Annotated in this window: 53 protein-coding genes and 2 tRNA genes (2 of these 55 only partly in view); 27 read left to right on the top strand and 28 right to left on the bottom strand. The window is 73.1% G+C overall.

The features are described from left to right. Nucleotides 1-450, bottom strand: the 5' portion of a protein-coding gene (locus tag ACXET9_RS02020) for a CarD family transcriptional regulator (RefSeq protein WP_457884383.1). It extends 33 nt beyond the left edge of the window; only the first 450 of its 483 coding nucleotides appear in the window; it begins with the start codon at nucleotides 448-450; its stop codon lies off the left edge, out of view. A 261-nt stretch (nucleotides 451-711) separates the two neighbouring features. On the opposite strand from ACXET9_RS02020, the gene ACXET9_RS02015 reads away from it, so the two are divergent. Next, nucleotides 712-1,218, top strand: coding sequence for a hypothetical protein (locus ACXET9_RS02015; RefSeq protein WP_457884381.1), 507 nt, complete (start codon nucleotides 712-714; stop codon nucleotides 1,216-1,218). Between the two features lie 212 nt (nucleotides 1,219-1,430). Here the strand turns inward: ACXET9_RS02015 and ACXET9_RS02010 are convergent, their stop codons facing one another. Together ACXET9_RS02010 and ACXET9_RS02005 are read right to left on the bottom strand one after the other, a co-directional pair. After that, nucleotides 1,431-2,123, bottom strand: a complete 693-nt coding sequence (locus tag ACXET9_RS02010) for a response regulator (protein WP_457884379.1) — start codon at nucleotides 2,121-2,123, stop codon at nucleotides 1,431-1,433. Between the two features lies 1 nt (nucleotide 2,124). Continuing rightward, nucleotides 2,125-3,318, bottom strand: coding sequence for a sensor histidine kinase (locus ACXET9_RS02005; protein ID WP_457884378.1), 1,194 nt, complete (start codon nucleotides 3,316-3,318; stop codon nucleotides 2,125-2,127). Nucleotides 3,319-3,512: 194 nt separating this feature from the next. Between ACXET9_RS02005 and phoU the strand changes: the two genes are divergently transcribed. Further along, nucleotides 3,513-4,187, top strand: coding sequence for a phosphate signaling complex protein PhoU (phoU, locus tag ACXET9_RS02000; protein ID WP_457884376.1), 675 nt, complete (start codon nucleotides 3,513-3,515; stop codon nucleotides 4,185-4,187). Between the two features lie 181 nt (nucleotides 4,188-4,368). On the opposite strand, the gene ACXET9_RS01995 is transcribed toward phoU, so the two are convergent. The 8 genes from ACXET9_RS01995 to ACXET9_RS01960 form a co-directional block, all read right to left on the bottom strand. After that, complete coding sequence (locus ACXET9_RS01995; protein WP_457884374.1) at nucleotides 4,369-4,734, bottom strand: DUF4235 domain-containing protein; 366 nt, start codon at nucleotides 4,732-4,734, stop codon at nucleotides 4,369-4,371. Nucleotides 4,735-4,838: 104 nt separating this feature from the next. Continuing rightward, the gene (locus ACXET9_RS01990; RefSeq protein ID WP_457884372.1) at nucleotides 4,839-5,888 is read right to left on the bottom strand and encodes an LCP family protein; all 1,050 of its coding nucleotides are present in this window, start codon (nucleotides 5,886-5,888) and stop codon (nucleotides 4,839-4,841) included. A 128-nt stretch (nucleotides 5,889-6,016) separates the two neighbouring features. Next, entirely contained in the window at nucleotides 6,017-6,847 is an 831-nt protein-coding gene (trmB, locus tag ACXET9_RS01985) for a tRNA (guanosine(46)-N7)-methyltransferase TrmB (protein ID WP_457884370.1), read from the bottom strand. After that, nucleotides 6,837-7,274, bottom strand: coding sequence for a QcrA and Rieske domain-containing protein (locus ACXET9_RS01980; RefSeq protein WP_457884368.1), 438 nt, complete (start codon nucleotides 7,272-7,274; stop codon nucleotides 6,837-6,839). Before ACXET9_RS01980 ends, trmB begins: the two co-directional genes overlap by 11 nt. A 34-nt stretch (nucleotides 7,275-7,308) precedes the next feature. Further along, nucleotides 7,309-7,875: a peptide deformylase gene (gene def, locus ACXET9_RS01975; protein WP_457884366.1), complete on the bottom strand. Its 567-nt coding sequence runs from the start codon at nucleotides 7,873-7,875 to the stop codon at nucleotides 7,309-7,311. Beyond that, a complete protein-coding gene (locus ACXET9_RS01970; RefSeq protein WP_457884364.1) occupies nucleotides 7,872-9,224 on the bottom strand; it encodes a YihY/virulence factor BrkB family protein in 1,353 nt (450 codons plus the stop codon). The genes def and ACXET9_RS01970 overlap by 4 nt, the downstream gene beginning before the upstream one ends. Nucleotides 9,225-9,364: 140 nt before the next feature. Further along, on the bottom strand, nucleotides 9,365-11,914 hold the full coding sequence (locus tag ACXET9_RS01965) for a glycoside hydrolase family 65 protein (RefSeq protein WP_457884362.1): 2,550 nt from the start codon (nucleotides 11,912-11,914) through the stop codon (nucleotides 9,365-9,367). Continuing rightward, a complete protein-coding gene (locus tag ACXET9_RS01960) occupies nucleotides 11,911-12,690 on the bottom strand; it encodes an HAD-IA family hydrolase (protein WP_457884360.1) in 780 nt (259 codons plus the stop codon). The genes ACXET9_RS01965 and ACXET9_RS01960 overlap by 4 nt, the downstream gene beginning before the upstream one ends. A 147-nt stretch (nucleotides 12,691-12,837) precedes the next feature. Here ACXET9_RS01960 and ACXET9_RS01955 point away from each other — a divergent pair, with 147 nt between their 5' ends. The 5 genes from ACXET9_RS01955 to ACXET9_RS01935 all read left to right on the top strand — a co-directional run bounded on the left by ACXET9_RS01955 (nucleotide 12,838) and on the right by ACXET9_RS01935 (nucleotide 18,071). Continuing rightward, nucleotides 12,838-13,485: an SRPBCC domain-containing protein gene (locus tag ACXET9_RS01955; protein ID WP_457884358.1), complete on the top strand. Its 648-nt coding sequence runs from the start codon at nucleotides 12,838-12,840 to the stop codon at nucleotides 13,483-13,485. Nucleotides 13,486-13,629: 144 nt separating this feature from the next. Then, complete coding sequence (locus tag ACXET9_RS01950) at nucleotides 13,630-14,949, top strand: MFS transporter (protein ID WP_457884356.1); 1,320 nt, start codon at nucleotides 13,630-13,632, stop codon at nucleotides 14,947-14,949. A 53-nt stretch (nucleotides 14,950-15,002) separates the two neighbouring features. Then, nucleotides 15,003-15,662, top strand: a complete 660-nt coding sequence (locus ACXET9_RS01945; RefSeq protein ID WP_457884354.1) for an ABC transporter ATP-binding protein — start codon at nucleotides 15,003-15,005, stop codon at nucleotides 15,660-15,662. Further along, entirely contained in the window at nucleotides 15,659-17,314 is a 1,656-nt protein-coding gene (locus tag ACXET9_RS01940) for a hypothetical protein (protein ID WP_457884352.1), read from the top strand. The genes ACXET9_RS01945 and ACXET9_RS01940 overlap by 4 nt, the downstream gene beginning before the upstream one ends. A 67-nt stretch (nucleotides 17,315-17,381) precedes the next feature. Then, nucleotides 17,382-18,071: a class I SAM-dependent methyltransferase gene (locus ACXET9_RS01935; RefSeq protein ID WP_457884350.1), complete on the top strand. Its 690-nt coding sequence runs from the start codon at nucleotides 17,382-17,384 to the stop codon at nucleotides 18,069-18,071. Between the two features lie 75 nt (nucleotides 18,072-18,146). Here ACXET9_RS01935 and ACXET9_RS01930 read toward each other — a convergent pair whose 3' ends face one another. From ACXET9_RS01930 to ACXET9_RS01920, 3 genes are read right to left on the bottom strand one after another with little or no spacing between them, the layout of a single operon-like run. After that, entirely contained in the window at nucleotides 18,147-19,349 is a 1,203-nt protein-coding gene (locus ACXET9_RS01930; RefSeq protein WP_457884348.1) for an aminotransferase-like domain-containing protein, read from the bottom strand. Between the two features lie 12 nt (nucleotides 19,350-19,361). Further along, a complete protein-coding gene (locus ACXET9_RS01925; RefSeq protein WP_457884346.1) occupies nucleotides 19,362-19,868 on the bottom strand; it encodes a methylated-DNA--[protein]-cysteine S-methyltransferase in 507 nt (168 codons plus the stop codon). After that, nucleotides 19,865-21,445, bottom strand: coding sequence for an Ada metal-binding domain-containing protein (locus ACXET9_RS01920; RefSeq protein WP_457884345.1), 1,581 nt, complete (start codon nucleotides 21,443-21,445; stop codon nucleotides 19,865-19,867). Before ACXET9_RS01920 ends, ACXET9_RS01925 begins: the two co-directional genes overlap by 4 nt. A 94-nt stretch (nucleotides 21,446-21,539) precedes the next feature. Between ACXET9_RS01920 and ACXET9_RS01915 the strand changes: the two genes are divergently transcribed. Genes ACXET9_RS01915 through ACXET9_RS01900 form a run of 4 tightly spaced genes read left to right on the top strand, consistent with a single transcriptional unit; the run spans nucleotide 21,540 to nucleotide 23,754 of the window. Next, on the top strand, nucleotides 21,540-22,346 hold the full coding sequence (locus tag ACXET9_RS01915) for an SAM-dependent methyltransferase (protein ID WP_457884343.1): 807 nt from the start codon (nucleotides 21,540-21,542) through the stop codon (nucleotides 22,344-22,346). Continuing rightward, nucleotides 22,343-22,795: a helix-turn-helix transcriptional regulator gene (locus ACXET9_RS01910; protein ID WP_457884341.1), complete on the top strand. Its 453-nt coding sequence runs from the start codon at nucleotides 22,343-22,345 to the stop codon at nucleotides 22,793-22,795. The genes ACXET9_RS01915 and ACXET9_RS01910 overlap by 4 nt, the downstream gene beginning before the upstream one ends. Nucleotides 22,796-22,805: 10 nt before the next feature. After that, on the top strand, nucleotides 22,806-23,249 hold the full coding sequence (locus ACXET9_RS01905; protein ID WP_457884339.1) for a VOC family protein: 444 nt from the start codon (nucleotides 22,806-22,808) through the stop codon (nucleotides 23,247-23,249). A gap of 55 nt (nucleotides 23,250-23,304) precedes the next feature. Next, complete coding sequence (locus ACXET9_RS01900) at nucleotides 23,305-23,754, top strand: iron chaperone (protein ID WP_457884338.1); 450 nt, start codon at nucleotides 23,305-23,307, stop codon at nucleotides 23,752-23,754. Between the two features lie 213 nt (nucleotides 23,755-23,967). Here the strand turns inward: ACXET9_RS01900 and ACXET9_RS01895 are convergent. Beyond that, nucleotides 23,968-24,038: transfer RNA gene (locus tag ACXET9_RS01895), tRNA-Gly, on the bottom strand. A 206-nt stretch (nucleotides 24,039-24,244) separates the two neighbouring features. Between ACXET9_RS01895 and ACXET9_RS01890 the strand changes: the two genes are divergently transcribed. After that, nucleotides 24,245-24,318: transfer RNA gene (locus ACXET9_RS01890), tRNA-Pro, on the top strand. A 90-nt stretch (nucleotides 24,319-24,408) separates the two neighbouring features. Next, the gene (gene tig, locus ACXET9_RS01885) at nucleotides 24,409-25,773 is read left to right on the top strand and encodes a trigger factor (protein ID WP_457884336.1); all 1,365 of its coding nucleotides are present in this window, start codon (nucleotides 24,409-24,411) and stop codon (nucleotides 25,771-25,773) included. Between the two features lie 443 nt (nucleotides 25,774-26,216). Here the strand turns inward: tig and ACXET9_RS01880 are convergent, their stop codons facing one another. Next, entirely contained in the window at nucleotides 26,217-27,083 is an 867-nt protein-coding gene (locus ACXET9_RS01880) for a C40 family peptidase (RefSeq protein WP_457884334.1), read from the bottom strand. A gap of 541 nt (nucleotides 27,084-27,624) precedes the next feature. Between ACXET9_RS01880 and ACXET9_RS01875 the strand changes: the two genes are divergently transcribed. The 5 genes from ACXET9_RS01875 (at nucleotide 27,625) to ACXET9_RS01855 (ending at nucleotide 32,275) form a co-directional block, all read left to right on the top strand. Next, complete coding sequence (locus ACXET9_RS01875) at nucleotides 27,625-28,224, top strand: ATP-dependent Clp protease proteolytic subunit (RefSeq protein ID WP_457884974.1); 600 nt, start codon at nucleotides 27,625-27,627, stop codon at nucleotides 28,222-28,224. Between the two features lie 118 nt (nucleotides 28,225-28,342). After that, nucleotides 28,343-28,972 carry an ATP-dependent Clp protease proteolytic subunit gene (locus ACXET9_RS01870; RefSeq protein ID WP_457884973.1) on the top strand — a complete coding sequence of 210 codons (630 nt, stop codon included), beginning with the start codon at nucleotides 28,343-28,345 and terminating at the stop codon, nucleotides 28,970-28,972. A gap of 202 nt (nucleotides 28,973-29,174) precedes the next feature. Continuing rightward, the gene (gene clpX / locus ACXET9_RS01865) at nucleotides 29,175-30,518 is read left to right on the top strand and encodes an ATP-dependent Clp protease ATP-binding subunit ClpX (RefSeq protein ID WP_457884332.1); all 1,344 of its coding nucleotides are present in this window, start codon (nucleotides 29,175-29,177) and stop codon (nucleotides 30,516-30,518) included. Next, nucleotides 30,518-30,841, top strand: a complete 324-nt coding sequence (locus ACXET9_RS01860; protein ID WP_457884331.1) for a chorismate mutase — start codon at nucleotides 30,518-30,520, stop codon at nucleotides 30,839-30,841. The genes clpX and ACXET9_RS01860 overlap by 1 nt, the downstream gene beginning before the upstream one ends. A gap of 117 nt (nucleotides 30,842-30,958) precedes the next feature. Continuing rightward, entirely contained in the window at nucleotides 30,959-32,275 is a 1,317-nt protein-coding gene (locus ACXET9_RS01855; RefSeq protein WP_457884329.1) for a WXG100 family type VII secretion target, read from the top strand. Between the two features lie 30 nt (nucleotides 32,276-32,305). On the opposite strand, the gene ACXET9_RS01850 is transcribed toward ACXET9_RS01855, so the two are convergent. Further along, on the bottom strand, nucleotides 32,306-32,809 hold the full coding sequence (locus ACXET9_RS01850) for a hypothetical protein (protein ID WP_457884327.1): 504 nt from the start codon (nucleotides 32,807-32,809) through the stop codon (nucleotides 32,306-32,308). Between the two features lie 124 nt (nucleotides 32,810-32,933). Next, complete coding sequence (valS, locus tag ACXET9_RS01845; RefSeq protein ID WP_457884325.1) at nucleotides 32,934-35,606, bottom strand: valine--tRNA ligase; 2,673 nt, start codon at nucleotides 35,604-35,606, stop codon at nucleotides 32,934-32,936. A gap of 125 nt (nucleotides 35,607-35,731) precedes the next feature. On the opposite strand from valS, the gene ACXET9_RS01840 reads away from it, so the two are divergent. Continuing rightward, nucleotides 35,732-36,493 carry a metallophosphoesterase family protein gene (locus ACXET9_RS01840; protein WP_457884323.1) on the top strand — a complete coding sequence of 254 codons (762 nt, stop codon included), beginning with the start codon at nucleotides 35,732-35,734 and terminating at the stop codon, nucleotides 36,491-36,493. A gap of 33 nt (nucleotides 36,494-36,526) precedes the next feature. Here the strand turns inward: ACXET9_RS01840 and ACXET9_RS01835 are convergent, their stop codons facing one another. The 5 genes from ACXET9_RS01835 to ACXET9_RS01815 form a co-directional block, all read right to left on the bottom strand. Then, nucleotides 36,527-37,585 carry a lipoyl protein ligase domain-containing protein gene (locus ACXET9_RS01835; RefSeq protein WP_457884971.1) on the bottom strand — a complete coding sequence of 353 codons (1,059 nt, stop codon included), beginning with the start codon at nucleotides 37,583-37,585 and terminating at the stop codon, nucleotides 36,527-36,529. Nucleotides 37,586-37,676: 91 nt separating this feature from the next. Then, complete coding sequence (locus tag ACXET9_RS01830; RefSeq protein WP_457884321.1) at nucleotides 37,677-39,011, bottom strand: hypothetical protein; 1,335 nt, start codon at nucleotides 39,009-39,011, stop codon at nucleotides 37,677-37,679. Between the two features lie 311 nt (nucleotides 39,012-39,322). Beyond that, nucleotides 39,323-40,372, bottom strand: a complete 1,050-nt coding sequence (locus ACXET9_RS01825) for an ABC transporter ATP-binding protein (RefSeq protein ID WP_457884319.1) — start codon at nucleotides 40,370-40,372, stop codon at nucleotides 39,323-39,325. Beyond that, nucleotides 40,369-41,241 carry an ABC transporter permease gene (locus tag ACXET9_RS01820; protein WP_457884317.1) on the bottom strand — a complete coding sequence of 291 codons (873 nt, stop codon included), beginning with the start codon at nucleotides 41,239-41,241 and terminating at the stop codon, nucleotides 40,369-40,371. Before ACXET9_RS01820 ends, ACXET9_RS01825 begins: the two co-directional genes overlap by 4 nt. After that, the gene (locus ACXET9_RS01815) at nucleotides 41,234-42,028 is read right to left on the bottom strand and encodes an ABC transporter permease (RefSeq protein WP_457884316.1); all 795 of its coding nucleotides are present in this window, start codon (nucleotides 42,026-42,028) and stop codon (nucleotides 41,234-41,236) included. The genes ACXET9_RS01820 and ACXET9_RS01815 overlap by 8 nt, the downstream gene beginning before the upstream one ends. A 138-nt stretch (nucleotides 42,029-42,166) precedes the next feature. Here ACXET9_RS01815 and ACXET9_RS01810 point away from each other — a divergent pair, with 138 nt between their 5' ends. From ACXET9_RS01810 to ACXET9_RS01800, 3 genes are read left to right on the top strand one after another with little or no spacing between them, the layout of a single operon-like run. Further along, a complete protein-coding gene (locus tag ACXET9_RS01810; protein ID WP_457884314.1) occupies nucleotides 42,167-43,489 on the top strand; it encodes a dicarboxylate/amino acid:cation symporter in 1,323 nt (440 codons plus the stop codon). 58 nt (nucleotides 43,490-43,547) lie between these two features. Then, nucleotides 43,548-44,357, top strand: a complete 810-nt coding sequence (locus ACXET9_RS01805) for an SDR family oxidoreductase (RefSeq protein ID WP_457884312.1) — start codon at nucleotides 43,548-43,550, stop codon at nucleotides 44,355-44,357. A gap of 59 nt (nucleotides 44,358-44,416) precedes the next feature. After that, the gene (locus ACXET9_RS01800) at nucleotides 44,417-46,360 is read left to right on the top strand and encodes an ABC transporter ATP-binding protein (protein ID WP_457884310.1); all 1,944 of its coding nucleotides are present in this window, start codon (nucleotides 44,417-44,419) and stop codon (nucleotides 46,358-46,360) included. Here the strand turns inward: ACXET9_RS01800 and ACXET9_RS01795 are convergent. Together ACXET9_RS01795 and ACXET9_RS01790 are read right to left on the bottom strand one after the other, a co-directional pair. Continuing rightward, nucleotides 46,326-47,084 carry a LuxR C-terminal-related transcriptional regulator gene (locus ACXET9_RS01795; RefSeq protein ID WP_457884308.1) on the bottom strand — a complete coding sequence of 253 codons (759 nt, stop codon included), beginning with the start codon at nucleotides 47,082-47,084 and terminating at the stop codon, nucleotides 46,326-46,328. The genes ACXET9_RS01800 and ACXET9_RS01795 overlap by 35 nt on opposite strands. Then, on the bottom strand, nucleotides 47,081-48,520 hold the full coding sequence (locus ACXET9_RS01790; protein ID WP_457884306.1) for an ATP-binding protein: 1,440 nt from the start codon (nucleotides 48,518-48,520) through the stop codon (nucleotides 47,081-47,083). Before ACXET9_RS01790 ends, ACXET9_RS01795 begins: the two co-directional genes overlap by 4 nt. A gap of 148 nt (nucleotides 48,521-48,668) precedes the next feature. On the opposite strand from ACXET9_RS01790, the gene ACXET9_RS01785 reads away from it, so the two are divergent. The 3 genes from ACXET9_RS01785 to ACXET9_RS01775 all read left to right on the top strand — a co-directional run bounded on the left by ACXET9_RS01785 (nucleotide 48,669) and on the right by ACXET9_RS01775 (nucleotide 51,313). Then, the gene (locus ACXET9_RS01785) at nucleotides 48,669-50,387 is read left to right on the top strand and encodes a PspC domain-containing protein (protein ID WP_457884304.1); all 1,719 of its coding nucleotides are present in this window, start codon (nucleotides 48,669-48,671) and stop codon (nucleotides 50,385-50,387) included. After that, the gene (locus tag ACXET9_RS01780) at nucleotides 50,384-50,839 is read left to right on the top strand and encodes a hypothetical protein (RefSeq protein WP_457884302.1); all 456 of its coding nucleotides are present in this window, start codon (nucleotides 50,384-50,386) and stop codon (nucleotides 50,837-50,839) included. Before ACXET9_RS01785 ends, ACXET9_RS01780 begins: the two co-directional genes overlap by 4 nt. A gap of 180 nt (nucleotides 50,840-51,019) precedes the next feature. Then, entirely contained in the window at nucleotides 51,020-51,313 is a 294-nt protein-coding gene (locus ACXET9_RS01775; protein ID WP_457884300.1) for a hypothetical protein, read from the top strand. 33 nt (nucleotides 51,314-51,346) lie between these two features. Here ACXET9_RS01775 and ACXET9_RS01770 read toward each other — a convergent pair whose 3' ends face one another. Further along, on the bottom strand, nucleotides 51,347-52,297 hold the full coding sequence (locus tag ACXET9_RS01770; RefSeq protein ID WP_457884298.1) for a MurR/RpiR family transcriptional regulator: 951 nt from the start codon (nucleotides 52,295-52,297) through the stop codon (nucleotides 51,347-51,349). Continuing rightward, complete coding sequence (locus tag ACXET9_RS01765) at nucleotides 52,294-53,331, bottom strand: N-acetylmuramic acid 6-phosphate etherase (RefSeq protein WP_457884296.1); 1,038 nt, start codon at nucleotides 53,329-53,331, stop codon at nucleotides 52,294-52,296. The genes ACXET9_RS01770 and ACXET9_RS01765 overlap by 4 nt, the downstream gene beginning before the upstream one ends. Nucleotides 53,332-53,439: 108 nt before the next feature. On the opposite strand from ACXET9_RS01765, the gene ACXET9_RS01760 reads away from it, so the two are divergent. Next, nucleotides 53,440-54,579, top strand: a complete 1,140-nt coding sequence (locus tag ACXET9_RS01760; protein WP_457884294.1) for an N-acetylglucosamine kinase — start codon at nucleotides 53,440-53,442, stop codon at nucleotides 54,577-54,579. Here the strand turns inward: ACXET9_RS01760 and ACXET9_RS01755 are convergent. Then, nucleotides 54,525-54,797: a 2Fe-2S iron-sulfur cluster-binding protein gene (locus ACXET9_RS01755; protein ID WP_457884292.1), complete on the bottom strand. Its 273-nt coding sequence runs from the start codon at nucleotides 54,795-54,797 to the stop codon at nucleotides 54,525-54,527. The genes ACXET9_RS01760 and ACXET9_RS01755 overlap by 55 nt on opposite strands. Nucleotides 54,798-54,891: 94 nt before the next feature. On the opposite strand from ACXET9_RS01755, the gene ACXET9_RS01750 reads away from it, so the two are divergent. Further along, nucleotides 54,892-54,942 carry the 5' portion of a hypothetical protein gene (locus tag ACXET9_RS01750; protein ID WP_457884290.1) on the top strand. The gene runs 99 nt beyond the window's last position, so 51 of the gene's 150 nt are visible here — the first part of the coding sequence; it begins with the start codon at nucleotides 54,892-54,894; its stop codon lies beyond the right edge, outside the window.

The following is a 54,942-nucleotide window of genomic DNA, read 5'->3' as shown; positions in this document are numbered from 1 at the left end:
GGCATTGGCCTCGTCGGTCTTCTCCGCGAGCGCGAGCTCCGAGACGAGGATCTGGCGAGCCTTGGCCAGCATGCGCTTCTCACCCGCGGAGAGACCGCGGTCCTGGTCGCGGCGCCAGAGGTCGCGGACGACCTCGGCGACCTTCTTGACATCGCCGGAGGCGAGCTTCTCGACGTTCGCCTTGTACCGGCGCGACCAGTTGGTCGGCTCCTCGGTGTAGGGCAGGCGGAGGACCTCGAAGACCTCGGCGAGGCCTTCCTTGTCGACCACGTCGCGAACGCCGACCAGGTCGACGTTGTCAGCGGGCACCTCGATGGTCAGATCGCCCTGGGCGACCTTCAGCTTGAGGTAGGTGCGATCCTCGCCCTTGATGGTTCGGGTCTTCACCTCTTCGATGAGCGCAGCACCGTGGTGCGGGTAGACGACGGTCTCGCCGACGGCAAAATTCATGTGGCTTGTCCCCTTTCCGCGGACCAGTCTATCACCGGTCCGCTGTGCTACGATTCGCGGTTTTTCGTCGTGAGCGGCCGCGACGGGTTCTCCGGCCGGTTCGGACGCCGGAGCGGAGGGCGCCGCGGAGCCGGCGGTCGTGACGTGATCCTCGGGACTCGCATCGGACGCGGGGGAGCTGACGCCCTGTCGTGAGGTAGTCTTTCAGCGCTGTCCCGCCCCATGTCCCGCGCCCGCCGCGGGATCGAACAGGAGTACTCCGTGCGTCGTCCTCGCCGTCTCGCGCTCTCCGTCGCCGCCCTCGGGCTCGCTATCGCGGCGACCGGATGCACCTACGCCAACCCGGTCCAGACTCACGTGTTCTACCAGGCCGCCGACGGCACGAACGCCAACCTGATCGCCGAGGGGGAGGAGTCCCCGAGCGTCGGGATGCGCAATGCGATCGTCGTCGTCGCCGACGACGGCTCCGCCGAGCTGCTCGGCTCCGTCGTGAACTACACCGACGAGACCGCGACCGTGTCCCTCGAGGGCCTCGACGAGGGCTCCCAGGTCTTCTCCGTCGCCGTCTCCGTCCCTGCGGGCGATGCCGTCTCGCTGGGCTCCGGCGAGGGCCAGCAGGCCGTCGCGGTCACCGGCCTGACCGCCGAGCCGGGCGACATCATCGAGCTGGACGTGTCCGCCGGCGATCTCTCCACCGAGATCTCGCTGCCGATCACGGACACCTCGGCCAAGTACTACCAGGACGCCGAGGCCGGCACCGAGGGCTGACGCCCGCACGGCCGCTGCGCGCCCGCGCGCAGGCATCCCCCCACGACAGCGGGGCCGGGACATCGTCCCGGCCCCGCTGTCGTCGTCCGTCCATCGGCGCTGTCATCGTCCGTCGGCCGTCACGGCATCGTCCGCCCGTCGGCCGTCACGGTCGTCGGCCGCCGACGGGCCCCGAGCCTCCGGTCGCCCGGAGGCTCGGCCCGACGTGCCGGTCAGGAGTCCCCGGACTCGAACTTGTAGCCCAGACCGCGCACCGTCACCAGATGGACGGGGGACTTGGGGTCGTCCTCGATCTTCGCGCGCAGGCGCTTGACGTGGACGTCGAGGGTCTTGGTGTCGCCGACGTAGTTGGCGCCCCAGACGCGGTCGATCAGCTGGCCGCGCGTGAGCACGCGGTCGACGTTGCGCAGCAGCATCTCCAGGAGCTCGAACTCCTTCAGGGGCAGCTGCACCTCCTCGCCGTGCACGCGCACCACATGGCGCTCGACGTCCATCGTGATGTGCGCGGTGGAGAGGGTGGTGGACTCCTCGACGTCGGCCGAGTCCTGACCGCGGCGCAGGACGGCCTTGATGCGGGCGAGGAGCTCGCGCGAGGAGTACGGCTTGGTGACGTAGTCGTCGGCGCCGAGCTCGAGGCCCAGGACCTTGTCGAACTCGTCGTCCTTCGCGGTCAGCATGATGACCGGGACGGAGGAGGTGCGGCGGATCTCCCGGCACACCTCCGTGCCGCTCATGCCCGGCAGCATCAGGTCCAGCAGCACCAGGTCGGCGCCGTGGGCGGTGAAGATCCGCAGTCCGTCGACGCCGTTGTCCGCCACGGCGACCTCGTACCCCTCCTTGCGCAGGGAGTAGGACAGCGGGTCGGAGAAGGACTCCTCGTCCTCCACGATCAGGATGCGGGTCATCTCAGTTTCCCTTTCTCGACGCCTCGGCGCCGCTGACGGTGACCGTGCTCGTGCGTCCCATCTCGGGGATGCGCAGCGTGAAGGTCGAGCCCTGGCCGGGCAGGGACCAGGCCGTGACCTCGCCTCCGTGGTCGGTCGCGATGTGCTTGACGATCGCGAGCCCGAGACCGGTGCCCCCGGTCTCGCGCGAGCGGGCGCGGTCCACACGGAAGAACCGCTCGAAGACCCGCTCCAGGTCCTCCTTGGAGATCCCGATGCCCTGGTCCTTGACGGAGAGCTCGATCATGCCGTTGTCGCGGCGCACGGAGATCCCGACGCGGGTGTCGGCCTCGGAGTAGCTGATGGCGTTCGCGACGAGGTTCGAGAGCGCCGTGACCAGCATCGTACGGGACCCGAACACGCGCAGCCCCTCGGCGCCGCCGGTCGCGAGCTCGATGCGCCGCCCCAGGGCGACGTTGCGGTTCTGGCGGACCGCCTCCTCGACGACCTCGTCGATCTCGACGGGCTCCGCATCCGGGAGGGCGGAGGTGCCCTGGACGCGGGAGAGCTCGATGATCTCCTGGACCAGATGCGAGAGGCGCTGGGACTCGGTCTGCATGCGCTCGGCGAAGCGGCGCACCGCGGCCGGGTCCTCGGCCGCGTCCTCCATGGTCTCGGCCAGCAGGATGATCGCGCCGACGGGCGTCTTCAGCTCGTGCGAGACGTTCGCGACGAAGTCGCGGCGCGTCTCCTCCACGCGCACAGCGCGCGTGAGGTCGTCCGCGAGCAGGAGCACGCCGGTCTCGCCGAGGGCGCCGATGCGCACGTCGATGACGGCATCGGTGTCGGAGTCGGACTGGGTGGAGCGGCGCAGCGTCAGCCGCTCGTCGCGGTAGCCGCCGTTGCGTCCGACGTCGGCCGCGAGCTCCATGAGCGCGCCGCTCGCCAGCCGCGGGTAGTCGTTCCCGGTCGCGCGCACGATGCCGTACGAGTACGCGAGGGGAGAGGCCCGCAGGACGTCCCCGGCCGCGTCGAGGACGACATAGGCCGAGGAGAGGATCGAGAGGACCTCCGCCGCCGGCTCCGGCACCACCGAGACGGGCGCCTCGGGGGCGCTCGGGCGGCGGCCTTCGGACCGCGTCATGACGAGCGTGGCGGCGCAGCCGATCACGAGGCCGATGACACCGGCGAGAAGGAGGAGCACAGACAGGGGCACGGGGATAGCCTAGGCCGAGCGACGACCCGGCTCAGCACCGGCGGGCCGGTCATAGCAGGGCGGGGCGCAGGAGTTCATCGGGACTGCACCAGGAGTTCACCGAGGAACCGACGGCGTTCACCCGTTCTTGCCAGACTCGGGCGGCGGGGATCCCCGACCCGGATCCCGCACCTCTCAGACCAAGGAGCATGCACATGCGCGAGGCGTACCAGAGCGACCTTCGGCATCTCGTCGACGACCTCGTCGACATGGCGGACATGGTGGGCACCGCCCTGGAGGACGCCACCGTGGCCCTCCTCGACGGAGACCTGGGACTGGCCGAGCGAGTCATCGCGGCCGACGTCCACATCGATCAGCGCCAGACCGACCTCGACGTCAAGATCGTCGAGCTGCTGGCGCGGCAGAACCCCGTCGCCACCGACCTCCGCCTCCTGGTCGCCTCCCTGCGCATGAGCTCCTCGCTCGAGCGCATGGGCGACCTCTGCACCCACATCGCGCTCATCGCGCGCCGCACCCACCCCGAGCCCGCCGTCCCCGAGGCGCACCGCGAGCAGATCCGTCGGATGGCGACCGTCGCCGAGGCCGCCCTCAAGGACGCCTCCGAGGTCATCACCGAGCGCGACCTCGCGCTCGCGGCGCAGGTCGAGAAGAACGACGACGAGCTCGACGCGCTGCTGCTGGAGATCTCCCGCGAGATCGGCCGCAGCGAAGGCTACTCCAACACCCAGGTCATCGACATGACCCTGCTGATCCGCTTCTACGAGCGCCTGGGCGACCACGCGGTCTCCCTCGTGCGCCGCATCGGATTCCTCGTCACCGGCGACGCCCTGGACACCCTGCACCCGGGCACCGACGTCCCGGAGTTCTGAGCCGCGGGTCCGGGTTCCGAGGCATGTCCTCGGGGCCCGGCTCCGGCATCGGGACCGCCGAGCGCGGACACGGCAGCGCCCGCTCTCCCTCGAGGGAGAGCGGGCGCTGCCGTCGTCTGCGAGCCCGTCCTGCGGGCCTGCGGGGTGCGGGCGCGGCGCGCGCCCGTCCTACGGGCCCTGGTCAGCCGCGGTTGGCGCGGGGGCGGCGGGAGATCAGGGCCTCCGTGCCTCGGGTCGCCCCGCGCTGCGCCGCCTGGCGCACGGCCTGCAGGACCACGCCCGACAGGATCGTCCAGAGGGCGACCTTCCAGGCGGCCTGGTTCTGCATCGGATCGGTGATGCGGGCGATCTCGTCCTTGCCGAGACCGGCCTTCTTCGCCTGCTTGCGCTGCTTGGCCGTGGCCTTCGCCGAGGCCTTCTGTGCCTTGGCGGTGGGGGCGTCCTCTCCGAAGACGGCGCCCCAGCCGGCGGTCGCGGCCTTCCGGCCGAGCGTGCCGACGGCGACCCCGACGATCGGGACGATGATCTTGACGAGCGGGTTGGCCATGAGAACCTCCGGTCGAGGGGCTGACGAGGGGGAGCGGGCCGGGAGAGCGGTCGTGACGCGGATCGTGACGTCCTCGCGGCATCGGTCGCGAGGACGATGCGCCGTCAGTACTTCCCGGCGTTCTCAGCGTAGTAGGTGCCGACGGTGTCGTTCTGCAGGGCGTCCCGCAGCACGTCCATGGCGTCCTCGTCGGTCGCGACTACGGAGGCACCGCCGCTGGTGGTGTACGGGTCGCCGTGCGGGACGGCGAGGAAGTACATGTCCGAGGTGCGGATGCTGCGCATCGACAGGCCCAGCTCGATCATCGTCGTCGGGGTCAGCCCGTCGTCGGTCGTCAGGTACGGGGCGATGGAGCCCACGGTGTCCCGCAGCTTCGCCGGGTTGGTGAAGGTGTCCGCGCTGATCAGCTCCGCGGCGATCGCCTTGAGCACCAGCTGCTGGTTCCGGTTGCGCTGGAAGTCGCCGTCGGAGAACTGCTTGCGGGAGCGGACGAAGGCGAGGGCCTCCTCGCCGTTCAGGTGCTGCTTGCCCTCGGTGAACTGGATGTCCCCGGCGGTGAAGTCCATCGGGACGTCGACGTCGATGCCGCCGAGCGTGTCCACCAGGCCCTGGATGCCCTCGAAGTCGATGAGCGCGACGTGGTCGATGGGGACGCCCACGTAGTTCTCCACCGTCGTCACCGCGAGGCTCACCCCGCCGAAGGCGAGGGCCGCGTTGATGCGGTCCTTGCCGAAGCCGGGGATGTCGACGTAGAGGTCGCGCGGGAAGGACATGATGAACACGCTCTCGCCGTCGTCGGAGACGTGGACGAGCATCATGACGTCCGAGCGCTGGCCGTAGACGCCCTCGGCGACGGCGTCCTCCGCGTTGCGCTTGTCGGAGCCGAGCAGCAGGAAGTTCTGCCCCGTGCCCTCGATCGCCTCGGGGGCCTCGCCGTCGGAGGCGCCACGGGTGATCGTGACGGTGCTGACCTTCTGGTACTCGGTGTTCAGGGAGCGCAGGTAGCCGCCCACGACGATGCCGACGCCGATCACCAGCGCGGCGACCACGCCGAGCGCGATCAGCGCGACACGGCGTCCGCGGCGGGAACCGGGTTCGGGGGAGTCCCCGTCCTCCCAGTCCGAGGGCAGTTCGACATCGTCGGGTGTGGTCATGGCGGGCTCGCTCTCATCGGGTGCGCGCTGGCACGTCCGGGAGTGTCACAGGATGCGGGAAGGACAGGGGGACGGCGGAACGGATCTCGGATGCGGCGCGGGAGATCCGGAGGAGCGCGCGACGCCGTTCAGCGGACGCGCGCGTACGCCAGATCCCATACTAGACGTCCGGCCCGGCGCCCCTTGCTCTCGAAGCTCGTCTTCACACGACCTTCGAAACGGGGTGCCCATCCTGTGCGGGCGAGGTCCTCAGGGACGGGATCGCTCGGCTCGCCCTCGGGCCGGGGGCCCTCCGGGTGCAGGGACCGCAGGCGCTCGTCGGCGTCGAGGACCTCGCGCATGTGGTGCGCGTACTGCGCCCAGTCCGTCGCCAGGCGCAGGACACCGCCGTCGGCCAGCAGCGGCACCACCGCGTCGAGGAACGGAGGGTTCACGAGGCGGCGCTTGTGGTGCTTCGCCTTGTGCCAGGGGTCGGGGAAGTACACCCACAGCTCCTGGATCGCCCCCTCGGGGAGCAGCGCCGGGAGGCTGCGCTGCGCGTCCAGCGGCAGCAGGCGGATGTTGCCGGGGAGCCCGGCCCGCTCGATGCGGTCGAGGGATTGGGCGAGCCCGGGCAGATACACCTCGACCGCCAGATGATCGCGGTCGGGACGGGCCGCGGCCGCGGCCGCGATGTTCTCGCCCAGCCCGCTGCCGACCTCCACCACCAGCGGTGCCCGGCGACCGAAGACCTCCTCGAGGTCGAGCGTCGCCCCCGGTGCGGGCAGGGTGTCGCGCTCACCGCGGGGGAGATCCAGGACGTAGCGCTCGGAGAGCCGGTCCCAGGCATCCTGCCGGCTCGAGGTCAGGCGGTCCCCGCGACGCACGAAGGAGACGACCTCGCGCCGCGTCCGCGGCGTCGCGGGCTCTGCGGCCGACGGGGGCTCTGCGGCCGACGGGACGGCGGGCTCAGGCGTCACGGTAGAGCGAGCCGTCCTTGATGCTCACGGCGATCGCCGGCAGCGGGGAGGCCGCGGGGCCCCGGAGCACCTCGGCGTTCGACGCGTCGAAGCGGGAGCCGTGGCAGGGGCAGTCGAGCTCTGCGCCGTCGTCGGCCATGGCCAGCGCGCAGCCGTTGTGCGTGCAGTAGCCCGAATAGGCGGTGAGATCCTCTCCGGCGCCGCGGACGATGAGCGCGAAGGGGCGCTGACCGCCGAAGTTCACCAGGGTGCTCGCGTTCTCCGGGATCTGGTCGAGCGGGACGCCGCCGTCATCCTCGGCGGGGATGGGGTCGGCGTCGCCGAAGCCCTGGTCCTCCGGGGCGCACCCGGCGAGGGCGCAGGCCCCGGCGGTGGCGGCGGCGGGGATCAGCAGGGCATGACGACGGCTCAGGCGAGGGAGGGACATGGGCGCCAGGATAGTCGGCTCCGCTGGGACGGGATCAGACGCGGTCGGCGGTGTTCTCGCGGGGGTCCCAGGTGAGCAGCCCGCGGGCGCGCCAGCCGCGCGCGCTCACGGCATCCAGCGCCTCCCGGCGGAGGGCGGGGGAGAGGCGGTCCACGTAGAGCGAGCCCTCCAGGTGGTCGACCTCGTGCTGCAGGCAGCGGGCGAGGACCCCGCCCTCGTCCTCCACGACGACCTCGGCGCCGCCGAGATCGATCCCGGTGACGCGAGCGCCGCGATGGCGGGCCGTGGGGAAGCCCTCGCCCGGGACGGAGAGGCAGCCCTCGATGGTCTCGTCGTCGAGCTCGAGCGGTCCGAAGCGCTCGAGCCGCGGATTGATCACGACGCCGCGGCGCAGCTCGCCCTGCGCGTCCTCGCAGGAGTAGACGAAGATCCGCCAGCGGGATCCGACCTGCGTGGCCGCGAGCCCTGCGCCGTCCGCCGCGTCGTTGGTCTCGAACATGTCCGCCACGAGGGTGCGGATGTCGTCGGTGACCTCGCGGACCTTGCGGGTGCGCTGCTCGAGCGCGCGGTGGCCGATGATGGTGATGGGGCGGACGGTCATGCGAGGGGATCTCCTGGGCGGGCGGGATGCTGCGGGTCCGGCGATGAGGGCGACGTCGGGTCCGGCGATGCGACCGGCGTCGGGTCCGGAGGCGAATCCGGGGACGGGCTCTCGGACGGCGTCCGGGCCGACGGAGAGTCTGTCATGGCCTCCGAGGCCGTCGCGACCGACGCCGTCGCGGCTGGGGCCGACGCGACCGGGACCGATGCGACCGGGGCCGACGGAGGACGGCCGGCGGCGCGCGGCTCGCTGGTCACGCGATGTCGCGCCGGCGGGTTCACGGCCAGCAGGCTGCCGGCGTCGACGATCCAGACCGACCGCTCCCGGCGCAGCGGCTCGCCCTCGCGGGCGGACAGCGCGACCGCGCGACCGATCCGTTCGGCCTCCTCGGCGTCCTCGGCCAGGAAGTCGAGGGTATGGGTCGCATGGGAGTCCAGCACGATCGTGTGCCAGGCCTCGAGCCCGCTCGCGATCTGCCGGGCGCGCAGGAACTCCGCGTCCAGGGCGGCGCCGCCGATGATGACGATGTTCGCCAGCCACAGCAGCATGAGGATGCCGATCAGCCCGTTGAGCACGGAGAGGACCTCGGTGAAGCGCGTCGCCAGGACCATGAGCTGGCCCAGCAGGTGCGCGGCGCCGAAGAGGGTGAGGACCGACAGCAGCGAGCCGAGGGTCATCAGCCGGTAGCGGGGGAGCCGGACGTTGGGGAAGAGGTAGTAGGCGAGGGACACGCCGATCACGAGGATCGCCAGCAGGATCGGCCACTTCACGAGGTTCCAGGCGTAGAACGCGGCGCGGGGGATCCCGATCAGCTCGCCGAGGGTCTGCGAGGCGTCGGAGCCGATCACGAGCATCGAGAGGGCGAGCAGCGCGACGGCGACGATCAGCACCGTCTCGCCGAACACGATCGTGCGGAAGCGCAGGAAGGGCCTGCCCTCGCGGGTGTCGTACACGCGGTGGAGCGCCCGGTGGAAGGCCGCGACGCCGTTGGAGGCGGACAGCAGCGAGCCCGCGGTGCCGAGCGTCAGCCCGATCAGTCCGCCGTTCGAGGACGAGACCGCGAGGATCGCCGAGACGAAGGGGCGCGGGTCCAGCGTCGGGAAGACCTCGTGGACCATCGCCGCGGCGGCCTCGACCGACTCGCGCCCGAAGCCGATCATCGACATCAGCGAGACGACGGCGACCGCCCCGGGGAAGAGCGAGAGCACCGCGTAGAAGGTCATCGTCCCCGCCACGTCCCACACCTGGATCTCCAGCATCCGCATGCGCACCCGGTTCAGGACGTGCAGGATGCTCAGCCGCGGATGCTCGTACTCCACGACGGGCCGCGGCCGGCGTCGTGGGGACATGGGGCTCCTCGGCTGGGGATGGGGTCTCGGGCAGGACCTCGGACGGGTTCTCGGACAGGTTCTCGGGCAGGTCCTCGGACGGGCAGGACCCCGCGGATGCCTCGGAGCCTAGTGGACCCGGTGCCCGCGCCGCGGGAGCCTCAGGCCTCCTCGATGATGTCGTCCGGATCGGTGTGCACCGGATACTCCCACGGGTCCTCGGGGTCCTTGGGCACGACCGAGGTGACGATCGTGCCGTCGGGCCGCTCGTCGCCGAGGCCGACGGGCGAGGAGAGCACGGCGTCGTCGAGGAAGGGCCCCTGATCGGCGAGGGCGACCACCGCGGTCCCGCCGTCGGCGCCGACGAGCACCCGCTCCCCGCGGACGGAGACCTCGACGGGCTCGCCGGTCTCGAGCGCGAAGGCGATCTCCGTGCGGGTGATCCGCACCCGGATCCGTGATCCGCGGATGGTCAGCGGGAAGCCCAGCTCGGGCCAGGAGTCGGGCAGGCGCGGATCGAAGGAGATCTCGCCGTCGTCCTGGCGCATGCCGCCGAAGCCGTGCACGAGGGCGTTCCACACGCCGCCGGCGGAGGCGATGTGGACGCCGTCGGAGGTGTTGCCGTGCAGGTCCCCGAGGTCGACGAACAGCCCGGTGCGGAAGTACTCCAGGGCCGCCTTCTGGTGCCCGATCTCCGCCGCCATGATCGACTGGACGACCGCGGAGAGGGAGGAGTCGCCGGTGGTGATCGGGTCGTAGTACTCGAAGTCGGCCCGCTTCTCCTCGGCGGTGAACTCGCTGCCCCGCAGGAACAGGGCGAGCACGACGTCGGCCTGCTTGAGCACCTGGAAGCGGTAGATCACCAGCGGGTGGTAGTTCAGCAGCAGCGGGAACGCCTCCGGCGGGGTCGCCGAGAGGTCCCACACCTCCCGTTCGAGGAAGCGGTCCTCCTGCAGGTGGATGCCCAGCGCCTCGTCCTTGGCGACGAACATGCCGTCGGCGCAGGCCGCCCACTCCTCGAGCTCGAGCTCGTCGAGCTCGAGCTCGGTCACCAGGGTCCGGTAGCGGGCCGGGTCCGCCGTCTCGAGGTCGCGCACGGCGCGCACCGCCCGACGCAGGTTGTAGCGCGCCATGACGTTGGTGAACATGTTGTTGTTGACCACCGTCGTGTACTCGTCGGGGCCGGTCACGCCGTGGATGTGGAAGCTCGCGTCGCCGTCGGCGGTGACTCGCCAGAAGCCGAGGTCCGCCCACATGCGGGCCGTCTCGACGAGCACCTCGACGCCGTCGCGGCGCTCGAAGCCGAGGTCGCCCGTCACGTCCGAGTACTGCGCGAAGGCGTAGGCGATGTCCGCGTCGATGTGGTACTGCGCGGTGCCGGCCGCGTAGTAGGCCGAGGCCTCGTCGCCGTTGATGGTGCGCCAGGGGAACAGCGCCCCGCGCTGGTTCAGCTCCCGGGCCCGCTCGCGGGCCTTGGGGAGCATCGTCGCGCGGAAGCGCAGCGCGTTGCGGGCCCAGGACGGCGAGGTGAAGGTCAGGAACGGGACGACGTACACCTCGGTGTCCCAGAAGTAGTGGCCCTCGTAGCCGGAGCCGGTGACGCCCTTGGCGGGGATGCCCCACTGGTCGGACCGGGCGGCGGCCTGCGCCAGCTGGAACAGGCACCAGCGGGCGGCCTGCTGCTCGACGGGCCGGCCCGGCAGCTGCACGTCCGAGCGCTCCCAGAAGTCGGCGAGATAGTCGGCCTGGTCGGTCCACTGGTGCTCGAAGCCCTCCTCGCGCACCCGGTCGAGGGTGCGGCGGCAGCGGTCGAACAGCTCGCGGTGGGGGACCGAGCGGGAGGAGTGGTAGGCGACGGCCTTGCGCACGCGCAGGGTCTGCCCGGGCCCGAGATGCGCGCGCACGACCTTGCGGCCGCGGTCCGCGGAGGTGTCCATGAGCTCCTCGGACTCGGCATCGCAGGCGATCTCGTGATCGGCGCCGACGGCCAGGGTCATGCCGGAGTCGGCGACGCGGAAGCCCAGCAGCAGGCGCCGCTCGCTGTGCCAGTCCTGCAGCGGTTCGAGCACGCGATGGGCGAAGGCGGTGGTCTTGCGCGGATCGGCCTTCTGCGTGATCGGCCCGTCGACCCCGTGGCCGAAGTCGTCGATCATGTCCTCGCGGTTGATGACCTGCGAGGAGATCGCCACCGGGGCGGCGCCGTCGAGCATGGTCACCTCCATCTCCATGAGCGCGAGGTGGCGCTGCGGGAAGGAGACCATCCGGCTGCTGCGCACCCGCACGCGCTTGCCCGAGGGCGTGCGCCACACCAGGTCGCGCCGCAGCACGCCCTCGCGGAAGTCGAGCGAGCGCTCGTACTCGAGGAGGTCGGCGACGCTCAGCAGCAGCGGCTCGTCGTCGACGTACAGCTTCATGACCGAGGAGTCCGGCACCGAGATCATCGTCTGCCCGGTGCGCGCGAAGCCGAAGGCGGACTCGGCATGCTGGATCGGCCAGGTCTCGTGGAAGCCGTTGAGGAAGGTGCCGTGGGAGTGCACGTCGCGGCCCTCCTCCGGGGTGCCGCGCATGCCCAGGTAGCCGTTGGCGGTCGCGAAGAGGGTCTCGAGGTGGCCGAGGTCGGCGCCGGGGCGGGACTCGACCAGGCGCCACTCGTCCACGGGCAGGTGGGTGCGGTCGACGGGGTCGGCGGGCACTCCGCGCAGTCGGCTCATGACAGCTCCTCCAGATCCGCGACCACGAGGGTCGCCCCGGCGGCGGCGAGGGCATCGGCCCCGGCGCCGCGATCCACGCCGACGACCGCGCCGAAGGCGCCGTCGGCCCCGGCCCGGACCCCCGAGACCGCATCCTCGTAGACGACCGCCTCGGCGGGCTCCGCGCCCAGGAGGCGGGCGGCGAAGAGGAAGGTGTCCGGGGCGGGCTTGCCCGGCAGGCCCTCCTCGAGGGCGACGTTGCCGTCGACGACGAGCTCGAAGCGATCGCGGAGCCCGGCGCCGGCCAGCACCTCCTCGGCATTGCGGGAGGAGGAGACGATCGCCAGGCGCCGGTCCGGCAGCGCGGCGAGACGGTCGAGATAGGCGACGGTCCCCGGATAGGGGGCCACGCCCTGCCGGATCAGCTCCAGCACCAGCACGTTCTTGCGGTTCCCGAGACCGCGGACGGTCTCCTGGCCCGGAGCCTGCTCGCCGTCGTCGGCGTCCTCGCCCTCGGGCAGGACGATCCCGCGGGAGGCGAGCATCGCCCGCACCCCGTCGTAGCGGGGCCGGCCGTCGACATGGGCGAAGTAGTCCGCCTCCGTGTACGGCTCGGCGACGCCACGGGAGGCGAGGAAGGCGGAGAACATGGCGTACCAGGCGCGCATGTGCAGCTCGGCGGTCGGGGTGACCACGCCGTCCAGGTCGAAGAGGTGGACGGGGAGGTCCGCCGGGGGGCGGGCCGTGGTCGCGGGGGTCGACGGGCGGGGGGTCTGCTCGGCGTTCACCCTCGCCATGCTAACCATGTCGCCGCCCGCGGCGCGGATCCCGCGGCCCATGGCGCGGATGCGGCGAAGTCGGCTACTCTGCCCGGGTCCGACCCCGTGCCGAGCGCCCCGCGCCGTGCACCGGCTCGGAGAGGAACGACCCCCGGCGAGGAGACCATGGTTCCCACCCGGTCGCTGTCCGTGATCGACGCGGTGCGACGACGACTCCATATCGACGACACGGGCGACCCCGTCACGGCGCGCCTGTCGCTGAGCACCAACATCGGCCTGGCCCCGGCGCGCCTGTGGCCGCTGCTGACGACCGTCGAGGGCCTCGCGACCTGGTACGGCCCGGTGACCGGCGCGCTGCGCGAGGGCGGGAGCCTCGCGCTCGCCGACGGCACGCGCGCACACGTGCTCGAGGTCGCCTCCCCGCACCGCATCGCGCTCGCCTGGGACCGCGGCCATGGCGAGGAGCCGCTGCTGATCCGCGTGGACCCGGAGGACGACGGCACCGCCGCGCTGCGGATCGTCCACGAGCTGACGATGCCGCGCGCCGTCTTCGAGGAGCGGGGCCCGGGCGCCGTCGCCGTCGGCTGGGAGGTCGCGCTGCTGCGCCTGGCCGCGGCCACCGACGGCTGGCGCGCGACCTGCATGGCCGACGTCCCGCACCCTGAGCCCGCCTGGCTGTCGACGCCCGACGGGGCCGAGCACCTGCGCGCCTGGGCGGTGCGCTGGGCGGCGGAGCAGCTCGCCGCCGGGGTCGACGAGGAGGCCGTCCGGCGCGGCGAGGAGGCCACGGTGGCCGCGCTCGGGCGCATCTGAGCGGACCGCGGAGGCGGCGAGGCGGAGCCAGCGGCTCGGAGGGAGCGGCTCGGAGGGGCCCGACCTGCTCCGCTGCGTGATGACGGCGGCCGATGCCCGGACGGTGTTTGCCTCGGCTCACTACCGGGTGGAAGACTCCCTCGCGTGCCATCCGCCGTCCCCTCCTCCGCCGCGGCGGTGATGCGCAGCCTCGTGCCGTCGGTCTACCTGCCGACGCTGCTCGAGTTCACCGGCCAGGCGGCCCTCATGCCGGTGATCCCGCTGATCGCCCTGCAGCTGGGCTTCACCGTCCCGCAGGCGGCGGTGCTCTCCCTCATCTTCGGGGTCGCCTCGTTCGTCGGCCCGATCCCCGCCGGGCGCGTCATCTCGCGCATCGGCGCCCGGGCGGCCCTCGTCGCCACCGGCATCGTGCTGGTCGTCGTGAACGTCGCCGCCTATGCCGTGATCACCCCCGGCCTCGAGCACGATCCCGGTGCGCTCCACCGGGGCGCGCTGATCGGCCTGCTCGCGGTCATGGCGGCCTCCTCCCAGATCTGGACGCTCGGGCGCCAGTCCTTCCTCGGCTCGGCGCTGCCGCCGACGCTCCGCGCCCGCGGCATGACGACCTTCGGCGGCATGATCCGCCTCGGCCAGGTCGTCGGCCCGCTGCTGGGCGCGCTCGTGCTCGGCCTCGGCCAGGACTCCCTCGCCTTCCTCTTCTACGCCACGACCTCGCTGGGCGCGACGGTCCTGGTGGGGTGCTTCCTCCCGCACGGCGAGGCCGCCGGGAGCGGTCGCGCCGCCGGACCCGTCGTCGGCCTGCGCGCCCGCAGCGAGGCCCGGCGCGCCCTGGATCGGGCCGTGCTCGCGCGGATGCTGTCGGTCGGCCTCGGCATCGCTCCGGTGATGATCGGCCGCGTCAACCGCACGACGATCGTCCCGCTGCTCGGCGCGGCCCTCGGCCTCGACTCGAGCTGGGTGTCGATCGTGTTCGGCGTCAGCGCGGTCGTCGAGATCCTCATGGTGCTCCCGGCCGGCACCCTCATGGACCGCTTCGGGAGGGCGGCCGTCGCGGTCCCGTGCGCCCTCTGCCTGGGGACGGGCTACGTGCTGATGGCGGTGCTCGTCACGATCGTCGGCGACGGGTCCCGCAGCGCCGCGGTGCTCGCCCTGGTGGTCCCGAGCGCGCTGATCGCCCTCGGCAACGGGCTCGGCTCCGGCATCGTCATGACCCTGGGGATCGACGTCTCCCCGGTCCACGGCCGCACCGGCTACCTCGCCTGGTGGAACACCATGCTCGGCGGCGGCGCGATGCTCGCGCCCCTGCTCGTCAGCGGCATCGCGCTGGTCGCCCCGGTGACCGTCGCCGGGGCGGTCACCGGGGGGCTCTGCCTCGCGGGCGGCTTCTGGCTGAGCCGGGTGCTGCCGCGGATGACGCCGTCGGGCGGAACGCGGACTGCCGGACGGCCCGCCTCCCGTCGCTGACGCCGAGACCTTCGACGGATCCGACGGCGCGCCCGGCGCGATGGAATGAGGGCATGCCCCTCTCCCCGTCGGCCGTTCCTCCTGCCGTCCTCGCCGAGCGGCTCGGCGTCGCGCTGGCCGCAGGCACCCTCCTGCGGCCGGTCGACCTCCGGCTCGATCGCGGTGAGATCCTCGCCGTCGAGGGCGCCAACGGCAGCGGGAAGACGACGCTGCTGCGCGCCGTCGCCGGGCTGATCGCCCCGAGCGAGGGGAGCGTGCACGTGCTCGGCCTGCCGCCCGATGACCGCGACCCGCGCGTGCGCCGCGGCCTCGCCGCGCTGATCGGCCCGCCGCAGACCGCCCGCGACCTCACCCTCGCCGAGCATCTCCGCTTCGTGTCCGCGACCTGGGGCGCCTCGGGCGGGCTGGCCCGGTCCACGGCTGACGGACTGCTCGCGGAGCTCGACATCGCGCGCCTCGCCGACCGCTACCCGCACGAGCTCTCCAGCGGGCAGGCGCAGCTGATGGCGCTCGCGCTCCTCCTCGCCCGCCCCGCCGAGGTCCTCGTCCTGGACGAGCCCGAGCAGCGGCTCGACGACGACCGCCTCGGCCTCGCGGCCGCCGCCCTGCGTCGACGCGCCGACGCCGGCTGCGCCGTGCTGCTGGCCACCCACAGCCCGCGCCTGCTCGAGAGCCTCGCGGACCGGCGGCTGCGGCTCGAGGAGGCGCGATGAGTCGGCGCCGCGCCACGGCGGCGCCGGCGTCGAGCCCGACAGGCGGCCCGGCGTCGAACCCGACGGGCGGCTTCACCGCCGCCCGCGCGATCTGGGACGAGCGCGACGGGGCCCGCACCGCGGCGCTGGACTCGGCCTACGACCTGTACGTCGCCGTCATGGTGCTGCTCGTAGGGGTCGCGCCGCTGATCCGTGGGGCCGCGCTCGCCCTGGCGCGCCCCGCACCGCTCGCGGCGCTGCTCTCGCCCGCCGCCGCGACGACGGGCCTCGCCCTCGTCTGCGCGGCGGGAGCGGTCCTCGTGCTCCTCGGGGCGCGACGGGGACCCGCGCTGCTGCCGCCCTTCCTCGTCGTCACCCTCGCCTCCGGTCCGGCCCCGCGCCGTCTCGCCCTGCGCCGTCCGTTCCTGCGCTCGGTGCTGCTGCTGGCGGGCCTCGTGCTGGTCATCGCGCTGCCGATCGGGAGCGCCCTGGCGCTCTCCGGCGCCGCGACCGCCGGACAGGTCGTGCTCGCGGGCGTCGGCGCCCTCGGCCTCGGGGCGCTGCTCGCGCAGTGCTGGCTCGCCGGCGAGCTGCTCGAGCCGGGTGCCCGCACGGCCGTCGCGGGCGCACTGACGCTGCTCGCCGTGCTCCTCGGTCTGATCGGCCCGTTCGGCAGCATGATCGGTGGTGCATTCGGCGGCGGGCCCGGCAGCAGGCTCGGCAGCGCGCTCACCGGTGCGCTCGCGGGTCCGACGGTACCGATCCTCGTGCTGGTCCTCGGCGCACTCGCGACGGCGGCCGGCATCCGCGCGCTGGATCGTGCGCGCGGGAGCGTGCTGCGGGCGCAGTCGCAGCGCTGGGACCGCACGACGGCGATCGCCCGCTCCGCCGATCTCGCCGGCGCCGTCGGGGAGATGCGCGACCTGCCGGGGCGGGGCCGCACTCTGCGGGCGCTGGGCGGCGGCCCGCTGGCATGGGTCTACCTGCGACGCGATGCGATCGCCTGGCTGCGCACCCCGCAGCGCGCCCTGCTCGGCGCCGTGCTCGTGCTCGCGGGCTCCCTCATCGTCGGCCTCGCGACCGGCGGCGGAGCGTGGGCCGGGACAGGAGCCGCTGCAGGAGTCGCTACAGGAGTCGGAGCCGGGTCCGGAACGGGGTCCGGCCTGGGCGGGGTGGTCGCGCTGCTGCTGGGCGGGACGGCTCTGCTGTGGTGGGGGACCGGCGCCTTCGTCGACGGGATCCGCCACGCGATCCACACCCTGGGCGCCCCGGTCCTGTTCGGGCAGAGCGCGGGAAGGCAGGCGCTCCTGCACAGCCTCGCGCCGACGCTGCTGCTGGGTCTCCTCACCGCGACGACGATCGTGGTGGCGGGCATGGCGCCGCTCGCGCCGCTGCTCGTGCCGATCCTCGTCGTCGGCCGGATCCGCGATGCGGCGAAGGGGCCGATGCCGCTCGCGCTGATGACGCCCATGCCGACCGTCCAGGGGGACTTCTCGGCGCTCATGATCCTCGGCTGGCAGGCGGACGCCCTGCTGATCACCCTCGTGGCGGCGCTCGCCGTCGGGATCGCGGGTGCGCTCCACGGCGCGGCGGGCGCCGCGATCGCGGCTCTCGTCGTCCTCGCGATCCTCGCGGCGATGGCGGCCCGGAGGATCCGCCGGTTGACGGGCTGACGGGCTGACAGGCCGACGGTGCAGGGAGCACGGACGAGCAGGACCCGCGAGGAGGAGAGCAGGAGCGATGGACCTCAGGACCACGACGAACCCGATGGTGCGCTGGACCGGGCGCGCCCTCGAGGCGGCGAACGCCCGCCACCCCTGGAACCACAACGACCACTTCCACCGCTGGATCCTGCGCTCGCTGCCCGTCGGCGCCCGGCGCGTGCTCGACGTCGGCTGCGGGCGGGGCGCCCTCGTCGCCGCGCTGCACGAGCGACTCGGCGGGGACGCGCTCGTCGTCGGGATCGACCCCGATGCGCGCATGGCGCTGCGTGCCGCCGAGCGCTTCCGCGGGACCGAGGGGGTGCGGATCCGCCGGGCGAGCCTCGCGGACATCGCCCGTGAGGGCGGCCCCTACGACGCCCTCACCCTGGTCGCGTCGCTGCACCACATGGACCTCGGGACCGCCCTGGTCCAGGCGCGGGACCTGCTGCGGCCGGGCGGACGCCTGCTGATCGTCACGCTCGTGCGCCCCGACGGCGCCCTCGACACCGTCTGGGACGTCGTCTGCGCGGTGACGAATCCGCTGATCGGCCTGGTCAAGCATCCCCGTCGGGCACACGGGCCGGTGGGGGACGGGGCGATGCCGGTGCAGGATCCCGCCGCCAGCATCGCCGAGCTGCGCGAGCGCGCGCAGGAGCTGCTGCCGGGGGCGCGGATCCGTCGTCGCGTCGGCTTCCGCGTCACCCTCTGCTGGACGAAGCCCGTCTGAGCGACGGCCGGCCGCGCCGGCGATCGGCGACGGCCGGCCGTGGCAGTGATCAGCGGCGGCCGGCCGCGGAGATGATCAGCGGGGGCGGTGGGCGTCGATGACCTCTCCCAGGCGGCCGACGGCGTCGACGATGACCTCGGGGGAGTGGGTCACGAAGCTCAGGCGCATCGTCGAGCGGTCCGGATCCGAGGCGAAGAACGACCAGCCGGGCAGATAGGCGACCCCGGCGTCGACCGCGTCGGCGAGCATCGCCTGCGCATCCCAGCCCTCGCCGAGCGCCGCCCACAGGAACATGCCGCCGTCGGGCCGCGTCACATGCGCCCCCTCCGGGAGGATCGGCGCGATGGCCGCGGCCAGCGCATCGCGGCGCTCCCGATAGACGCCGCAGACCGTCTTCACGTGCGTGGCGAGATCCGCGACGTCGAGATAGCGGGCGACCGTCAGCTGGTCCACCACCGAGGACTGCATGGAGATCGCCGCCTTCGCGACCGCGAGGGTGTCGAGGATCGGGCCCTCCGCGCGGATCCACCCGATCCGCAGGCCCGGGCTCATCAGCTTGCTCATCGAGTTCAGCAGCAGCGTGCGCGCGCCCATCCCGGGCAGCGAGGCGATCGGCGCCCAGGTGCTGCCGGTGAAGGTCAGCTCGCCGTACGGATCGTCCTCCACCAGCGGCACGCCCGTGCGCAGCAGCACCTCGGCGACGGCCTGCCGGCGCAGCATCGGCATCGTCCGCCCGGTGGGGTTCTGGAACGTCGGGATCAGGTAGACGAAGCGGGGATGGTGCCGGCGGATCGCCTCCTCGAGCGCCTCCGGGATCACGCCGTCGTCATCGGTGTCCACGCCGATCATGTGCGCGCCGTGCACGCCGAAGGCCTGCACCGCCGCGAGATAGGTGGGGGACTCCACGAGCACGGTGTCGCCGGGCTCGATGAGCGCCTCGGCGATCACGAACAGCGCCTCCTGGGAGCCGGAGGTGATGCGGATCTGCGAGGCGTCCGTCGGGAGCGCACGGGACAGCCGGCGCGCGGCCTGCTCCCGCAGCTCGAGCTCGCCCTCGCTGACGCCGTACTGCAGGGCCCGGCCGCCCTGGGTCGAGAGCACCCAGTCGTAGGCCGCGGCGACGTCCTCGAGCGCGAACAGCTCCGGATCGGGGATGCCCCCGGCGAAGGAGACCACGCCCTCCTTCGCGGCGAGCGCGAAGATGTCCTTGAGCGGCGAGGACTCCATGCCCGCGTAGCGGGCGGCGACGGGGAAGCGGAACGGCTGGGACGAGGTCATCGACCCATGGTGTCACCTCTCCTGCGCGCCCTCGAGGAGGAGCAGTGCCTGTTTGGTCGCAATCCCGCCCGCGTAGCCGGTGAGGGAGCCGCTCGCGCCGAGCACCCGATGGCAGGGCACGATGATCGAGATCGGGTTCGCGCCGACCGCCGCGCCGACGGCCTGCGCGGCCCGCGGCCGGCCGATGTCCTGCGCGATCGTGCCGTAGGTGACGGTGGTGCCGCGCGGGATGGCGGCCAGGCGCTCCCAGACCGCGTGCTGGAACGGGGTGCCCGCGGGATCCAGGGGCAGGTCGAAGGCGGTGCGCTCGCCGGCGAGGTACTCCCGCAGCTGCGCCTCGGCGGCGTCGAGGACGGGATGGGGCCCCGTCCGCTCCGCGCCGAGCGCGCTGCGGCGGGCCCCGGCGGGGAAGTGCGACTGCTCCTCCCGCCAGACGCCGACGAGGGCGTCGGGGCGGGCGGCCACGAGATAGCGGCCGATGGGGGTGGAGATCCAGCGGTGCGCGACGGCGTCGGTCATGAGAGGTCCTTCCTCGGAGCGGAGGCATGGTGCCACAGGTGCCGGGCGGCGTAGGAGCGCCAGGGGGAGGCGGCCGCCAGGGCGGTCGCGAGCTCGTCGTGGTCGGCAGCGAGGCCGAGATCGCGGGCGGCGGAGAGCAGGGCGGCGTCCCGCGGCAGGACGACGTCGATCGCGCGGGCGGCCCGCAGCAGCACGTAGTCGGCGGTCCAGGGGCCGACGCCGCGCAGGGCGAGCAGCCGCTCGCGCAGCTCCTCGGGGGAGACCGACGGTCCCGCGCCGACCGGGGCGGAGAGGGCCTCCCGGAGAGCGCGGCGCCGGGCGGCGGGACCGCGGAACCAGTCCTCGGCCCGTTCCGCCGCGCGCCGCGGGTCGACCGGCAGCCGGTGCAGGGCGCCCGGTCGGGACGGATCCTCCCGCAGCTCCTCGGGCAGCAGCATGCCCGCGGGATCCTCGCGCTCGAGCAGGTCCGCCGCACGGGTGATCTGCTCGCGGGTCTGGACCACCGTGACCTGCTGGCCGACGATCGCCCACAGCAGCGCCTCGCCGACGCTCGTCGTCCCCGGCAGCCGCACGCCGGGCCGGGCCGCGACCAGCGGGCCGAGAGCGGGGAGGGCGGCGGTGAGCCCCTGGTCGATGCCCACGGGATCGGCGTCGAGGTCGAGCAGGCGGCGCACGAGCGCGATCGCCGCGGGCAGATCGCGCAGATCCGCCAGGCGCGCCTCGAGCGGGATCGGGCCGTCCGCCCCCAGATCCGCCTCCAGCACCGCCGGCCCGCGCGGCAGTCGCACGGCGCGCGCCCAGCGCATGCCCTCGACGCGCTCGGTGCCGGGCACGGCGCGCGCCGCCGTCCAGCGCAGGAGGCCGTCGGCGTCGAAGGGTCGACGCACCGCCAGATCGACCCGCACAGCGGCGATCGTCGGCGGGGCGTCCGCGCGCACCGCGGACGTCGTCGTGCTGGTCGCCGGCGGAGCGGGGCGGGCCTCCCGGATGCTCCGGGAGCCGGATCCGCCGCGGATCGTCGAGGGGGAGCGGCCGAAGATCCTGCGGACCGTGTCGTGCAGCTGCCGCTCGCTGCCGAAGCCCGCGGCGGAGGCGACCTCCGCGAGCGGCAGGGAGGTGCTCCGCAGCAGCTCATGGGCGCGCCGGGCACGGGCCATGCGGGCGTGGGCGACGGCGCTCGCCCCCGTGCGCTCCACCAGCGCGCGATGCAGCGTGCGCTCGGAGACATGCAGACGGGCGGCGAGATCGGCGACGTGGGCGGGGCCGTCCGGCCCCGCGTCGAGCACGCCGTCGCCGATGAGCAGCAGCGCACGCCGCGCGAGCGAGCCCGAGGGATCGGCGGCGTCGGCCCCGGGCGGCGCGAGCGGACCGCAGCGCTTGCACGCGCGATATCCGCGCTCGACCGCCGCGGCGGCGCTCGGGACGAACTCGACGCTGCCGCGACCGGGCGTGCGCGCCGGGCAGGACGGACGGCAGAAGATGCCGGTGGTGCGCACGCAGGTGAAGAAGACGCCGTCGAAGCGCCCGTCGCGGGCGCTGATGGCGGCGTAGCGCTGATCGTCGGTGAGCTCGTCCATGCCCTCAGTGTTCTCGCCGTCGGCCTGCGGCGCCAGCGGGATCCGGACACCGCGGTGCTTGCCCCGATCCGCAGCAGGCCGCAGAATCGACGACGTGGATGAGCACGAGCTGGTCGCGAGGCTGCGTCGCGCGGGCTGCGTCTTCGCCGAGGAGGAGGCCCGCGCGCTCCGGGATGCCGCCGACCGCGGCGGCGACCTCGAGACCCTGTGCGCGCGCCGCGAGGCCGGGGAGTTCCTCGAGCGCGTCGTCGGGAGCGTCGAGCTGGCCGGGGAGCGCCTCGCCGTCGGACCCGGCACCTTCGTCCCCCGCCAGCGCACCCGGCTGCTGATCGAGCAGACCCTCGCCGCCCTCGAGCGCACGCGCGCCGCGGACCCCGCGCGGACGCCGGTGCTGGTCGAGGCCTGCTGCGGAGCCGCTCCCATCGCCGCGATCGCCGCCCGCCGCCTCCCGGGGATCGAGGTCCATGCCACCGACCGCAGCGCCGCGGCGCTCGCCGACGCCCGGCGGAACCTCCCGACCGGCGCCGGGATCCACCGCGGGGACCTGCTGGCCGGGCTCCCGTCCTCGCTCGTCGGCCGCGTCGACGTCCTCGCCGCGGTTCCGCCGTACGTGCCGTCCGCGCAGATCCCGCTGATGTCCCGCGAGGCCCGTGAGCACGAGGACCGCGGCGCCCTCGACGGCGGCGCCGACGGGCTCGCCGTCGTCCGTGCCCTCGCGGACTCCTGCGGGCCCTGGCTCCGGGACCCCGGCGGGATCCTCCTGCTCGAGATGCATGCGGCGCAGGCCGATGGCGCGCTCGCGCACGCCTCCGCGTGCGGGCTGGTCGGGGACGTCGCGACCGGGACCGACGGACGCACCGGCGTGCTGCGCCTGCACCGTCGGCGGACGGAGCGCCCATGACCCCGGCCCGCGACGACCTGGTGCTGCTGCGGCGCGTGCGCGACCGCATGGACCGCGAGCACGCGCAGCCGCTGGACGTGGAGGAGCTCGCCCGCGGAGTCCACCTCTCCGCCGGGCATCTCAGCCGACGCTTCCGCGAGGAGTACGGCGAATCCCCGTACTCCTATCTCATGACGCGCCGCATCGAACGGGCGATGGCGCTGCTGCGCCTGACCGACCGCTCCGTCACCGACATCTGCATGGAGGTCGGCTTCTCCTCGCTGGGCACCTTCTCCACGCGCTTCAAGGAGCTCGTCGGCGTCTCGCCGAGCGGCTACCGCGAGCGCGGCGCCGAGATCACCGACGCGATGCCCGCGTGCATCGCCCGGCGCGTCACCCGACCGATCCGGAGGAGTGATCAGGAAGAGATGATCAGGAACGGAGAAGCGCCGGCGCCGAGCGAACCCTAGATTCGTCGTCATGAGCACCGCGCAGAACGCCCCCGCCCCGCTCCCGCTGAGCATCCACTCGAGCTTCCTCCCGCACACCGACCCCGAGGCCTCGCTGGCCTTCTACCGCGACGTCCTCGGCCTCGAGGTCCGCCTCGACGTCGGCGGCGGCCCGATGCGCTGGATCACCGTCGGCCCCGTCGGCCAGGACGACACCGCGATCGTGCTGCATCCGGTCCTCGCCGGGAACGGCCTGACCGAGGAGGAGCATGCGACGCTCCTCGCGATCATCGCCAAGGGCGCCTACTTCGGCGTCAACCTCGCCGCCGCCGACCTCGACGCGACCTTCGCCGCGCTCGAGGCCGCCGGGGCGGAGATCGTCCAGGAGCCCATCGACCAGGCCTACGGCGTGCGCGACATCGCCGTCCGCGACCCCGCCGGCAACCTCCTGCGCATCCAGCAGGCGCGCCCCTGAGCGCACGAGCACGATTCAGCAGACCATCCCGACAGTCGAACCATCAGGAGGAACCATGACGGACGAGAGCACGACGAGCAGCGGATTCACCGATGCCGAACGGGCTGCCATGCGCGCCCGCGCGGACGAGATCCGCGCGGAGAAGGCGCTCGGCAAGGGCGCGAAGAAGCGCGAGGCGGACCGCGCGAAGCTCCAGGAGCTGATCGACTCCCTCCCCGACGGGGACCGCGCCGCCCTCACCCGCGTCCACGAGGTCGTCTCCCTCGTCGCCCCGCAGCTCGACCCGCGCACCTGGTACGGGATGGCCGCCTGGGCGCTCGACGGCGAGGTGCTGTGCTTCTTCACCCACGCCTCGAAGTTCGGCGAGCGGTACCACAGCTTCGGCTTCAACGCCGTCGCCGCGCTCGACGACGGATCGATGTGGCCGACGTCGTTCGCGGTGACGGAGGTCGACGACGACGTGGCCGCGCGGATCGCCGATCTGGTGGGACGCGCGCTGGGCTGATCCCCTGAGGGGTCCCGGGTGAGCCTCGGATGCTCCCCGACGGTGTCCGCTGATCGAGGGCGGGGATCAGTTCTGGAACGGGATCTCGAATCCGAGGCCCGCGTCCATCACGGCGGGAAGGGAAGAGCAGAAGGGCCTCGGCGATCGCCGGGGCCCTTCTGCATCGACCGGGCTCCGAGACGTCGACGAACGATGTCCTGAGAGGTCGCTGGGAGCGGATGACGGGAATCGAACCCGCGTAATCAGTTTGGAAGACTGAGGCTCTACCATTGAGCTACATCCGCGTGACCTGCATGTCTGCCGGTCAGACGATCGTCCGGTGGTTCGCTGGAGTGCGAGTGCGGTCGACCGATCGCCCCTATTGAACCAGATGCTGAGCGAGGGGACACATCGGGGGCGCCCGAGTGTGGTGCATGTATCTGCTCACAGGTGTCCCGGACGCTCGGCGCGCACCCCATGGTGAGCGGGTAGCATCTGATGGGTTGCCCTCCGGGGTGTAGCTCAGCTTGGTAGAGCACCCGCTTTGGGAGCGGGAAGTCGCAGGTTCAAATCCTGTCACCCCGACTCCGCCTCCGGGTCGTCGCCCCTGAGCGCGCCGGCGGCAGTCGTGACAACAGACCTTCATCCACCACATCCAACAGGGAGACCTGACCAGTGAAGACCGCCTCCGAGAAGCTCGGCCCCACCCGCGTGAAGCTCACCGTCGAGGTGCCCTTCGACGAGCTGAAGCCGGCCGTCGAGGCCGCCACCCAGAAGATCTCCGAGCAGGTCCAGATCCCGGGCTTCCGCAAGGGCAAGGTCCCCGCGCGCATCGTCGAGCAGCGCTTCGGCCGTCCGGCGATCATGCAGGAGGCCGTCAACGACGCGATGCCCGACTTCTACCAGCAGGCCGCCGCTGAGGCGGAGCTGAAGCCGGTCGGCCGCCCCGAGGTCGAGATCACCGAGATCCCGGGCCTCGACGGCAAGGACGAGGGCACCCTGGTCTTCGTCGTCGAGCAGGACGTGCGCCCCGAGATCGCCCTGCCCGACTTCTCGACCATCGAGCTCGAGATCGAGGAGCCCGTCGTCGACGACGACGCCGTCGAGGTGCGCCTGGACGAGCTGCGCGAGCGCTTCGGCACCCTCGCCGGCGTCGACCGCCCCGCCGAGGACCGCGACTTCGTGTCCCTGAACATGACCGCGACCATCGACGATGAGGAGATCGAGTCCGTCGAGGGCGTCTCCTACCAGATCGGCGAGGGCAACATGCTCGAGGGTCTGGACGAGGCTCTCATCGGCCTGTCGGCCGGCGAGTCCACCACCTTCACCTCGAAGCTGGCCGGCGGCGACCGCGCCGGCGAGGAGGCCAGCATCACCGTCTCCGCCGAGTCCGTGAAGGAGCGCGAGCTCCCCGAGGCCGACGACGAGTTCGCCGAGCTCGCCTCCGAGTTCGACACCATCGAGGAGCTCAAGGACGACCTGCGCGCCCGCGCCGCGGCCGATGCCGAGGGCAACCGCGTCGCCATCGCCCGCAACGCGCTCCTCGAGAAGCTCCTCGACGAGCTCGAGATCCCCGTCCCCGAGCAGCTCGTGGCCGACGAGATCCTGCAGCACCTCGAGAACGAGGGCAAGCAGGCCGACGACCCGCACGCCGAGGAGATCCGCGAGGACACCGAGAAGGCGATCCGCGCGCAGTTCCTGCTCGACGAGATCAACGCGACCCGCGAGGTCCAGGTCGGCCAGGGCGATCTCATGAGCTACATGAGCCAGCTCTCCGCCCAGTACGGCATCGAGCCGAACCAGCTGCTGCAGATGCTCGCCCAGTCCGGCCAGCTCGAGCAGATCTTCGGCGAGGTCCAGCGCTCGAAGGCGCTCGACGTGGCCCTGGCCGACGTCACCGTCAAGAACGCCGCGGGCGAGGTCCTCGACCTCGGCCTCGACGAGGACGTGTCCGCCGAGGACGAGACGGCTGAGGACGAGGCCTCCGACGACGAGTCCGCTGAGGCTCCCGCCGCCGAGGACGCCGAGTCCGACAAGTGACCGACGTCCCGGGCTGAGCCCCGGGGACCCGGTCGAGAAGGCCGCCGCCCCTCAGGGGGCGGCGGCCTTCTCGCTGTTCGAAGCGGGGCAGGGTCCTCGAGCGGCCTCGAGCGGGTGGAGTCTTCGCACCGTCCGAGCGGCGGACCGCTCTCCGTCCTCGTCAGCGCAGGTGCATGCTCGGCTCGTCGGCTCGTCGGCTCGTCGGCTCGTCGGCTCGTCGGCTCGTCGCACCGCAGCTCGCAGCTGGACGCGGACTGCCACCGGGCACGACGCGCCGGCGCGACGGACTCGTGGAGTCGGAGCATCACCGGCCCCGGACATGCGAGAGCGCCCGGCCTCCTGGATGAGGAGACCGGGCGCTCTGGTGCAGTCGATCGGGTCCGGGAGGGGCCGGCTCGTGGCCGTGCCTCCCGGACCCGCTGCGGGATCCGAGGATCCGGAGATCAGCGGTAGGTGACGAAGCCCAGCGGGGAGCCCCAGATCGCACGCTCGACGACCTGGCTCTTGGAGCGCGAGGCGTCGATGATCATGCCGTCGCCGACGTAGATTGCGACGTGGCCGGAGTAGACCACGATGTCGCCGGCCTGGGCCTGGGACTGCGAGATCCAGGTGCCGCCGGAGGCGATCGAGCCGGACTGGTGGGGGAGGCTGATGCCGGCCGCCTGGTAGGCGTACTGGACCAGGCCGGAGCAGTCGAAGCCGCTGAGCGAGGCGCCGGCCCAGACGTAGGGGGTGCCGATGGCCGAGCGGGCGCGGTCGACGATCGCGCTGCCGGAGCTCGTGGTCGAGGAGGAGCTCGAGCTGCTGGTCGAGGCCGCGGAAGCCACGGTGCCGCCGTTGAGGGCCGCACGGGTCTTGGGGCCGACGACGCCGTCGACCGCGAGGCCGGAGTTGCTCTGGTAGGAGCGGACCGCGGAGTTGGTCTTGGAGCCGAAGACGCCGTCGACGGCCAGGTTCGCGCCGTTCTCGTTCAGCGCCGTCTGCAGCTCGGTGACCGCGTCGCCGCGGGAGCCGAAGCGGAGCTTCGTGGAGGAGGTCAGCGAGCTCGCGGAGACCGAGGTGGCCGCGTCGGCCGCGGTGCTCACCGTGGCCGCGACGGCGGTGCTGGCCGCGGCGGTCTGGGTGGCCGTGGCGACGGCGGGGGTGGCGGTGGTGGCCGGGGCGGCCTGGGCCGAGGTGCCCGCGAAGGCGGTGCCGACCAGGACCGTGCCGAGGACCGCGGCGCCGCCGAGGCCGCGAGCGGCGCGCTGGGCGTTGGTGGCGGGGGTGATGGCGCGGCCGGGGGCGCGGTGCGAGTTGTGCTTAGCCATGAGGTGAGTGCTTTCCTTCCGACCCCGGTCGGGTCGATTCGTCCTGCGGTGGTGATGCTTCGTGAGCTGCTGACAGCAACCGTAGGAGCCCCGATCGGTGGAGTTAAGGGGCTTGGAAGAGCCGGGCAGGGGACTTGGTCGACCCTTTACGTCACGGCGACTGTTCGTGACCGGAACGCGCAGCGGCTTGACCCGAGCGGGGGACCTGGGGCACAACGGTCAAGACGTCCGGGACCGTCCGACGGGCCCCTGGACGGCGGGATCTCCGGTGTCGGGCGTCCGGGGCGGCACTCCGGTGGGGCCCGCGCGATCCTGTTCGGCGGGGATCGGAGGCGTCCGGGAGCGTCCGGTCCGCACGGTCGCGTCCGTGGCGGGCGGGGGCGGTGCAGGGCGGGAGGCGCGGCGGCCGGTTCCTCCGCGAACAGGTAGGCCCAGGGCGAACAGCGCGCCGTGGCGCCTCTCCGCCGCCTAGAGTCGTCTCATCGCCGATTCCCGCCACGAAGGAGACACCGTGACCTCCCAGAGCAACGACCACCGGCCCATGAGCGCGGCCGGCGACTCCCCGATGGGGCTGGACGACAACGTCTACCAGCGCCTGCTGCGCGAGCGCATCGTGTGGCTGGGGTCCGAGGTCCGCGACGAGAACGCCAACGCCATCTGCGCCAAGATGCTGCTGCTGGCCGCCGAGGACCCTGAGAAGGACATCTACCTGTACATCAACAGCCCCGGCGGATCGATCACCGCGGGCATGGCCATCTACGACACCATGCAGTACATCCAGCCGGACGTCGTCACGGTGGCCATGGGCATGGCCGCCTCGATGGGGCAGTTCCTGCTGTCCTCCGGCACCAAGGGCAAGCGGTTCGCGACCCCGCACACCCGCGTGCTCCTGCACCAGCCGCTCGGCGGCCTCGGCGGCACCGCCTCGGAGATCAAGATCCAGGCCGAGCTGATCCTCTCCATGAAGCAGCAGATGGCCGAGCTGACCGCGGAGCAGACGGGGAAGACGATCGAGCAGGTCACGGCGGATGCCGACCGCGACCACTGGTTCACCGCCCCCGAGGCCCTCGAGTACGGCTTCATCGACAAGATCGTCACCCGCGCGAACGACGTCACGGGCATCGGCGGGGCCGGGCACTGACCCGGCCCCGCCCCGGAACCGCCCGCCTCATCCGACACGCCTCGAGCAAGGAGACCCCGTGACCTTCGATCCCCGTCTCGCCCCCTACGCGCAGGCCGGCTACGGCCAGGCCGGCCCGATGCCGACCTCCCGCTACGTCCTGCCCCAGTACGAGGAGCGCACCGCCTACGGCTTCAAGCGCCAGGACCCGTACACCAAGCTCTTCGAGGACCGCATCATCTTCCTCGGCGTGCAGGTGGACGACGCCTCGGCCGACGACGTGATGGCCCAGCTGCTGGTCCTGGAGTCCCAGGACCCCGACCGCGACATCACGCTGTACATCAACAGCCCCGGCGGCTCCTTCACCGCGCTGACCGCCATCTACGACACGATGCAGTACATCAAGCCGGACATCACCACGGTGTGCCTCGGCCAGGCGGCCTCCGCCGCCGCCGTGCTGCTGGCCGCGGGCGCGCCCGGCAAGCGCCTGGCCCTGCCCAACGCGCGCATCCTCATCCACCAGCCCGCGATGGGCGGCCAGGGGGGCGGCGGGCAGGCGTCCGACCTCGAGATCCAGGCCAACGAGATCATGCGCATGCGCGGATGGCTCGAGGAGACCCTCGCGCACCACTCGGGCCGCAGCAAGGAGGAGATCAGCCGCGACATCGAGCGCGACAAGATCCTCACCGCCCAGGCCGCCCTCGACTACGGCCTGGTCGACCAGGTGCTCGCCTCCCGCAAGGAGGCGCGCCCGCAGCTGGGCCGCTGACGACCGACGGCGCCCCGTGCGCCCGACGCTCCGCGACGCCGGAAGGGGCTGTCCGCACGCAGGCGTCCTGCCGCGTGCCTGCGACGTGGTGAGCCCGCCCTGGGCTACCGTGGAGCGGGTCCGGGGCTGTCGACCCGCGGAGAGAGGGCCGCTCCGGCGCCCTCCCGGCAAGGAATACCACCGGTAAGGAAAGAGGACGGACATGGCTCGCATCAGCGACGGAGCCGACGTTTTCAAGTGCTCCTTCTGCGGGAAGTCGCAGAAGCAGGTGGAGCGCCTGATCTCCGGTCCGCAGGTGTACATCTGCGAAGAGTGCATCGAGCTGTGCAACGAGATCATCGCCGAGGAGATCCAGGCGGCCCAGCCCGTCGCCGAGAAGCAGGCGCCGCTGCCGACGCCGCGGGAGATCTTCGACTTCCTCGAGGAGTACGTCATCGGCCAGGAGCCGGCGAAGCGGGCTCTCGCGGTCGCGGTCTACAACCACTACAAGCGGGTGCGCGCCCAGGAGCAGGAGCAGGCGCAGGCGCTCAAGCCCGCCGGCCGCTCCGCCAAGGCCGGCGAGGCCGAAGAGATCTCCCCGGCCTCCGAGGTCGAGGTCGCCAAGTCGAACGTCATGATCGTCGGCCCCACGGGCTGCGGGAAGACGTATCTCGCGCAGACCCTGGCGAAGATGCTCGACGTGCCCTTCGCGATGGCCGATGCGACGGCGCTGACCGAGGCGGGCTACGTCGGCGAGGATGTCGAGAACATCCTCCTGAAGCTCCTCCAGGCCGCCGACTACGACGTCAAGAAGGCCGAGCGCGGCATCATCTACATCGACGAGGTCGACAAGATCGGTCGCAAGGCCGAGAACCCGTCGATCACCCGCGACGTCTCCGGCGAGGGCGTGCAGCAGGCGCTGCTGAAGATCCTCGAGGGCACGGTCGCGGCGGTGCCGCCGCAGGGCGGTCGCAAGCACCCCCATCAGGACTTCATCCAGATCGATACGACCAACGTCCTGTTCATCGTCGCCGGCGCCTTCGCCGGCATCGAGGACATCATCGGCTCCCGCATCGGCAAGCGCGGCATCGGCTTCGGCGCCGAGCTGCACACCCCGATGGAGCAGGAGCAGATCTATGCCGAGCTGCGGCCCGAGGACCTGCTGAAGTTCGGACTGATCCCCGAGTTCATCGGCCGTCTGCCGGTCATCACGAGCGTGGCGAACCTCGACCGCGATGCTCTCATCCAGATCCTCACGGAGCCGAAGAACGCCCTGATCAAGCAGTACCAGAAGATGTTCGAGCTCGACGGTGCGGAGCTCGACTTCGAGCGCAGCGCCCTCGAGGCGATCGCCGACCGCGCCATCGACCGGGGGACCGGCGCGCGCGGCCTGCGGGCGATCCTCGAGGAGGCTCTGCAGCCCGTCATGTTCGAGGTGCCCTCGCGCGGCGACATCGCCAAGGTGGTCATCACCGAGGGCGTCATCACCGCCGGCCGAGCCCCGCTCATGGTCACCGCCAAGGAGTCCGATCAGGGCTCCGCCTCCCGAGAGGACCGCACCGCCTGATGGCTGCCACCACCGACGACGTCGCCCGGGCCCGCGAGCTCCTCCTCGACGAGCGCCGCAGCATCGACAACATCGACGCCGCCCTCGTGCACCTGCTGGCCGAGCGCTTCCGCCACACGCAGCGCGTGGGCGTCCTCAAGGCCACGCACGGCCTGCCGCCGGCGGACCCGGATCGGGAGAAGCTCCAGATCGAGCGCCTGCGCTCCCTCGCCGACGAGGCCGGGCTGGATCCGACCTTCGCCGAAGCGTTCCTGCGCTTCATCGTCACCGAGGTGATCCGGCACCACGAGAGCATCCGCGACGAGAGCGCCGACGAGAGCTGACGCTCCGCCTTCCCTCCCGCCGGGCATGGGGAGTTCTCCCCATGGGCGGATCCTGCGCGTTCGCCTAGCGTTGTCCTCACGTCAGGGAACGTGGGACAGGGAAAGAGGAGCGCGGCGGTGGCAGATTTCTACGGCGGTGACACGGAGCAGATGCGCGGCCATGCGGAAGCATGCGTCCGGGGAGCGCAGCGGCTCGTCGACCTCGTGGACGCCACCTCCGCGCTCATCGAGCAGACCGAATGGGTCGGCAGCGACGCCGACGCCTTCCGGTCGGAGTGGACCGGCAGAGTGCGGGGAGCAGTCCTCTCCCGCGCCGAGGAGATCCGCCAGCACGGGGGCGAGCTGCGCGGTCACGCCGAGGAGCAGGACGATGCGTCCCGCGACGGGGACGCCGACTTCTTCGACATCGTCCGGAACCTCATCGATCCGGAGAGGTGCTGGCCGGGGATGCCGCTGGGGCCGCTCATCGGCTGGCCCGCGCCGATGCCGATCCATCCCCTCGACCTCCGCCATCTGGCCCTCGGACTCGGCGACTGGTTCTCGGGAGGCGGGGCCACGGGGGAGCAGGAGTTCTACGGCGACGCCGGATACGGCGGCCGGGGCGACGTGTACGGGAACGACCGGCCCGTCGGTGAGCAGTTCACGTGGAACCCCGATCTCCTCTCCGGTCGGGAGCTCGACACCGATCTGGGCTACGTCGACGTCCACGCGGGGGCGAACTACAGCGCGGGCGCGAACGTCACGACGGATCCCTACGGCAACATCACCGGGACCGTCGGGGCCCGCGGCAGCCTCGAGGCCGGCATCGAGGACAGCATCCGCGGCCCCTTCGGGACCGGCGTCACCGCCAGCACGAACATCGGGATGGAGGCCTACGCCGAGGCCGGCGGGACGATCGGTCCGGACGGCGCCTCGGTGGGCGCCTCCGCCGGCTCGGGAGCGTACGTCTCGCAGAACGTGACGGTCGACGGGCCGCTGGGGTCCTCGAACTCCGTCTCCCAGGACCTCTTCGTCGGCGCCGACGCCAACGCCTACGCGTACAACCACGTCACCCGCAACGACGAGGGGCAGGTCAACGGCATCACCATGGGTGCGGGGGCCAATGCCTTCGTCGGTGCGTCGGCGACGCAGACCTTCGAGTCGACCTCGCCGGGCGGCTGGTTCTCCTCCTCGACGTCGATCAGCGAGAAGGTCGGCGCGAGTGCCGGTGCGAGCGCCGGTGCCACTCTCTCCACGGATGAGGTCTCGGTCAGCGTCGGCGGATCGATCGCCGCGGAGCTCGGCTTCGGCGGCTCGACGAGCTTCGCCATCCACCCCAACGCCATCGTCGACAGCTTCACGCCGGGCGACTACGACCTCGACGACCTGGCCGGCGACTTCTCCGGGGCGATGGACACCGCCGGGGACTGGGTCCAGGACAACTGGCCCTTCTGACCGACTCTGACTGACACCGGGCGAGGGGGATCAGCCCCGCCTGCTCGGTCCGTTCACCGTCCACCATCGATGGTGGGCCTCGACGATGGCCTGCGCGGCCTGCATGTACTTCCCGTCGGCGTAGTATCCGCCGTCGCCGCTGGAGAGCCGGAGCGACCGGACGGCCACCGAGCTGCCGTCCCTGAGCAGGAGGCGCACTCCGCGCGGGGCGCCGATGCCCTCGTTCCCCAGCGGCACCTGGACCTGGTGGATCTGCGCATAGGGGACGGCGCCGCCGGCGGAGAGCGCCGTGCGCCACGCGACGCCGTCGGCCCCGACGGTCACCGTGCGGCGCCAGCCGGCGAAGGCCATCCCTCCACCGGCGATCACAGCGATCGGGCTCGCCAGCATCACCCACAGGACGGAGGCGTCGCCGGATGCGAGGGCCAGGGCGATGCCGAGCACGGGGAAGCCGAGCACGCCGAGGAGGATCAGCGCGCACCCGATGCCCAGGAACACCGTGCTGACACCGGAACGATAGGTGCGGTCGGTCATGATCTCCTCGTCGTCGGCCGGGAGCGTCGCCCCGTGCGGTGCATCGACGGCGACCGGTGCATCGACGGCGACGGGGCGGCGGTCCTGCGGGCGGCGAGCGCCGCCGGCAGGACCGCCGGGAGCCTCAGCCCTTGGTGCGGGGTGCCTTGACCGGGGGCTCGCCGAGGACGACGTCCTCGGTGCGGATGCTCTCTCCCTCGACCTCGCCCGCGACGAGCTCGAGCTGCTCGATGCGGCCGAGGGCCGTCAGGTCGCCGGAGGCGGCCTCGAGGGCGGCGATCGACGCGGCGGGCGCGACGATCCGGACCGAGAGGACCGGGGTCTTCTGCGAGACCTTCGCGTCGGACTTGATGCGTCGGACGACGATCGCGGCGTCGGCGAGGACGTCCAGGAGCGCGGCGTCCTGGCCGGCGGCGGCCTCGCGGAGACCGTCCGACGTCGGCCACGCCTGCGTGTGGACGCTGCCTCCGCGCCACCACGACCAGACCTCCTCGGTCGCGAAGACGACCACGGGGGCGAACAGGCGCAGCTGCACCTCGAGCGCGATCGCGAGCGCCGCGCGGGCGGAGGCCGCACCGGCCTCGCCGGCCGCCCCGTTGCCGTGGGCGCGCTCCTTCACCAGCTCGATGTAGTCGTCGCAGAAGGCCCAGAAGAAGGGCTCGACGATCTCGAGGGCGCGGGCGTAGTCCATGTCGTCGAAGGCGACGGTCGCCTGCTCGACCACCTCGGCCAGCCGCGCCAGCAGCGCGCGATCCAGGGGGTCGGTCACGACGGACGGATCCGCGGCGAGACGGCCCGCGGGGTCCGCGGGGGCCTCGCCGAAGCCGAGGGCGAACTTCGAGGCGTTGAGGATCTTGATCGCCAGACGGCGACCGATCTTCATCTGGCCCTCGTCGAAGGCCGTGTCGACGCCCTGGCGGGCACGGCCCGCCCAGTAGCGGACGCCGTCGGAGCCGTGCTGCTGCAGCAGGCCGATCGGGGTGACCACGTTGCCCTTGGACTTGGACATCTTCTTGCGGTCCGGGTCGAGGATCCAGCCGTTGATCGAGGCGTGCTCCCAGGGCAGCGCATCCTGCTGCAGGTGCGAGCGGACGATGGTGGAGAACAGCCAGGTGCGGATGATGTCGTGGCCCTGCGGGCGCAGGTCCATCGGATACACCTTCGCGAACAGCTCCGGGTCGGCGTTCCAACCGCCCGCGAGCTGCGGGGTCAGCGACGAGGTCGCCCACGTGTCGAGGATGTCGGGATCGGCGACGAAGCCACCGGCCTGGCCGCGCTGCTCCTCGGTGTAGCCCTCGGGCACGTCGATCGTCGGATCGATCGGCAGACGGTCGATCGCGGGGGTCAGGACCGAGTCGTAGTCCGTCTCGCCGTCGGCGCCGACGGCGTACCAGACGGGGAAGGGGACGCCGAAGAAGCGCTGGCGGGAGATCAGCCAGTCGCCGGCGAGGCCCTCGACCCAGTTGCGGTAGCGGGCCTCCATGTAGGCGGGATGCCAGGTCAGCTCGCCGCCGCGGGCGATGAGCGCGTCGCGCAGACCGCCCTCGGACTGATCGCGGCCGCCGTTGGTGAGGTACCACTGGCGGGAGGTGACGAACTCGAGCGGCTTGTCGCCGTTCTCGTAGAACTTCACCGGGTGGGTGATCGGCTCGATCTCGCCGGTGAGGTCGCCGGACTCGGTCGCCATCTCGACCACGCGCTTCTGGGCGCTGAAGACGGTCAGGCCCGCGAGCTCGGCGTAGCGAGCCGCGCCCGCCTCCGAGGTGATCCACGGGGTCTCGGCGATGAAGCGGCCGTCGCGGCCGATCACCGAGCGGGTCGGCAGCTCGAGCTCGCGCCACCAGGTGACGTCGTTCGCGTCGCCGAAGGTGCAGATCATCGCGATGCCGGCGCCCTTGTCGGGCTGCGCGAGCGGGTGCGCGAGAACGGGCACCTCGACGTCGAACAGGGGCGAGGCCACCGTGGTGCCGAAGAGGCCCTGGTAGCGCTCGTCGTCGGGATGGGCGACGAGGGCGACGCAGGCGGGCAGCAGCTCGGGGCGCGTGGTCGCGATGACGACCTTCTCGCCGGAGCCGTCGGTCCGGGTGAAGCCCAGGCGGTGGTAGGCGCCGGGGCGCTCGCGGTCCTCCTGCTCGGCCTGGGCGACGGCGGTGCGGTAGGTGACGTCCCACATCGTGGGGGCCTCCGCCTGGTACGCCTGGCCGGCCGCGAGGTTCTCGAGGAACGCGCGCTGGGAGGTCGCCCGCGAGCGGGCGTCGATGGTCTGGTAGCTGTAGTCCCAGTCGACCGACAGGCCGAGCGTGCGGAAGACCTCCTCGAAGGACTTCTCGTCGATCTCGGTGAGGCGCTCGCACAGCTCGATGAAGTTGCGGCGCGAGACCGGGACCTGGTTCGCGGTCTTCGAGGACTTGTTGTCGCCGCCCTCCTGCGGGGGCGTGAAGTCCTCGACGTAGGGGAGCGACGGGTCGCAGCGCACGCCGAAGTAGTTCTGCGCGCGGCGCTCGGTGGGCAGGCCGTTGTCGTCCCAGCCCAGCGGGTAGAAGATGTTCTTGCCGCGCATGCGCTGGTAGCGCACGATCATGTCGGCCTGCGAGTAGCCGAACACGTGGCCCACATGCAGCGATCCCGACGCCGTGGGCGGCGGGGTGTCGACGGAGAAGACCTGGTCGCGGGTGGTCTCCGGGTCGAAGGCGTAGAGCTGCTGATCGCTCCATACGCCGTCCCACTTCTCCTCGAGGCCCTCGAGGGAGGGGCGGTCGGGGATGGCGGGGTCGGTGCGCGGTGCGGTATCGGTCATGGGGGTCATTGTTCCAGGTCTGTCCCCGAGCGCAACGCGAGGGTCCCCACTGTGAGAGCACTCGCGTGCACGGGCCCCGCCCACGCCGCGCAGCACCGGGCCTCACCGGGCCGTACGGTGTCCCCATGGCTCTCGAACGCATCGCCCTGGTCTCCGACGTGCACGGCAACCTCTCCGCCTTCGAGGCCGTGCTCGCCGACATCGCGGGCCGCGGCATCGAGCGCGTGATCAGCCTCGGCGACGTGGCGGGCAAGGGGCCCCGCGGCACAGACTGCGTGCGGCTGACCCGCGAGCGCTGCGAGGAGATGGTGCGCGGGAACTGGGAGATCCTCCTGGCCGGGGACATCCCGGACCGCAGCGAGGGCATGCGCTGGTGGCGCGAGGAGCTCGACGCGGAGGCCCGCGACTGGATGCTCTCGCGGCCCGGCAGCCTCGACCTGCGCCTGTCCGGCCGCCTGGTGCGGCTCGTGCACGCCTCGCCCGTCGGGGAGTTCACCCGGGTCCTGCGGGAGCCGAGCCCGGAGCAGTTCGCGATGATGCTCGCCCCCTCGGACTTCACCGGCGGGGGAGAGCCGGCGGACGTCCTCGTCTACGGGGACATCCACGACGTGCACATCTCGACGCGGCCCGAGGGCACGATCGTGAACGTCGGCAGCGTCGGCAACCCGCTCGACGAGCCGACCCCGTCCTATGCGATCCTCGAGGGCGACCCCGCGGCGGACGGCCCCGCGCCCTTCGGCATCCAGATCGTGCGGGTGCCCTACGACATCGAGGCGGAGATCGCGGTCGCCCGTGCGCTCGGCATGCCGGAGTCCGACGCCTGGGCGATCGAGCTGCGCACGGCCGTCTACCGCGGAGCGCATGCCGAGCTGGGGCTGCGCGCGTGAGGTCCGGGGTCGCGGCGTGCGCTCACCGCACCGTCACGGCACCCGCGCGGTCCACTCCGGGGTGCTGAACTTCGTGCGGGCGAGCTCGCGGGCGGCCTCGAGCTCGGCCTCGGTGTAGGCCGAGTCGACGGTGTCGTAGCGGGCGCGGAAGAACTCGAGGAAGCCGGCGATGATCTGCTCGCGCGGCAGGCCGGTCTGGGAGCGCATCGGGTCCACGCGCTTGTTCGCGCTCCGCGTGCCCTTGTCGGACAGCTTCTCGCGGCCGATCCGCAGCACCTCGCCCATCTTGTCGGCGTCGATGTCGTAGGACATGGTCACGTGGTGCAGCAGCACGCCGCCGGCGAAGCGGCGCTGGGCGGCGCCTCCGATCTTGCCCTTCTCGGAGGCGATGTCGTTCAGCGGCACGTAGCGCGCCTTCACCCCGATCTCCGCGAGGGCGCCCATCACCCAGTCGTCGAGATAGGCGTAGGCCTGCTCGAAGGAGAGCCCCTCGACGAGCGAGGTCGGGACGATCAGCGAATAGGTGATGCAGTTGCCCTGCTCCATGAACATGGCGCCGCCCCCGGTGATGCGGCGGACCACGTCGATTCCGTGGCGGGCGGCGCCCTCGGCGTCGATCTCGTTGCGCAGCGACTGGTAGGAGCCGATCACCACGAGCGAGGAGTCCCAGTCCCAGATGCGGAACAGGGGCGGGCGGCGCCCCGCGGCCACCTCGTGGGGGAGCACCTCATCGAGGGCCACATGCAGCACGGGCGGCAGCACCACGGGTCCGATGACGTCGAAGGAGAGGTCCTCCCAGCGGGAGGCGTGGCCGAGGGCGCGGCGCACGGCGATCGCGACGGCCCGCGCGTCGAAGCCGATCATCTGCACGGGATCTGGTCGTGCCTCGAGGCGGGCGGTGATCGCCGAGGCCAGCTCGGCGGCGGAGGCGGCGGCCTCCTGGCCGACGAGCGCTGCGGAGATGTCCTCGAGCGCATCGTCGGGCTCGAGGAAGAAGTCCCCGAAGACCGAGGCGGAGGCGATGCGGCCGTCCTCGACCGCGACGTCGACGGCGACCAGCTTGCCGCCGCGGACCTTGTACTCGCCGTGCAGGGGACGGTTTTCCGCGCCGCGCGCGGCGGCCTCGTCGATGCTCATGCCCTCATCCTCGCGCATCCTCGGGCCGACGGCGGGGCCGCATCGCTCACAGCGTCGTGGGGATGGTGAGCGACCGCAGCGCCCGGTGGACCTCCCACACGAAGTCCGCGGTGGACTGCCCCTTGCGGGGAGCGATCGCATAGGTCTCCTCGGGGCGGTGCGCGGTGGCCTCCCGCGTGACCCGCGGGATGATCGCCTCCCAGCGGCTCCGGCCGCCCACCCAGATCCGGTAGAGCGTGTCGGGGTCCTCCCGGTAGACGAGGCGCAGCGCGAGCGTGCGCGAGGTCAGCGCCGGCTGCCGGCGCGCGGGGGCGAGCTCGAAGCCGTGGTCCCGCAGCAGGGCGGGGTTCAGCACCGCCCACAGCACGAGGCGCGCGTTCTCGACGCCGGGGGAGGCGGGCATCCCGATCAGCGACCCGCAGCCCGGCAGCGAGTGCAGGGCGTGGACGTCGGTGCGCCAGGCCGTGCGCCGCGAGATCACGCCGAGCAGGGCCTCGGCCTCGGCACGCTCCTCCGGCGTGGTGATCCGCCCGATGCCCAGCGGGATCGGTGCCTCGTCGGGAGCGGCCAGGCGGATCGGCGTGCCGTGGGAGACCTCGCCGAACTCGAGCGCGGTGCGGCCGCGGGAGCCGCCGACCTGCAGCAGCGCGTCCCGCTGGCCCCGCCGGGTCGAGAAGCGGGGGGCGGCGCCGTAGAGCGCACGACCGGCCTCGAGCAGCACGTCGAGGTGGGCGCGCAGCTCGGCGGCGGTGTCGGGATCGCCGAGCAGACGGCGGGGATCCACCGGGTACTGCACGACGGGCGAGGCCGCGTGCTCGCCGATCTCGGCGATGGCCTCCCACAGGTGCGCATGGCCCGCATCGGACTTCGCGAGCCGGCGGGACAGGTGCTTCCAGGTCGTCACGACGACGCGAGCCTCGCTCGGGGAGTCCGGGAGGCGCCGCAGGCTCTCCTGCTGCGCCTCGAGGTCGGCGCGGCGGACGATCGTGACCATGGTGCCGTGCGGGCAGCCGCCGAGGTTCCGGCGCAGCTGCGCGAGGTCGCTCGCGGTGAAGGGGCCGCCGACCCGCAGCGCGATCCCCAGGCGGGCGCCCTCGTCGCGGTGCCCGGACCAGGGGAGGATCTCCGCCGTCAGCGCGGGGGCGCGGCGCCGGGTGCGCGGCTCGGCGACGATCGACCCGGTGGTCGCGTCGGAGTGGACGTAGGCCCGCAGGAAGGCGTCGCGGCTGCGGGGCGCCATCAGCACGAACTCGAGCATGTGCCGCAGCAGCAGCTCGACGTACGAGTGGTCGCCGCGATGGAGATCGAGGTCGGGAGCCTGGACGGAGCGTTCGACCGCATAGGTCGTCATCTGTCCGACGCTGGCGTAGGAGCGGGCCATGATCCTCCGATCTCGTCCGGCGGGCCCGGCGGGCCCCGGGGTCCGGGGACCCGGCGCGGACGGCTCTGCGGAGCGGGCGGCGGCCGACGGCGGGACCGGTCGGACGGTCGCGCCGATGCCGCGGACGGTCGACGGCGCGCGGACGGGACCGCACGGAGGCGGGCCGTTCCGGAACCGGGTGATGGGACATTGTTCCTCATCGCGGTAAGGGAAGCCTGATCCGTCCGCTCCTCGGCGTGTCGTGACCTGCGGCGGGAGCGAGCGCGGGAGCGGGAGCGGAAGCGCGACGGAGGCTCCGGGCCCGCCGCGCGTCAGCGCCCGCGGGCGTAGATGTCGCGCACCAGATCCTCGATCGCGGGCTCCCGCAGCGCGAGGTCGCGGACCTCGGCCTGCTCGCCGATCGCCGCGAGCAGCGCGGGTGCGGTCAGGCGCGAGCCGGCGAAGCGGATGCGATGGCGGATCCCGTCGGCCTCGACCGCCGCGGCCTCGGCGCCCTCGGGCAGGCGCAGCGCGGACCGCGGAGCGGCGAGGTCGACGATCAGCTCGCGCGGGGCGCCGAGATGATCGCGGAAGGCGCCGAGCCCGCCGTCGTAGGCGACGGTGCCGGAGTTGACCACGACGATCCGGTCGCAGAGCCGCTCGACGTCGCCCATGTCGTGCGTGGTCAGGAACAGCGTGGTGCCGCGCTCGGCGCGGTCCTCGCGCAGGAAGCGCCGCAGCCCCTCCTTCGAGACCATGTCCAGGCCGATCGTCGGCTCGTCGAGGACGACGAGCGCGGGGGAGTGCAGCAGCGCGGCGGCGACCTCGCCGCGCATCCGCTGCCCCAGCGACAGCTGCCGCACCGGCCGGTCGAGGAATCCGCCCAGGTCGAGGCCGTCGACGAGCCGTCCCAGCCGGGCGTCCCGGGCGGCATCGCTCATCCGGTGCATCGCCGCGAGGATCCGGAACGAGTCGCGCAGGGGGAGGTCCCACCACAGCTGCGAGCGCTGGCCGAAGACCACGCCGATCTCGCGGGCGAGGCGACGCCGCTCGGGCACGGGCGCGCGGCCGAGGACCTGCACGGTGCCGGAGGTCGGCTGCAGGATCCCGGTCATCATCTTGATGGTCGTGGACTTGCCCGCGCCGTTGGCGCCGACGAAGCCGACGGCCTCCCCGTGCTCGACGCGCAGGCTGATGTCGTCGACCGCACGGACCTGCCGGCGCGTGCGGCGCAGACGCGACCCCTCGCTCGTCGCGCGCACGACGTAGTCGCGGCGCAGGTGCTCGAGCACGATCGCGGGGCCGGCGTCGGCCGAGGCGGGACGGGCCGAGGCGGGCTCGACGGGGCCGGCGGGGTCGGAGGGGAAGGGGGTGGCGCTCATCCGCCGGCTCCTGTGTATCGGCGGATCCCCGCGCGCCACAGCAGCGCGGCGAGGACCCAGGCGAGGACCGCTGCCGGCAGGCCCGCCCATCCCGACCACTGCGGCAGCAGGGACGGTCCGGGCAGGTCCAGCAGGACGAGGGTCGGGGCGTAGGCGACGAGCGTCGCCGGGATGACGAAGGTGAAGAACGCGCGCAGCGGGAGCGAGAGCACGGCCCCCGGGACGGTCGCGACGTAGTTCCCGCCGTAGGTGAAGGCGTTGGCGAACTCGCGTCCGTCGACGAGCCAGAACTGCATCGCCCCGGCCATCGTGAACAGGGCGCCGAACAGGGCCGCACCCGCGAGCGGGGCGAGCACCGCGAGGACCAGGCGGGCGGCCGTCGGCTCGAAGCCGCTGATCCCGAGCGCCGTCGCGTACATCCCGAGGCCCACGAGGATCCGGCCCAGCCGGCGCAGGGACAGGTCGAGGCTCGAGATCTGCAGGAGCATCGGCACCGGCCGGATCAGCAGCGTCTCCAGGCGTCCGCTGCGGATCTGCGCGGAGAGCCCGTCGATCTCCCCGAAGACGAGGTCGGCGAGGCCGAAGGCGAGCGCGCCGAGCCCGTAGACCACGGCGACCTGCGGAAGCGTCATCCCGCCGAGCGTCCCCACCTGCGCGAGGATCACCCACAGCTCGATGAACTCGGTGCCGACGATGAGCACCTGCCCCAGCAGATCGGCGAGGAAGCTGGCGCGGAAGGACGCCTGGGAGCGGATCCGCGAGCCGTACAGGGTGCGGACCATCCGCAGCGTCGAGACGGGACGGTCCGACGGCGCCGTGCCGGGACGCTCCGACGAAGCCGCGCCGGAAGGGACGGGATGCTCAGCCACCCTGCACCTCCACGGTGCGCACGCCGGCGCGCAGCATGAGGGAGGCCGCGAGCAGGAGCACGACCGCCCAGGCGGCCTGGACGCCGATGGCGCCGAGGGCCTCGGCGGGCGGGATGCGCCCGGAGATCGCGTCGATCGGCGTCTGCACCATCGAGGGGAACGGGGTGGCGCGGGCGATCGCGAGCAGCCAGTCGGGGAACCAGACGATGGGGATGAGGAACCCCGAGAGCAGGTTCATCACGGCGTTGTAGACGACGGTGAGGCCGCGGGTCTCCAGCAGCCAGAAGGCCGCGAGGTTGACCATCATGTCGGCGAGGAAGGCGACGGTGATCGCGAGCAGGATCGACACCGCGCCGAGCAGATAGGAGGCCGGGTGCTCGGGCAGGGACAGACCCGTCACGAGCGCGCCGATCACCAGCGGAGGGATGCCGCGGCCGAGGAGCAGGAAGCCGGAACGACCCAGCTTCTGGGCATAGTGGAGGCCGAGGAAGGGGACGGGGCGCAGGAGGTCGACGGCGATGTCGCCCTGATGCACCCGCTGGGAGACCTCGCGGGTGCCGAAGGCCTCGATGGGCGCCAGGAGCGCCTGCCCCAGCCACACGTAGGTCGCCGCCTGCAGGGCGGTGTAGCCGCTGAGCTCCCCGCCGGCCGTGCTGATCGCGGCGAGCATGATGGAGGCGCGGATGAGCCCGAAGACCGTGTTGGTGAACACCCCGGCGGCCGTGGCCATCCGGTAGGTCGAGTACTGCCGGAAGGATGCGGCGATGATCCTCCGGTAGGCGAGCACCCGCGCGATCCTAGTGGTCGGGGCCCCGGCCCACAAACCGAGGAGCGGACGATCCGCCGCCGTCGGGAGGGGCCCGACTATCCTGACGCGTTTCCCCGCCCCGCCCCGCCCCGCCCCGTCCCTCGACCGGAGCCCCTGATGACCTCCTCCTCATCCCCCTCGTCCCCCTCGTCGTCCCTGCCGTCGTCGTCGCCCGCGGCTGCGTCGGACGGCGCCACGCCCGCGCCCGACGCCCCGGCCCCGGCGACGGCCGGTCGGCCCCGCTTCGGCCTGCTCCCGCGGATCCTCGTGGCGATCGTGCTCGGGATCCTGCTCGGACTCGTCATGCCCGTCGCCGGGGCCCGCGTGTTCACGACCTTCAACGGCCTGTTCTCCGGATTCCTCGGATTCCTGATCCCGCTGATCATCGTCGGGCTCGTGACCCCGGCCATCGCCGAGCTCGGCCGCGGGGCAGGGAAGATGCTGGCGCTGACGACGGGCGTCGCCTACCTCTCGACGATCCTCTGCGGGTTCTTCGCGCTCGCGGTGTCGGTCCTGCTGCTGCCGCGGATGCTCGCGGGCCGGAGCGTCGGCTCCCTCGAGAGCCCCGACGACTCCGCCCTCGCGCCCTACTTCGCGATCGAGATGCCGCCGGTGTTCGACGTCATGACGGCGCTGCTGCTGGCCTTCTGCCTCGGCATCGGCCTGACGCTCGTGCGCCGGGGTGCGCTGCAGGAGTCCTTCGAGCAGCTGCGCACGATCATCGTGCGGACGATCGAGGCGGTCATCATCCCGCTGCTGCCGGTCTACATCTTCGGCATGTTCCTGGCGATGACGATGAACGGCCAGATCTGGACCGTCATCGGCACCTTCCTCGCCGTGGTGGTGCTGGTGTTCGCGATGACCGTGATCGTGCTGCTCGCGCAGTACGGCGTCGCCGGCTGGGCCGTGCACCGCAACCCCCTGAGGATGCTCGCGACGATGATGCCCGCGTACCTCACGGCCCTCGGCACGAGCTCCTCGGCGGCGACGATCCCCGTCACCGCGCAGTGCACCAAGCGCAACGGCATCCCCGGCCCGATCGCCGACTTCGTGGTCCCGCTGTGCGCGACGATCCATCTGGCCGGCTCGACCCTGAAGATCACGACCTTCTCGGTCGCGATCATGGTGATCACGGGCATGCCCCTGGACCTCCCGGTGCTGATCGGCTTCGTGCTGATGCTCGGCGTGGTGATGATCGCTGGGCCGGGGGTCCCCGGCGGGGCGATCATGGCGGCCGCCGGGGTGCTCTCCTCGATGCTCGGCTTCGGCGAGGCGGCCGTCGGCCTGATGATCGCGAGCTACATCGCGATCGACTCCTTCGGCACCGCCACCAACGTCACCGGCGACGGGGCGATCGCGGCGGTCATCTCGCGGCTGGCCCGCGGCCGGGTCAGCGGGGACCTCGAGAGCACCCGCGCCCCCGAGGTCCACGGCATCTGACGGTGCCGCAGGGCGTCCGACGGAGCGTCGCGGCGTGCCGCGGACGTAGGCTCGGGGCATGTCCCACGACTCCTCCGCCGGCGCCCCCGCCGCACGCCTCGATGCCCCGTCCTCCCAGCTCACCGCCGTCGTCACCGGCGCCTCCTCCGGCATCGGCCGGGCGACCGCCGCACGGCTCGCCGCCGACGGCTGGCGGGTCCTCGCCGTCGCCCGCCGCGAGGATCGCCTCGCCGAGCTCGCCATGGAGACCGGCTGCGAGGTCCTCGGCGTCGACGTCACCTCCGATGCGTCGGTCGCCGGGCTCGTCGCCCGCTGCGCCGAGCTCTTCGGGGAGGAGCTGAACGCCGTCGTCCATGTCGCGGGCGGGGCCCTCGGCGTCGAGCCCGCGGCCGAGGCCGACCTCGACAAGTGGCAGGGCATGTATGACATCAACGTGCTCGGCGCCGTGCGCGTCACCCGGGCGCTGCTGCCGGCGCTGCGCGCCTCGGGCCGCGGCGACCTGCTCTTCGTCACCTCCGTCGCAGGGCATGAGGCCTACCCGGGCGGCTCCGGCTACAACGCCGCGAAGGCGGGCGAGCACATGCTCGCGTCCGCGCTCCGCCTCGAGCTCAACGGCGAACCGGTGCGCGTCATCGAGATCGCCCCGGGGATGGTCCGCACCGAGGAGTTCTCCCTGGTCCGGCTTGGCGACCAGGGGGCGGCCGACGCCGTCTACGACGGCGTGGAGAACCCGCTGACGGCCGAGGACTGCGCCGACGTCATCTCCTATGCGCTCAACGCGCCCCATCACGTCAACCTCGACCTCGTGACCGTGCGTCCGCTCGCGCAGGCCGCCGCCCACCGCGTCGCCCGCCACCAGGGGCTCTGATGGTCTTCGGGGCCGGCGGTCCCGGGATGGGCGGCCCCGGCGGGCACGGGGGCCCCGGGATGGGCGGCCCCCGAGGAGGCGGCGGAGGCGGCGGCGCGGGCCGGGACGAGCTCCGGCTCGCGCCGGGGCAGAAGGCCGACGTGCGGCGCGTGATGGGCCTGTTCGCGCCGTACCGCGGCACGCTGCTCGGCGTCCTGGTGCTGATCGCGCTCGGCGCGGCCGCGGGTGTCGTCTCGCCCTTCCTGATCCGCGAGATCGTCGATGTCGCGCTGCCCGACCAGCGGACCGACCTGCTGGCCTGGTCCGTCGGCGGCCTCATCGCCGTGACCGTGATCGCGAGCATCCTCGGGGTCACCCAGTCGATGCTCTCCACGCGCGTCGGGCAGGCCGTCATGCACGACCTGCGGGTCGCGGTCTACGGGCATCTGCAGCGGATGGGCCTGGGCTTCTTCACCCGCACCCGCACGGGCGAGATCCAGTCGCGGATCTTCTCCGACATCGGCTCGATGCAGGCTGTGGTCACCTCCGTGATGACGCAGATCGTCTCCTCCGTCGCGGGGATCCTCATGGCGCTGGTCGCGATGATCGTGCTGGACTGGCGGCTGACGCTGTTCTCGCTCATCGCCATGCCCTTCGCCGTGTGGATGAACCGCCGGGTCGGCCGACGCCGGCGCGTCATCGTCAAGCAGCGCCAGGAGAAGGCCGCGGACCTCTCCGCCGGGATCCAGGAGTCGCTCTCGGTCTCGGGGATCCTGCTGGGCCTGACCATGGGGCGCACCCGCACGCTCACCGACGCCTTCGACGCGGAGTCCCGCGAGCTCGCCGCCCTCGAGGTGCGCTCGGAGATGGCGGGGCGCTGGCACATGGCCCTGTTCTCCACCCTCATGGCGATCTTCCCGGCGCTGACCTACTTCCTCGGCGGTCTGCTGCTGTTCGGCGGCAGCGGCGTCACGATCGGCACCCTGGTCGCCTTCGTCTCCCTCCAGAGCGGCCTGTTCCCGCAGGTCAACGGCCTGCTGCGGGTCATGACCCAGGTGAACGCCTCGCTCGCCCTGTTCACCCGGGTCTTCGAGTACCTCGATGCTCCGATCACCGTCCAGGATGCGCCCGACGCGATCGCCCTGGAGGCGACGACGGTCCGCGGCGAGGTCCGCTTCGAGGGCGTCGACTTCACCTATCCCGGGGCCGAGTCCCCGTCCCTGCAGGGCCTCGACCTCGTGATCCCCGCGGGGACGCACACGGCCCTGGTGGGGACGACGGGGTCGGGCAAGACCAGCACCGGCTACCTCATGGCGCGCCTGTACGAGCCGAGCGCCGGACGGATCACCCTGGACGGCCACGACCTGCGCACGATCACGCGAGAGTCCCTCGCCGACTCCCTCGGCGTCGTCACCCAGGAGACCTACCTGCTGCATGCGACGATCGCCGAGAACCTCCGCTTCGCGCGTCCCGGCGCGAGCGACGAGGAGCTCGAGCGGGCCTGCCGGATCGCGCAGATCCACGAGCACATCGCCGCCCTGCCCGACGGCTACGGGACGATCGTGGGGGAGCGCGGCTACCGCTTCTCCGGAGGCGAGAAGCAGCGCCTGGCCCTCGCCCGGACGATCCTGCGGGATCCACCGGTGCTGCTGCTCGACGAGGCGACCTCCGCCCTCGACGTCGCGACCGAGCGGGCCATGTCCGGGGCGCTGGACGCCGTCGCCCGGGGACGCACGACCGTCTCGATCGCGCACCGCCTCTCGACGATCTGCGACGCCGACCAGATCGTCGTGCTCTCCCGCGGCCGCATCGTCGAGCGCGGCACCTACGACGAGCTCGTCGCGCGCGGCGGCGCCTTCGCCGAGCTCGCCGCGCAGGACGCCCGCGAACGGGCCGACGCACCGCGCGGGGCCGCCGACGTCGCGTCCGATCCGGCCGACGTCGGGTCCGGTCCGGCCGACGTCGGGTCCGGTCCGGCCGACGTCGGACTCAGATCATCCGGCGGTCGCGCGCCCAGCGCATGAGCTCGCGCCGGTCCGAGAGCTGCAGCTTGCGCAGCACGCTGGAGACATGGCTCTCGACGGTCCGATCGGAGATGAACAGGCTCGCCGCGGCCTCGCGATAGGTGTAGCCGCGGGCGATCAGCGTCATGACCTCCTGCTCCCGCGGGGAGAGCAGGTCGAGGTCCGAGGGCGAGGCCGGGACCGAGGTGCGGAAGGCGTCGAGGACGAAGCCCGCGAGCCGCGGCGAGAAGACCGCATCGCCGTCCGCGACGCGGCGCAGCGAGGAGGCGAGCTCCTCGGCGGTGATCGACTTGGTGACGTAGCCGCGGGCGCCTGCGCGGATCACGGCGAGCACGTCCTCCTCGGCGTCGGAGACCGACAGGGCGAGGCATCGCACGGGCGCGCCCCCGGCGGTGGTGAGCCCGTCGAGGGCCCGGGCGACCTCGGCGCCGCCGCCTCCCGCGCCGCCGGGGAGGTGCACGTCCAGCAGGACCACCTCGGGCAGGGCCGCGCGGGCCGCGGCGATCGCCGAGGGGACGTCGTGCGCCTGGCCGACGACGGCGATGCCGGCGTCGGCGCGCGCGATCTCCCCGGCGACGCCCGCCGCGAAGATCCGGTGGTCGTCGACCACGAGCACCCGTACGGCGGTCGGCGTGCCGTCGGCCGGGGGCACGGTCGTGGGCGCGGCTGCGGCCGAGGTCGTCGTTGAGCCCGAGCCCGCGCCCGCGTCGTCGGCGGCGCTCATGCGGCGGTCCTCGGGAGGGACAGCGCGACCTCGGTGCCGCCGCCGGGCGCGGGCCGCACGTGCGCGGTGCCGCCGGCGCGCTGCATGCGGCCGATGATCGACTCGCGCACGCCGAGCCGGTCGGCGGGGACCGCGTCGAGGTCGAAGCCGGGGCCGCGGTCGCGGACGAAGGCCTGGATCTCCTGCGGCCGGACGTCGACGAACACGTCCACCTCCTCGCGGCCGTGGCGGCAGGCGTTCACCGTCGCCTCCCGCAGCGCGCCCAGCAGGGGACGCATCCGTTCCGCAAGGGGTGCGTCGCCGACGACGACCGTGCTGATCTGCGCGGCATGATCATCCTCGACCTCCTCGGTGAGGGCCTCGACCGCCGTGCGGAGGTCGGTGTGCGCGGCATTCTCGTCGACGCCGTCGCGGTAGAGCCAGCGGCGCAGCTCGCGCTCCTGGATCCGTGCGAGACGACGCGCCTCGTCGGCGTCGATGCCGGGCCGCTGCAGCACGGCGAGCGTCTGGAGCACGGAGTCGTGCAGGTGGGCGATGGTCTCGCGGTGGTGGGCCATGACCGCCCGCTGGGCGCTCTCCTCGCGGATCCCGCGCCAGAGGCGTCGGCCCCAGGGGACCAGCAGGATCGCCAGCAGGCCCGTCGTCGCGAGCACCGCGAGCAGGAGCAGGATCGCCGCCGCGCCGCCGACGATCATCGCGGCGAGCGCCAGCGCGCCGAGCACCAGCGCGCTCAGCGCCGCGCCGAGGGCGAGCAGCGCGCCGACGGGCGCCCCCGCGGGCAGACCGGACCAGCGGGCGCGGTCGAGGTCTCCGAGCGGCATCAGCCCGAAGGCGACCGCGGCGGCCATGAACGCCAGCCCCGCGGCCAAGCTCGCCGCGCCCTGCACGAAGAAGGCGTCGGGCAGCGCCACGCCGCGGGCCACGGCGAGGAGATCGACGCCGGCGGTGAGCAGGAGCAGCAGCGCGCCCGTGCCGACCGCGGTCGCCAGCCCGAGCCAGCGCAGCCCGGCCGGCAGCGCGCGAGACCGATCCGGCCGACCGGACGCGTCGGCGGTGGGACGGGACATGCGGTCCGACCGTCCGGCGGGCATGCCGCGGACCGCGGCGACGTTCTCGCGCAGCGCGTCCTCCCGCTGCCGGGCCGCGTCGTCGGGGAGCGCCCACCACAGGGCGAGATAGCCGAGCACGGCAGGAGCGGCGAGCAGGAGCAGGGCGCGGAGGAGGCCCCAGCGCGCATGGACGTCGACCAGCTGGAGCAGCGCGGGCGGGATCAGCAGCACCGGCAGGGCGACCATGACCCGCACGGCGAGCGGCCGCACGCCGAGCTGCCGCGCGAGCACCTCGCAGACCCCCGCGAGCAGGGCGCGGTCGTGCCGACGCGTCCACGCGGACACGGGAGGGCTGAGCACGGCGGGGAGGGCGGGCGAGACGGTCATGACCAGCATTCTGCCGTGCCGCCGCGGTGCCGGACCCTGCCGCGGGGGCGGTTCCGGGACGCACCCGGGGAACGATCCGGGATCTCTCCGGGGACTCCCAGGGATGTCGCCGGACGCGACCGCGGCGACGACGCGGAAGGATGGTCCCATGACCACGACGAACCATGACGACCGCGAGCCCGACCCGGAGGGCGTCCGCTCCAGTCCGGCGGGCGGCGCCCCGACCGCCGTCGACGACGATCTCGCCGAGCGGATGCTGCGTGCGGCGGTCCTCCCCGCAGGATCGCGGACCCCGGCCGACCGCGTGGCGCAGGGGGCACCGATGCGCCGTCCCGGGGACCGCGTCATCGCCGGCGTCTGCGCGGCCATCGCCCGGCCGCTCGGCCTGCCGCCCGCGCTGATCCGCCTGATCGCGGTGCTGCTGGGACTCGTCGGCCTCGGGCTGCCGCTCTACCTCCTCGCTGCGCTGCTGCTGCCGCGCGAGACGATCGAGGCCGAGGCCCTTCCCGTCGTGCCCGCCGGAGCGCCCGCCGTGCCTGCGGGAGAGCCCGCCGCGCCTGCGGGAGCGCCCGCCGTCGCGCGCCCCGTCGCGCCTCCCGTCGTGGTCCGGCGGATCGGGACGCCGTGGAGCGATCTCCGGGAGGGCCGGGTCCGCACGACGGATGCGCTCGTGCTGCTGGCGCTGATCCCCGTGGGGCTGCTGAGCCTGTGGTGGATCGTCGTCGAGGCCCTCCACCTCCGCGGGTTCCTGGGCGTCCTGCTCGGGCTCGCCGTGGTCCTGTGCGTCGTCGCCGTGATCGCCGCGCATCGCGGGGCGGAGGCGCGACGCGCCTTCGTGCTCGTCCAGCTCGCCCGCCGCGCCGGCATCGCCGACGACGAGCAGCTCGGCCGTTTCCTCCTCGAGCAGCGTCGACGCGCCCCCTGGGCCTGGGCGCATCTCGCCGCGGGCGATGCGCGCGCCGCGCTCGAGACAGCCGATGTCGGGCCCGATGACGGCGCGCCCGCCGACAGCGGTCCTGCCGGGGCGGTCGCCGCCGCGATGCAGGCGGCCTCCGCCGGGCCCGCCGCTGCGGTCGCCGCCGCGATGCAGCAGGCCCCCACCTCGGCGGTCTCGGGGGCTCCGGCCTTCCCATCGGCCTCGCGACCCGTGCGGCCGGTCCGCCGTCGGCCCCGCGTCCCGCGCGCGACGCCGCGCACGCTGCTCGCGGTCATCGCCGGGATGCTCCTGGCCCTCGCGCTCACGGTGCTGGTGCTGAACCTGGATCCTTCCCTGCTGCCCGGGCTCTCCGACGCGCAGATCGCCCCGCAGGCGGGACGGCTGGCCGCGGGCTTCGCGGCCGCGGCCGTCGTCGCCGGCGTCGCACTGGTCGTGCTGGGCCTGCGGGGCCGACGCAGCGTCGCCCTCGCCCTGGTCGGGATCATCGCCCTCGCCGATGCGGGCATGGGCGCAGCCTGGGTCCGCCTGACCTGGGATCCCGTCGCCGAACCGTACGTGATCGACGCGTCCGCCCTCGACTACGGGTCCTATCTCGACTGTCCGAGCACCGCGGAGTACTGGTCGCGGCCGATCGTGATCGACTTCAGCGGGATCACCGCCGAGCGCGCCGAGGAGCTGCGCGCCCAGCGTCCCGCCGACGAGGAGGGCGCGCTGCCGATCGCGGTGAGCTGCACGCCGCTGGTCGGCGACGTGGAGATCCGTCTGCCCGAGGACGAGGACCTGGTCAGCATCACGATGGCCACGGGGCAGTCCTGGTTCGAGCGCAACGCCTGGTATGAGGACGACCCGGTGGCGCAGGTGTACGGGAGCATGATGGCCGGCCGGGTGACCCTGGTCAGCGCCGACGGGACGACGGAGGAGCAGGGATGAGCACGACGCACGGGACCGCGAGCACGACCGCACCGCAGATCGCGCAGACGGCGCAGACAGCGCCGACGGCGGAGACCGCCCCTGCGGCCCCGGGCCGGTCCGGAGCCGCGGCGGAGGTCCTGCCCCGACGGCGCGTCGGCACCGTCGCCATGGGGCTGCTGATCCTGCTCGGTGTCGTGGTCGCCGGCGCCGCCGTCCTCCCGCAGCCCCGGCTCGACGGCTGGATCCTCGGGGTGATCGGCGTGATCGGCCTCTCCCTGATCCTCCTGATCGTCGCCGTCCTCCCGCGCGGCCGCCGCGCCCCGGACGAGGACGTCGCGGAAGGGCCGGACGACGCGATCGAGGCCGACGACGCGATCGGCGCCGATGACTCGCTCGGGCCCGATGAGGCGGCGGCGGAGACCGCCGACGGATCCGCCGCGGACGAGCAGGTGAGCGGGCCGACGGCCTAGGCGGCAGGGGCCCGACTACGACGAAAGGATGACGCGCGGTCACCCTCCGGCAGGATGCTCGAGGGGCGCGCCGACGGGATCATGGAGACCATGGACGACGGAGCGCCGCACCCCGCAGCGCACCGCAGGACCGAGTCCGGGGCCGCAGCGCCTCGGACCGCACGGGAAGGACGCACGAGGATGACCACGTCGACGCTCGGCCACGACCCTCGCACCGCGGAGGTCCGCCCGGCTCCTGCCCGCTCCCTCGGCACCCGCGACGCCCACGGAGTCGGCGCCTCGGCCGCCGGCACCGGCCGCTCCGCGCTCGGACGCCCCTTCCTGTTCTCCGTGATGCTCGCGATCGCCGCCGCGATGGCGCTGGGGCTCCTGATCGTCGGCCCGACCCTGTCGGTGCCCGTCGCCGTCGGCTCCGCCAGCGTCGTGATGGTCCTCGTCCTCGCCGCCTGGATCGTGGCCGGTCCGAAGCTCTGAACGGCCTGAAGCTCTGAACGGCCGGGCCGACGGTCAGCTCGCGGTTCCGCCTCGTCGGCCCCGACGCCGATCGGCGACCGCGCGCCGCGTCCGCGCGAGCGCATCGACGGCATCGCCGTGACGGCGCTGGGCGACCGCCACGAACAGGATGTCCACGAGCGTCAGCTGCGCCAGGCGCGAGGCCGTCGCCCCGGAGCGGAACGGCGACTCCTGGGCCGACGTCAGCAGCGGGATGTCGCACCCCTCCACGATCGGGCTGTCGGGCGCATCGGTGACCGCGATCGTCGCGGCCCCGCCCTCGCGCGCGATCCGCAGCGCATCCAGGACATCGAGGGTGTCGCCGCCGTGGGAGATCCCGACGGCGACGTCGCCCGGTGCGAGGAGGGCCGCGGCCGGCAGCCCGTCGTGCGCGCTCCCGTAGGCCGCGGCCCAGAGCCCGATCCGCGCGAGCTTCTGCTGGAGGTCGGCCGCGGCGATCCCCGAGGCGCCGACCCCGAGCACGGCGATCCGGTGCGCCCCCGCGACGAGGTCGGCGGCGCGCGCGAGGGCGTCGAGATCGAGGCGGCGGGCGGTCTCCGTGACGGCGAGAGCGTCCGCATAGGCGATCTTCGCGACCACCTGCTCGAGAGGATCGTCGGGATCGATATCGCGGTTCAGGTGCAGGAACTCCTCGCGCTCGGTCTCCCCGGCCTCCCGTCCGTGGGCATAGGCGAGGTCCGTGCGCAGCGCCGCGCGCAGCTCCCGATACCCGCTGTGGCCGAGATCGCGGGCGAGGCGCACCACGGAGGCGGGCGAGGCCTCCGCGGCCTCGGCGAGCTGCGCGATCGACAGCTCGACGCCCGCGGCCGGGTCCGCCAGGAGGACGTCGGCGATCCGGCGCAGCGCCCCGGACAAGGAGCCCCGGGCCGACCGCAGCGCGGTCAGCGCGCCCTCGGCGCCCTCGCGTGCAGACGGCTCCGCCGAGCTCGGCACGGCGACGTTCAACGCTCGTCGTCCCGTCGGGCAGGCGCGTCCGACGGGCCCGTCTGCGCGTCCGTCGGCGGGGCCAGCCGCTCCGCCGTCGGCCCCTCCGCCGTCGGCCCCAGGGAGGCGACGGCGCTGCGGATGCCGGCCGGATCGCCGACGCGACCGGGACCCGGCGGGAAGCGATCCGCGGCCTGCCGCGATGCTGCGGCGCCCGCGCCCGAGAGCACGTCGATCAGCGCGACGCGCACCTCGCCGTCCGCCGCGGCCAGCGCCGCCTCGGCCGCCTTGCGGGAGCAGCCGCTGGCCTGCACGAGCATGCGGACGGTCCGCGCGACCAGCTTCTCGTTGCCGGCGCGGACGCCGACCATGAGGTTCGAATAGGTCCGCCCGATCCGCACCATCACAGCGGTGGACAGGGCGTTCAGCAGCATCTTCTGCGCGGACCCGGCCTTCATCCGCGTCGACCCGGTGACGGCCTCCGGTCCGACGTCCGCCAGCAGCGCGTGATCCGCGAGGTGCGCGAGCGGTGCCTGCGGGTTCGCCGCGATCAGGGCCGTCACCAGGCCGTCCGCGCGCGCTGCGGCGAGGGCGCCGGCGACATAGGGCGTGCGCCCGGACGCCGCCAGACCGATGACGACGTCCCCGGGACGGCAGTGCTCGGCGACGATCGCGGCGCCCGCCGCCTCCGAGTCCTCGGCGCCCTCGCCGGCCACGAGCAGGGCCGCGGCGCCTCCGGCGAGATGCGCCCGGACCATGCCCGGATCGACGCCGAAGGTGGGAGGGAGCTCCGCGGCATCGAGCACGCCGAGCCGTCCCGAGGTCCCCGCGCCCACGTAATGGACGGTCCCGCCGTCGGCGATCGCCGCGACGCAGGCCTCGACCAGGCCGGCGAGCTCGTCCGTCAGCGCCCGCACGGCCGAGAGCACATGCCGGTCCTCGTCCAGGAGGCGGCCGACCAGCTCCGCGGCGCGGAGCATGTCGAGATCCGCGGTCGCGGGATTGCGCTCCTCGGTCGGGGAGCGCAGGTCCAGCAGGTCGCGCCAGGTGGTCATCGAGACCGTCCTCCTCCGACGGGGCGGCGGGTGCTGCGGGTGCAGCGCATGCGGCGGATGGAACGGAATTCCATCATGAGCGGCGCAGAAAAAGTTAGCATGATCCGCATGCCGACATCCGCAGCGCCGCCGCCGGCGGGACCGACGCCCCCCTCAGGAGGGTCGCCGCCTCCGCGCGTCCTGCTGCTGGGCGGGGACGTCGGCGCCACCCGCTGCCGCCTGCGCCTGCACGAACCGCCGCCGGACGCTGCGATCGTCGGCCCCGGGCGGACCCTGGCCCGCGCCGAAGGACCCGGCTACAACCCGAACTCCACCCACCGCAGCGGCTTCCTCCCGGTCGCCGACGCTCTCCGCGAGATCCTCGAGGGCGTGCGCGGCACGGAGCCCTTCCGCGTGATCGCCGTGCTGGGGATCGCCGGTGCCGGCCCTGCGCACCATGCGGAGGTGCAGTCGCTCGTCCGCGGTGCGCTCGCCGAGCTCGGGATCGACCGCGAGGACGTGCGCGTGGTCGACGACCGGACGACGGCCTTCGCCGCCGGGGCCGCGGGCGGGGACGGGCTGCTGCTGATGGCCGGCACGGGCGCCGCGGCGGTCCGCTTCGAGGACCATCGCCCCGTCACGCGCTGCGACGGCATGGGCTGGCTGCTCGGGGACACAGGATCCGCGGTGTGGATGGGGCGTGAGGTCCTGCGGGCCGTCGCTGCGGACCTCGACCGGCGCGGGCCGTCGACGGCCCTGACGCCGCTGCTGCTGGATCATCTCGGGATCGGCGCGGCCGATCCGCGACAGCCGCTGATCGCCGCCGTGCGCGGTCTCGACCCTGCGCAGTGGGGCACCTTCGCGCCGATCGCTCAGCGCGTCCCCGCGGACCCGACCGCGAGCGGGATCCTGCGGGAGGCCGCCGACGCGCTCATCGCCGCCGTCGACGCGGTGCGGGGCGATCCGGCGCGCGGGGAGCGGTCGGCGGGGGAGCCGGTGCGCGGCGCCAGCGGGCCGGTGGTGCTGACCGGGTCCGTGCTCGAGCACAATCCGGAGGTGTCGCGGAGAGTGCGCACGGCGCTCGCGGAACGGGGCCTCGCCGTGCTGCCGGCGCGCTCGCCGGTGGAGGGGGCCCTGCGGATCGCCCGCCGGGACCAGCTGCTTCGCAGGGGCGATGACGGAGGAGGGGACGGCGGCGGCCGCCCCCGGGAGGATCAGACGTCGATCTCGATCTCGCCGACCCCGCGGGACACGCAGGTCGTCATCTGAGTCTCGTGCTCGTCGTCCATGAGGAACTCGTCCATGTGCTCGACCTCGCCGGAGACCAGCGGCACGACGCAGGTGCCGCACACGCCGCCCTCGCACGAATAGTCCATCGAGACGCCGGCATCGAGCAGCGCCTGCAGGAGGGACTGGCCTTCTTCGACCTCGACGGTGATGCCGGACTTCAGGCACTTGGCGGTGAAGGGCTCTCCGAACAGCGACATGCTCGCTCCTCATGGGAAGTGACGACGGGCCGGACCGGGGGATTCCCGCGGCGGCGGTCCGTCCAGGATCTCATGAGCGGAACGGGACCTTCGGGTGACGACGGTCTCCCTCGAGGTCGTCGGGGAGCGTCCCGTGCGGGATCGG

The organism is Brachybacterium netajii (SeqCode) (assembly GCF_054114245.1).
The sequence above is the reverse complement of the archived record's forward strand: the minus strand, read 5'-3'. Positions and strand labels throughout refer to the sequence as shown.

Coding starts and splice junctions, on each gene's coding strand:
- ACXET9_RS02010 (WP_457884379.1), bottom strand. CDS start 2,123: ATGACCCGCATCCTGATCGTGGAGGACGAGGAGTCCTTCTCCGACCCG.
- phoU (WP_457884376.1), top strand. CDS start 3,513: ATGCGCGAGGCGTACCAGAGCGACCTTCGGCATCTCGTCGACGACCTC.
- ACXET9_RS01995 (WP_457884374.1), bottom strand. CDS start 4,734: ATGGCCAACCCGCTCGTCAAGATCATCGTCCCGATCGTCGGGGTCGCC.
- ACXET9_RS01990 (WP_457884372.1), bottom strand. CDS start 5,888: ATGACCACACCCGACGATGTCGAACTGCCCTCGGACTGGGAGGACGGG.
- ACXET9_RS01980 (WP_457884368.1), bottom strand. CDS start 7,274: ATGTCCCTCCCTCGCCTGAGCCGTCGTCATGCCCTGCTGATCCCCGCC.
- def (WP_457884366.1), bottom strand. CDS start 7,875: ATGACCGTCCGCCCCATCACCATCATCGGCCACCGCGCGCTCGAGCAG.
- ACXET9_RS01970 (WP_457884364.1), bottom strand. CDS start 9,224: ATGTCCCCACGACGCCGGCCGCGGCCCGTCGTGGAGTACGAGCATCCG.
- ACXET9_RS01965 (WP_457884362.1), bottom strand. CDS start 11,914: ATGAGCCGACTGCGCGGAGTGCCCGCCGACCCCGTCGACCGCACCCAC.
- ACXET9_RS01960 (WP_457884360.1), bottom strand. CDS start 12,690: ATGGCGAGGGTGAACGCCGAGCAGACCCCCCGCCCGTCGACCCCCGCG.
- ACXET9_RS01955 (WP_457884358.1), top strand. CDS start 12,838: ATGGTTCCCACCCGGTCGCTGTCCGTGATCGACGCGGTGCGACGACGA.
- ACXET9_RS01945 (WP_457884354.1), top strand. CDS start 15,003: ATGCCCCTCTCCCCGTCGGCCGTTCCTCCTGCCGTCCTCGCCGAGCGG.
- ACXET9_RS01940 (WP_457884352.1), top strand. CDS start 15,659: ATGAGTCGGCGCCGCGCCACGGCGGCGCCGGCGTCGAGCCCGACAGGC.
- ACXET9_RS01935 (WP_457884350.1), top strand. CDS start 17,382: ATGGACCTCAGGACCACGACGAACCCGATGGTGCGCTGGACCGGGCGC.
- ACXET9_RS01930 (WP_457884348.1), bottom strand. CDS start 19,349: ATGACCTCGTCCCAGCCGTTCCGCTTCCCCGTCGCCGCCCGCTACGCG.
- ACXET9_RS01925 (WP_457884346.1), bottom strand. CDS start 19,868: ATGACCGACGCCGTCGCGCACCGCTGGATCTCCACCCCCATCGGCCGC.
- ACXET9_RS01920 (WP_457884345.1), bottom strand. CDS start 21,445: ATGGACGAGCTCACCGACGATCAGCGCTACGCCGCCATCAGCGCCCGC.
- ACXET9_RS01910 (WP_457884341.1), top strand. CDS start 22,343: ATGACCCCGGCCCGCGACGACCTGGTGCTGCTGCGGCGCGTGCGCGAC.
- ACXET9_RS01905 (WP_457884339.1), top strand. CDS start 22,806: ATGAGCACCGCGCAGAACGCCCCCGCCCCGCTCCCGCTGAGCATCCAC.
- ACXET9_RS01900 (WP_457884338.1), top strand. CDS start 23,305: ATGACGGACGAGAGCACGACGAGCAGCGGATTCACCGATGCCGAACGG.
- ACXET9_RS01880 (WP_457884334.1), bottom strand. CDS start 27,083: ATGGCTAAGCACAACTCGCACCGCGCCCCCGGCCGCGCCATCACCCCC.
- ACXET9_RS01875 (WP_457884974.1), top strand. CDS start 27,625: ATGAGCGCGGCCGGCGACTCCCCGATGGGGCTGGACGACAACGTCTAC.
- ACXET9_RS01870 (WP_457884973.1), top strand. CDS start 28,343: ATGCCGACCTCCCGCTACGTCCTGCCCCAGTACGAGGAGCGCACCGCC.
- clpX (WP_457884332.1), top strand. CDS start 29,175: ATGGCTCGCATCAGCGACGGAGCCGACGTTTTCAAGTGCTCCTTCTGC.
- ACXET9_RS01860 (WP_457884331.1), top strand. CDS start 30,518: ATGGCTGCCACCACCGACGACGTCGCCCGGGCCCGCGAGCTCCTCCTC.
- ACXET9_RS01850 (WP_457884327.1), bottom strand. CDS start 32,809: ATGACCGACCGCACCTATCGTTCCGGTGTCAGCACGGTGTTCCTGGGC.
- valS (WP_457884325.1), bottom strand. CDS start 35,606: ATGACCGATACCGCACCGCGCACCGACCCCGCCATCCCCGACCGCCCC.
- ACXET9_RS01840 (WP_457884323.1), top strand. CDS start 35,732: ATGGCTCTCGAACGCATCGCCCTGGTCTCCGACGTGCACGGCAACCTC.
- ACXET9_RS01830 (WP_457884321.1), bottom strand. CDS start 39,011: ATGGCCCGCTCCTACGCCAGCGTCGGACAGATGACGACCTATGCGGTC.
- ACXET9_RS01825 (WP_457884319.1), bottom strand. CDS start 40,372: ATGAGCGCCACCCCCTTCCCCTCCGACCCCGCCGGCCCCGTCGAGCCC.
- ACXET9_RS01810 (WP_457884314.1), top strand. CDS start 42,167: ATGACCTCCTCCTCATCCCCCTCGTCCCCCTCGTCGTCCCTGCCGTCG.
- ACXET9_RS01805 (WP_457884312.1), top strand. CDS start 43,548: ATGTCCCACGACTCCTCCGCCGGCGCCCCCGCCGCACGCCTCGATGCC.
- ACXET9_RS01800 (WP_457884310.1), top strand. CDS start 44,417: ATGGGCGGCCCCCGAGGAGGCGGCGGAGGCGGCGGCGCGGGCCGGGAC.
- ACXET9_RS01795 (WP_457884308.1), bottom strand. CDS start 47,084: ATGAGCGCCGCCGACGACGCGGGCGCGGGCTCGGGCTCAACGACGACC.
- ACXET9_RS01790 (WP_457884306.1), bottom strand. CDS start 48,520: ATGACCGTCTCGCCCGCCCTCCCCGCCGTGCTCAGCCCTCCCGTGTCC.
- ACXET9_RS01785 (WP_457884304.1), top strand. CDS start 48,669: ATGACCACGACGAACCATGACGACCGCGAGCCCGACCCGGAGGGCGTC.
- ACXET9_RS01780 (WP_457884302.1), top strand. CDS start 50,384: ATGAGCACGACGCACGGGACCGCGAGCACGACCGCACCGCAGATCGCG.
- ACXET9_RS01775 (WP_457884300.1), top strand. CDS start 51,020: ATGACCACGTCGACGCTCGGCCACGACCCTCGCACCGCGGAGGTCCGC.
- ACXET9_RS01765 (WP_457884296.1), bottom strand. CDS start 53,331: ATGACCACCTGGCGCGACCTGCTGGACCTGCGCTCCCCGACCGAGGAG.
- ACXET9_RS01760 (WP_457884294.1), top strand. CDS start 53,440: ATGCCGACATCCGCAGCGCCGCCGCCGGCGGGACCGACGCCCCCCTCA.
- ACXET9_RS01755 (WP_457884292.1), bottom strand. CDS start 54,797: ATGTCGCTGTTCGGAGAGCCCTTCACCGCCAAGTGCCTGAAGTCCGGC.